General features: G+C 70.5%; 61 protein-coding genes and 1 pseudogene (1 of these 62 cut by a window edge). 32 read left to right on the top strand and 30 right to left on the bottom strand.

All coding sequences use genetic code 11. The annotated features are described in order from the left end of the window. On the top strand, nt 1–692 hold the end of the coding sequence (locus tag ACIOKD_RS40000) for an ABC transporter permease (protein ID WP_402093271.1). Its footprint begins 934 nt before the window's first position; only the last 692 of its 1,626 coding nucleotides appear in the window; its start codon lies off the left edge, out of view; the stop codon is at nt 690–692. Nucleotides 693–907: 215 nt separating this feature from the next. Here ACIOKD_RS40000 and ACIOKD_RS39995 read toward each other — a convergent pair whose 3' ends face one another. From ACIOKD_RS39995 to ACIOKD_RS39980, 4 genes are all read right to left on the bottom strand, one after another. Then, nucleotides 908–2,128 (bottom strand): cytochrome P450, encoded by a 1,221-nt coding sequence (locus ACIOKD_RS39995; RefSeq protein ID WP_402093270.1) that lies wholly within the window; start codon nt 2,126–2,128, stop codon nt 908–910. Between the two features lie 193 nt (nt 2,129–2,321). Beyond that, complete coding sequence (locus ACIOKD_RS39990; RefSeq protein ID WP_402093269.1) at nt 2,322–2,987, bottom strand: response regulator; 666 nt, start codon at nt 2,985–2,987, stop codon at nt 2,322–2,324. Further along, nucleotides 2,984–4,345: a sensor histidine kinase gene (locus ACIOKD_RS39985; RefSeq protein ID WP_402093268.1), complete on the bottom strand. Its 1,362-nt coding sequence runs from the start codon at nt 4,343–4,345 to the stop codon at nt 2,984–2,986. The genes ACIOKD_RS39990 and ACIOKD_RS39985 overlap by 4 nt, the downstream gene beginning before the upstream one ends. A 326-nt stretch (nt 4,346–4,671) precedes the next feature. Beyond that, nucleotides 4,672–5,538 carry an alpha/beta hydrolase gene (locus ACIOKD_RS39980; RefSeq protein WP_402093267.1) on the bottom strand — a complete coding sequence of 289 codons (867 nt, stop codon included), beginning with the start codon at nt 5,536–5,538 and terminating at the stop codon, nt 4,672–4,674. Between the two features lie 446 nt (nt 5,539–5,984). Here ACIOKD_RS39980 and ACIOKD_RS39975 point away from each other — a divergent pair, with 446 nt between their 5' ends. Continuing rightward, a complete protein-coding gene (locus ACIOKD_RS39975; protein WP_402093295.1) occupies nt 5,985–6,584 on the top strand; it encodes a TetR/AcrR family transcriptional regulator in 600 nt (199 codons plus the stop codon). A gap of 305 nt (nt 6,585–6,889) precedes the next feature. On the opposite strand, the gene kynU is transcribed toward ACIOKD_RS39975, so the two are convergent. The 11 genes from kynU to ACIOKD_RS39920 all read right to left on the bottom strand — a co-directional run bounded on the left by kynU (nt 6,890) and on the right by ACIOKD_RS39920 (nt 18,404). Next, entirely contained in the window at nt 6,890–8,149 is a 1,260-nt protein-coding gene (kynU, locus tag ACIOKD_RS39970; RefSeq protein WP_402093265.1) for a kynureninase, read from the bottom strand. Then, complete coding sequence (locus tag ACIOKD_RS39965) at nt 8,142–9,017, bottom strand: tryptophan 2,3-dioxygenase family protein (RefSeq protein ID WP_402093263.1); 876 nt, start codon at nt 9,015–9,017, stop codon at nt 8,142–8,144. Before ACIOKD_RS39965 ends, kynU begins: the two co-directional genes overlap by 8 nt. A 177-nt stretch (nt 9,018–9,194) precedes the next feature. Further along, nucleotides 9,195–9,608 carry a DUF3151 domain-containing protein gene (locus ACIOKD_RS39960; protein WP_402093262.1) on the bottom strand — a complete coding sequence of 138 codons (414 nt, stop codon included), beginning with the start codon at nt 9,606–9,608 and terminating at the stop codon, nt 9,195–9,197. 65 nt (nt 9,609–9,673) lie between these two features. Beyond that, nucleotides 9,674–11,131: an MFS transporter gene (locus ACIOKD_RS39955; protein WP_402093294.1), complete on the bottom strand. Its 1,458-nt coding sequence runs from the start codon at nt 11,129–11,131 to the stop codon at nt 9,674–9,676. A 237-nt stretch (nt 11,132–11,368) separates the two neighbouring features. Further along, nucleotides 11,369–12,391 (bottom strand): class II fructose-bisphosphate aldolase, encoded by a 1,023-nt coding sequence (gene fbaA, locus ACIOKD_RS39950; protein ID WP_402093260.1) that lies wholly within the window; start codon nt 12,389–12,391, stop codon nt 11,369–11,371. Nucleotides 12,392–12,612: 221 nt separating this feature from the next. Beyond that, on the bottom strand, nt 12,613–13,164 hold the full coding sequence (gene pyrE / locus ACIOKD_RS39945) for an orotate phosphoribosyltransferase (protein ID WP_402093258.1): 552 nt from the start codon (nt 13,162–13,164) through the stop codon (nt 12,613–12,615). Nucleotides 13,165–13,174: 10 nt separating this feature from the next. Next, nucleotides 13,175–13,972: an aldose 1-epimerase gene (locus tag ACIOKD_RS39940; protein ID WP_402093257.1), complete on the bottom strand. Its 798-nt coding sequence runs from the start codon at nt 13,970–13,972 to the stop codon at nt 13,175–13,177. Nucleotides 13,973–14,410: 438 nt separating this feature from the next. Continuing rightward, complete coding sequence (locus ACIOKD_RS39935; protein ID WP_402093255.1) at nt 14,411–15,187, bottom strand: SRPBCC family protein; 777 nt, start codon at nt 15,185–15,187, stop codon at nt 14,411–14,413. A 150-nt stretch (nt 15,188–15,337) separates the two neighbouring features. Next, on the bottom strand, nt 15,338–16,975 hold the full coding sequence (locus tag ACIOKD_RS39930) for a polyamine aminopropyltransferase (protein ID WP_402093254.1): 1,638 nt from the start codon (nt 16,973–16,975) through the stop codon (nt 15,338–15,340). Between the two features lie 214 nt (nt 16,976–17,189). Further along, nucleotides 17,190–17,708 (bottom strand): DUF2617 family protein, encoded by a 519-nt coding sequence (locus ACIOKD_RS39925; RefSeq protein ID WP_402093253.1) that lies wholly within the window; start codon nt 17,706–17,708, stop codon nt 17,190–17,192. 432 nt (nt 17,709–18,140) lie between these two features. Continuing rightward, nucleotides 18,141–18,404, bottom strand: a complete 264-nt coding sequence (locus ACIOKD_RS39920) for a hypothetical protein (RefSeq protein WP_402093252.1) — start codon at nt 18,402–18,404, stop codon at nt 18,141–18,143. A 243-nt stretch (nt 18,405–18,647) separates the two neighbouring features. Between ACIOKD_RS39920 and ACIOKD_RS39915 the strand changes: the two genes are divergently transcribed. The 4 genes from ACIOKD_RS39915 to ACIOKD_RS39900 all read left to right on the top strand — a co-directional run bounded on the left by ACIOKD_RS39915 (nt 18,648) and on the right by ACIOKD_RS39900 (nt 21,823). Next, nucleotides 18,648–19,871: a pyridoxal phosphate-dependent aminotransferase gene (locus tag ACIOKD_RS39915; protein WP_402093251.1), complete on the top strand. Its 1,224-nt coding sequence runs from the start codon at nt 18,648–18,650 to the stop codon at nt 19,869–19,871. 97 nt (nt 19,872–19,968) lie between these two features. Beyond that, the gene (locus ACIOKD_RS39910) at nt 19,969–20,226 is read left to right on the top strand and encodes a type II toxin-antitoxin system Phd/YefM family antitoxin (RefSeq protein ID WP_037676836.1); all 258 of its coding nucleotides are present in this window, start codon (nt 19,969–19,971) and stop codon (nt 20,224–20,226) included. Between the two features lie 9 nt (nt 20,227–20,235). Beyond that, nucleotides 20,236–20,496 (top strand): Txe/YoeB family addiction module toxin, encoded by a 261-nt coding sequence (locus ACIOKD_RS39905; protein WP_402093249.1) that lies wholly within the window; start codon nt 20,236–20,238, stop codon nt 20,494–20,496. A gap of 130 nt (nt 20,497–20,626) precedes the next feature. Beyond that, entirely contained in the window at nt 20,627–21,823 is a 1,197-nt protein-coding gene (locus ACIOKD_RS39900) for a hypothetical protein (RefSeq protein ID WP_402093247.1), read from the top strand. A gap of 53 nt (nt 21,824–21,876) precedes the next feature. Here the strand turns inward: ACIOKD_RS39900 and ACIOKD_RS39895 are convergent, their stop codons facing one another. Both ACIOKD_RS39895 and clpB read right to left on the bottom strand, forming a co-directional pair. Then, entirely contained in the window at nt 21,877–22,404 is a 528-nt protein-coding gene (locus tag ACIOKD_RS39895; RefSeq protein WP_267028386.1) for a YbjN domain-containing protein, read from the bottom strand. Between the two features lie 246 nt (nt 22,405–22,650). Next, a pseudogene (gene clpB / locus ACIOKD_RS39890) lies at nt 22,651–25,236 on the bottom strand (ATP-dependent chaperone ClpB); the annotation flags it as partial. A gap of 149 nt (nt 25,237–25,385) precedes the next feature. On the opposite strand from clpB, the gene ACIOKD_RS39885 reads away from it, so the two are divergent. Next, nucleotides 25,386–25,799 carry a pyridoxamine 5'-phosphate oxidase family protein gene (locus ACIOKD_RS39885; protein ID WP_402093245.1) on the top strand — a complete coding sequence of 138 codons (414 nt, stop codon included), beginning with the start codon at nt 25,386–25,388 and terminating at the stop codon, nt 25,797–25,799. Nucleotides 25,800–26,016: 217 nt separating this feature from the next. On the opposite strand, the gene ACIOKD_RS39880 is transcribed toward ACIOKD_RS39885, so the two are convergent. After that, nucleotides 26,017–26,352 (bottom strand): hypothetical protein, encoded by a 336-nt coding sequence (locus tag ACIOKD_RS39880; protein WP_189773067.1) that lies wholly within the window; start codon nt 26,350–26,352, stop codon nt 26,017–26,019. Nucleotides 26,353–26,704: 352 nt separating this feature from the next. Between ACIOKD_RS39880 and ACIOKD_RS39875 the strand changes: the two genes are divergently transcribed. Further along, a complete protein-coding gene (locus tag ACIOKD_RS39875) occupies nt 26,705–27,691 on the top strand; it encodes a helix-turn-helix transcriptional regulator (protein ID WP_402093243.1) in 987 nt (328 codons plus the stop codon). Next, complete coding sequence (locus tag ACIOKD_RS39870) at nt 27,688–28,671, top strand: LuxR C-terminal-related transcriptional regulator (protein ID WP_402093241.1); 984 nt, start codon at nt 27,688–27,690, stop codon at nt 28,669–28,671. Before ACIOKD_RS39875 ends, ACIOKD_RS39870 begins: the two co-directional genes overlap by 4 nt. On the opposite strand, the gene ACIOKD_RS39865 is transcribed toward ACIOKD_RS39870, so the two are convergent. Continuing rightward, nucleotides 28,631–29,668, bottom strand: a complete 1,038-nt coding sequence (locus ACIOKD_RS39865; protein ID WP_402093240.1) for a LuxR C-terminal-related transcriptional regulator — start codon at nt 29,666–29,668, stop codon at nt 28,631–28,633. The genes ACIOKD_RS39870 and ACIOKD_RS39865 overlap by 41 nt on opposite strands. Nucleotides 29,669–30,132: 464 nt before the next feature. After that, the gene (locus ACIOKD_RS39860; RefSeq protein ID WP_402093293.1) at nt 30,133–31,188 is read right to left on the bottom strand and encodes a substrate-binding domain-containing protein; all 1,056 of its coding nucleotides are present in this window, start codon (nt 31,186–31,188) and stop codon (nt 30,133–30,135) included. Nucleotides 31,189–31,605: 417 nt separating this feature from the next. On the opposite strand from ACIOKD_RS39860, the gene ACIOKD_RS39855 reads away from it, so the two are divergent. After that, complete coding sequence (locus tag ACIOKD_RS39855; protein WP_402093239.1) at nt 31,606–32,064, top strand: hypothetical protein; 459 nt, start codon at nt 31,606–31,608, stop codon at nt 32,062–32,064. A 138-nt stretch (nt 32,065–32,202) separates the two neighbouring features. Here ACIOKD_RS39855 and ACIOKD_RS39850 read toward each other — a convergent pair whose 3' ends face one another. Next, complete coding sequence (locus tag ACIOKD_RS39850; RefSeq protein ID WP_402093238.1) at nt 32,203–32,508, bottom strand: hypothetical protein; 306 nt, start codon at nt 32,506–32,508, stop codon at nt 32,203–32,205. Between the two features lie 23 nt (nt 32,509–32,531). Next, nucleotides 32,532–32,981 (bottom strand): helix-turn-helix domain-containing protein, encoded by a 450-nt coding sequence (locus tag ACIOKD_RS39845; RefSeq protein WP_402093237.1) that lies wholly within the window; start codon nt 32,979–32,981, stop codon nt 32,532–32,534. Nucleotides 32,982–33,232: 251 nt separating this feature from the next. On the opposite strand from ACIOKD_RS39845, the gene ACIOKD_RS39840 reads away from it, so the two are divergent. The 7 genes from ACIOKD_RS39840 to ACIOKD_RS39810 all read left to right on the top strand — a co-directional run bounded on the left by ACIOKD_RS39840 (nt 33,233) and on the right by ACIOKD_RS39810 (nt 36,434). Then, nucleotides 33,233–33,487 (top strand): WhiB family transcriptional regulator, encoded by a 255-nt coding sequence (locus ACIOKD_RS39840; protein ID WP_402093235.1) that lies wholly within the window; start codon nt 33,233–33,235, stop codon nt 33,485–33,487. Next, nucleotides 33,484–33,996: a hypothetical protein gene (locus ACIOKD_RS39835; protein ID WP_402093233.1), complete on the top strand. Its 513-nt coding sequence runs from the start codon at nt 33,484–33,486 to the stop codon at nt 33,994–33,996. The genes ACIOKD_RS39840 and ACIOKD_RS39835 overlap by 4 nt, the downstream gene beginning before the upstream one ends. Beyond that, a complete protein-coding gene (locus ACIOKD_RS39830; protein ID WP_402093232.1) occupies nt 33,993–34,190 on the top strand; it encodes a helix-turn-helix domain-containing protein in 198 nt (65 codons plus the stop codon). The genes ACIOKD_RS39835 and ACIOKD_RS39830 overlap by 4 nt, the downstream gene beginning before the upstream one ends. Nucleotides 34,191–34,483: 293 nt before the next feature. Continuing rightward, complete coding sequence (locus ACIOKD_RS39825) at nt 34,484–34,885, top strand: hypothetical protein (RefSeq protein WP_402093230.1); 402 nt, start codon at nt 34,484–34,486, stop codon at nt 34,883–34,885. 39 nt (nt 34,886–34,924) lie between these two features. Continuing rightward, a complete protein-coding gene (locus ACIOKD_RS39820) occupies nt 34,925–35,521 on the top strand; it encodes a phage tail protein (protein ID WP_402093228.1) in 597 nt (198 codons plus the stop codon). Nucleotides 35,522–35,742: 221 nt separating this feature from the next. Then, nucleotides 35,743–36,033, top strand: coding sequence for a hypothetical protein (locus ACIOKD_RS39815; protein WP_402093226.1), 291 nt, complete (start codon nt 35,743–35,745; stop codon nt 36,031–36,033). Between the two features lie 65 nt (nt 36,034–36,098). Next, nucleotides 36,099–36,434: a hypothetical protein gene (locus ACIOKD_RS39810; RefSeq protein ID WP_402093292.1), complete on the top strand. Its 336-nt coding sequence runs from the start codon at nt 36,099–36,101 to the stop codon at nt 36,432–36,434. A gap of 37 nt (nt 36,435–36,471) precedes the next feature. Here ACIOKD_RS39810 and ACIOKD_RS39805 read toward each other — a convergent pair whose 3' ends face one another. Further along, entirely contained in the window at nt 36,472–36,699 is a 228-nt protein-coding gene (locus ACIOKD_RS39805) for a hypothetical protein (RefSeq protein ID WP_402093225.1), read from the bottom strand. Between the two features lie 636 nt (nt 36,700–37,335). Between ACIOKD_RS39805 and ACIOKD_RS39800 the strand changes: the two genes are divergently transcribed. From ACIOKD_RS39800 to ACIOKD_RS39760, 9 genes are all read left to right on the top strand, one after another. After that, entirely contained in the window at nt 37,336–37,668 is a 333-nt protein-coding gene (locus ACIOKD_RS39800) for a hypothetical protein (protein ID WP_402093224.1), read from the top strand. 107 nt (nt 37,669–37,775) lie between these two features. Next, nucleotides 37,776–38,282, top strand: a complete 507-nt coding sequence (locus ACIOKD_RS39795) for a hypothetical protein (RefSeq protein ID WP_402093222.1) — start codon at nt 37,776–37,778, stop codon at nt 38,280–38,282. Between the two features lie 15 nt (nt 38,283–38,297). Next, the gene (locus ACIOKD_RS39790; RefSeq protein WP_402093221.1) at nt 38,298–39,356 is read left to right on the top strand and encodes a hypothetical protein; all 1,059 of its coding nucleotides are present in this window, start codon (nt 38,298–38,300) and stop codon (nt 39,354–39,356) included. 9 nt (nt 39,357–39,365) lie between these two features. Beyond that, nucleotides 39,366–40,196 (top strand): hypothetical protein, encoded by an 831-nt coding sequence (locus tag ACIOKD_RS39785; RefSeq protein WP_402093220.1) that lies wholly within the window; start codon nt 39,366–39,368, stop codon nt 40,194–40,196. A 3-nt stretch (nt 40,197–40,199) separates the two neighbouring features. Further along, nucleotides 40,200–42,578, top strand: a complete 2,379-nt coding sequence (locus tag ACIOKD_RS39780) for a hypothetical protein (RefSeq protein ID WP_402093218.1) — start codon at nt 40,200–40,202, stop codon at nt 42,576–42,578. Beyond that, entirely contained in the window at nt 42,575–42,775 is a 201-nt protein-coding gene (locus ACIOKD_RS39775) for a hypothetical protein (RefSeq protein ID WP_402093216.1), read from the top strand. Before ACIOKD_RS39780 ends, ACIOKD_RS39775 begins: the two co-directional genes overlap by 4 nt. A gap of 50 nt (nt 42,776–42,825) precedes the next feature. Beyond that, nucleotides 42,826–43,470, top strand: a complete 645-nt coding sequence (locus tag ACIOKD_RS39770) for a hypothetical protein (protein WP_402093215.1) — start codon at nt 42,826–42,828, stop codon at nt 43,468–43,470. Between the two features lie 71 nt (nt 43,471–43,541). Continuing rightward, nucleotides 43,542–43,811 carry a hypothetical protein gene (locus ACIOKD_RS39765; protein WP_402093213.1) on the top strand — a complete coding sequence of 90 codons (270 nt, stop codon included), beginning with the start codon at nt 43,542–43,544 and terminating at the stop codon, nt 43,809–43,811. 26 nt (nt 43,812–43,837) lie between these two features. Then, on the top strand, nt 43,838–44,092 hold the full coding sequence (locus ACIOKD_RS39760; protein ID WP_402093212.1) for a hypothetical protein: 255 nt from the start codon (nt 43,838–43,840) through the stop codon (nt 44,090–44,092). Between the two features lie 80 nt (nt 44,093–44,172). On the opposite strand, the gene ACIOKD_RS39755 is transcribed toward ACIOKD_RS39760, so the two are convergent. Then, a complete protein-coding gene (locus ACIOKD_RS39755) occupies nt 44,173–44,388 on the bottom strand; it encodes a DUF6243 family protein (RefSeq protein WP_402093211.1) in 216 nt (71 codons plus the stop codon). A gap of 239 nt (nt 44,389–44,627) precedes the next feature. Further along, nucleotides 44,628–45,059, bottom strand: coding sequence for an ATP-binding protein (locus ACIOKD_RS39750; protein ID WP_402093210.1), 432 nt, complete (start codon nt 45,057–45,059; stop codon nt 44,628–44,630). A 237-nt stretch (nt 45,060–45,296) separates the two neighbouring features. Between ACIOKD_RS39750 and ACIOKD_RS39745 the strand changes: the two genes are divergently transcribed. From ACIOKD_RS39745 to ACIOKD_RS39725, 5 genes are read left to right on the top strand one after another with little or no spacing between them, the layout of a single operon-like run. Further along, entirely contained in the window at nt 45,297–46,178 is an 882-nt protein-coding gene (locus tag ACIOKD_RS39745; protein ID WP_402093209.1) for a helix-turn-helix domain-containing protein, read from the top strand. A gap of 10 nt (nt 46,179–46,188) precedes the next feature. After that, the gene (locus ACIOKD_RS39740; RefSeq protein ID WP_402093208.1) at nt 46,189–46,383 is read left to right on the top strand and encodes a DUF397 domain-containing protein; all 195 of its coding nucleotides are present in this window, start codon (nt 46,189–46,191) and stop codon (nt 46,381–46,383) included. Further along, nucleotides 46,376–46,615 carry a DUF397 domain-containing protein gene (locus ACIOKD_RS39735; RefSeq protein ID WP_402093206.1) on the top strand — a complete coding sequence of 80 codons (240 nt, stop codon included), beginning with the start codon at nt 46,376–46,378 and terminating at the stop codon, nt 46,613–46,615. The genes ACIOKD_RS39740 and ACIOKD_RS39735 overlap by 8 nt, the downstream gene beginning before the upstream one ends. 20 nt (nt 46,616–46,635) lie before the next feature. Next, on the top strand, nt 46,636–46,836 hold the full coding sequence (locus ACIOKD_RS39730) for a DUF397 domain-containing protein (protein ID WP_402093205.1): 201 nt from the start codon (nt 46,636–46,638) through the stop codon (nt 46,834–46,836). After that, entirely contained in the window at nt 46,829–47,569 is a 741-nt protein-coding gene (locus ACIOKD_RS39725; protein WP_402093203.1) for a class I SAM-dependent methyltransferase, read from the top strand. Before ACIOKD_RS39730 ends, ACIOKD_RS39725 begins: the two co-directional genes overlap by 8 nt. Before the next feature lie 192 nt (nt 47,570–47,761). On the opposite strand, the gene ACIOKD_RS39720 is transcribed toward ACIOKD_RS39725, so the two are convergent. Then, nucleotides 47,762–49,006, bottom strand: a complete 1,245-nt coding sequence (locus tag ACIOKD_RS39720; protein WP_402093202.1) for an amidohydrolase family protein — start codon at nt 49,004–49,006, stop codon at nt 47,762–47,764. A 190-nt stretch (nt 49,007–49,196) separates the two neighbouring features. Between ACIOKD_RS39720 and ACIOKD_RS39715 the strand changes: the two genes are divergently transcribed. Next, nucleotides 49,197–49,709 (top strand): MarR family winged helix-turn-helix transcriptional regulator, encoded by a 513-nt coding sequence (locus ACIOKD_RS39715; RefSeq protein WP_402093201.1) that lies wholly within the window; start codon nt 49,197–49,199, stop codon nt 49,707–49,709. Between the two features lie 106 nt (nt 49,710–49,815). Here ACIOKD_RS39715 and ACIOKD_RS39710 read toward each other — a convergent pair whose 3' ends face one another. From ACIOKD_RS39710 to dnaK, 4 genes are all read right to left on the bottom strand, one after another. Next, nucleotides 49,816–50,289, bottom strand: coding sequence for a heat shock protein transcriptional repressor HspR (locus tag ACIOKD_RS39710; RefSeq protein ID WP_402093200.1), 474 nt, complete (start codon nt 50,287–50,289; stop codon nt 49,816–49,818). 7 nt (nt 50,290–50,296) lie between these two features. Beyond that, nucleotides 50,297–51,499, bottom strand: coding sequence for a molecular chaperone DnaJ (gene dnaJ / locus ACIOKD_RS39705; RefSeq protein ID WP_402093199.1), 1,203 nt, complete (start codon nt 51,497–51,499; stop codon nt 50,297–50,299). A gap of 87 nt (nt 51,500–51,586) precedes the next feature. Further along, nucleotides 51,587–52,270 (bottom strand): nucleotide exchange factor GrpE, encoded by a 684-nt coding sequence (gene grpE / locus ACIOKD_RS39700; protein WP_402093198.1) that lies wholly within the window; start codon nt 52,268–52,270, stop codon nt 51,587–51,589. Further along, nucleotides 52,267–54,132, bottom strand: coding sequence for a molecular chaperone DnaK (gene dnaK, locus ACIOKD_RS39695; RefSeq protein WP_402093196.1), 1,866 nt, complete (start codon nt 54,130–54,132; stop codon nt 52,267–52,269). The genes grpE and dnaK overlap by 4 nt, the downstream gene beginning before the upstream one ends. Between the last annotated feature and the right edge of the window lie 376 nt (nt 54,133–54,508).

The raw sequence follows: 54,508 nt of genomic DNA, 5'->3' as shown, positions 1-54,508 counted from the left end.
TCGGCTGGAGTCTCGGCTTCCTCGCCGCCGGGGCAGCCTTCGGCGGGGTGACGAAGGGGGCGACGGATCTGGTCGGCGACAACGAACGGACCCGCGAGATCATCGAGCGCATGGGCGGACAGTCCGGCATCACCGACGCGTTCCTCGCCACGATGGTCGGCATGCTCGGCATGGTCGCCGCGCTGTACGTCGTCCAGTCCGTGCTGCGACTGCACGGCGAGGAGACCTCCCAGCGCGCGGAACCGGTCCTCGCGGGCGCGGTGGGCCGTCTGCGCTGGGCCGGCGGCCACCTGCTGATCGCCTTCGGCGGCGCGGTGCTCATCATGCTCCTGGGCGGCCTCGGCCTGACGGCCGGCTACGGGCGGTCGCCGGGCGCCGTCCTGGGCGCTTGCCTGGTCCAACTCCCCGCGATCTGGACCATCGGCGCCCTGACGGTCCTCCTGTACGGGGTGTCTCCACAGGTGGCTCCGGCCGCGTGGGCGGTGGCCGGCACCGCACTGCTCCTGGGCTGGATCGGCCCGGCCCTTGACCTCCCCGCCTCGGCGCTGGACCTCTCGCCCTTCGGCCACCTGCCGAAACTCCCCGGCGGCGAGATGACCTGGACACCGGTACTGGTCCTCACGGCGATCGCGACGGCCCTGGTCGCGGCGGGCCTGGCAGCCTTCAGGCGCCGCGACCTGACGACGGGGTGAGGCCGCGGTGAGGCCGGGCAACCCGTGGGGGGTGCCGTGGGGGTGCCCCGCAGGGGCCCTTCAGGGGCGCGGAAGGCGCGGGGTACGGAGGGTGCGGAGGGCGCGGGGAACTGCGCGACCAGCCACGGTCGACCCACACGTCACAGCCGGACCGCCACAGCCGGTCCGCCACAGCCGGTCCGCCACGACCAGTTCGTCGGACCAGGACCAGTCCGTCACACCTCGACCAGCAACTCCTCCAACCCCCGGATCACGAAGTTCGGCTTCCGCCGAGGCTCGGCCGTGAGCCGAAGCGAAGGAGCCCGCTCCAACAACGCCCTCATGGACGCCGCAAGTTCGATCCGGGCGAGTGGCGCCCCGATGCAGTAGTGGATACCCGCGCTGAAGGAGATGTGCGGATTCTCCACCCGGGACAGATCGAGCGCCTCAGGCTCGGCGAACACCGCCGGGTCGTGATTGGCCGCCCCGAAGAGCAACGCCACCTCGCTCCCCCGCGGGATCACCGTCCCGTCGACCTCGATCTCGTCCAGCACCCACCGCTCGAACAACTGCAGCGGGGTGTCGTACCGCATCAGCTCCTCCACCGCCGTACCCACCAGCCCCCGGTCCGCGCGCAGCGCCGCCAGTTGCTCCGGGTGCCGGAACATAGCCCACCAGCCGTTCACCGTGGCGTTCACCGTCGCCTCGTGGCCCGCGTTCAGCAGGAGGACGCACGTCGAGATCATCTCCTGCTCACTGAGCCGGTCCCCCTCGTCGTACGCCGCGATCAGTCCCGAGACCAGGTCGTCCCCGGGCTCCTTGCGCCGTACGGCGATCAGCTCCCGCAGGAACTCGGTGAACTCGACCGACGCCCGCACCGCGTTCTCCGCCGTCTCCTCGGACGGGCTCAGCTCGTACATCCCGCAGATGTCCGCCGACCAGGGTCGCAGCTGCGCCCGCTCGGACTCCGGGATGCCCAGCATCTCCGCGATCACCGCCACCGGGAGGGGCTCGGCGACGACCTTCAGCAGGTCTCCGCCGCCCGCCGCGACCAGCTCGCCCACCAGGTCGGACGCCAACCGGTCCACGTACGGCCGCAGCCGCTCGACCGTGCGCGGGGTGAACGCCTTCGACACCAGCCGCCTGATCCGTGTGTGGTCCGGCGGTTCCAGGTCGAGCATGCCGTGGTCGTTCAGCACGTGGAACGGCTCGTGCTCGGGCGGGGGCGGCGTCCGTCCGAAGTCCTCGTGCGTGAAGCGGTGCTGGTAGGTACGGCCCAGCCTGCGGTCCCTCAGCAGCGTCGACACGTCCGCATGGTGGGACACCAGCCACTGGTCGGTCGGCTCGTAGTAGTGGATCCTGCCGTGGGTGCGGAGGTCCGCGTAGGCGGGGTACGGGTCGGCCAGGAAGGTCTTGTCCCAGGGGTCGAAGGACTTCGGGGGGTTGATGGCTGCCATGAGCGGACGCTAGCCGGTGGTGTCCCTGTCTGGACAGGGGCTGCCCTCTTGAACTGGGGCTTCGCTCCGCAGGGGTCGGTTTCGTCTGCGGGTCCGTGGGGGCTGGTCGCGCCGTTCCCCGCGCCCCTGAAAGCCAAAGACAAAAGACTGCGCCGTTCCCCGCGCCCCTACGGGGCTTCGCCCCCAAAGGGTTTCAGCCTGGGGTTACCAGGCGGGCCTCGTAGGCGAAGACCGCTGCTTGGGTGCGGTCTCTCAGGCCCAGTTTCACCAGGATGCGGCTCACGTGGGTCTTGATGGTGGACTCGGCCACGACCAGGCGGGTGGCTATCTCCGCGTTGGACAGGCCCTGAGCGATGAGGACCAGCACCTCGGTCTCCCGGTCGGTCAGATCGCCGTACGCCGCGTGCGTGGCGGCCGAGTAGCGGGGCTCCTCGGACAGCTTCGAGAACTCGGTGATCAGCCGCTTCGTCACCGAGGGCGCCAGCAGTGCCTCACCGGCCGCCACCACCCGTACCCCGTCCGCGAGCTGCCGGGCCGAGGCGTCCTTCAGGAGGAAGCCCGACGCCCCGGCACGCAGCGCCTGGTACACGTACTCATCGAGGTCGAACGTGGTCAGCACGAGCACCTTCGCCGCGCCGTCCGCCGCGACGATCTCGCGCGTCGCCTCGATGCCGTTCATCTCGGGCATCCGGATGTCCATCAGGACGACGTCCGGCGTGAGCTCCCTGACCCGGTCGACCGCCTCCCGGCCGTTGACCGCCTCGCCCACGACCTCGATGTCCGGCATCGCGCCGAGCAGCACCGAGAACCCTTCGCGGACCATCATCTGGTCGTCGGCGATCAGTACCCGAATGGTCATGCCGTGTCCTCCGTCGACGCCGCCGACGAGACCGGCAGGAAGACCGCGACCTCGTAGCCCCCGTCGTCCGTCGCCTCCGCCGTCATCTCCCCGTCCAGCATCGACACCCTCTCCCGCATACCGGTGATGCCGTGCCCGGCGCCCGGTGACGGCTTGACCAGCCCGGTCGCCGGACCGTTCACCATCCGCAGCCCGAGCCCGCCGAGCACATAGCTGACCTCCACCTTGGCCGACGCGCCCGGCGCGTGCCGCAGGCTGTTGCTCAGCGCCTCCTGGACTATTCGGTAGGCGGACAGCTCGACGCCCTGGGGAAGCTCCCGCACCGCTCCCGTGACCGTACTGTCCACCCGGAGGCCGGTGTCGCGCACGTTCTCCAGGAGGCGGTTCAGGTCCGCGAGTCTGGGCTGCGGGGCGTCCGGGGCCTCGTAGTCCTCGGCCCGTACGACACCCAGGACCCGGCGCAACTCGGAGAGCGCTATGACCGCGTTCTCCCGGATCACCTTGAAGGCGTACTCCAGCTCCGGCGGGGGGTTCTCCACGCGGTAGGGCGCTGCCTCCGCCTGAATGGCGACCACCGACATGTGGTGGGCGACCACGTCGTGCAGCTCACGGGCGATCGTCGTGCGCTCTTCGAGAAGAGTGCGCTTGGAACGCTCGTGCGCGGTCACCGTCTGCTGGGCGGTCACCTTGTGCGCGGCCTCGCGGCGCACGTGCCACACCGTGACCACCAGCAGGGCCAGTGCGCTCACGAACAGGAAGGGCATCGTGTTCGTGTAGTCGTGGCCGCCCGGGAAGAAGCCCTCCGAGACAAGGCCGTAGGCCGCGGTCAGCGCCCACATCCAGGCCGCAGTGCGAGGCCTTGTCCGCATCGCCACGACCGTGAGAACGACCAGCTGGGTCGCGAAGGCGCCGGGCGCCCAGGGCCAGTCGCTGGCCCACCAGTGCCCGAACTGGGCCGTCACCAGTGCCACCACCAGAGAGGCCCAGAAGGCGACGACCGGCCTGAGCAGGGTCAGCAGGATCGCGCCCAGCCCCATGAGGCCGGTCAGGAACTGCGCCAGATCGCCGCCGCCGTTGCCCGCGAGGGAGATGAGCAGCGTGATCAGGCCGGCCAGCACCACCAGGGTGTGCGGGAGCAGGGTGGCCCGCTCTCTCAAACGTGGCGGCAGGCTCTTGATGACGGGGCCGTCCGTCCGCATCCTCGGAAGCGGGCGGAGGGCGAAGGCGTCGTGGAACAGGTCCTGCCGCAGCCCCCGCGACACGTCCATCGCGAGCTGGAACTCGGGACTGCGCGGCCGGCCGCCGCCTGGCTGTGTCATCTGCGTCTGTGTCGCCTGCGTCTGGGTCGTCTCGGTCATGTACAAAACGTAGGCCGAGGCGGGTGCGGTGGTCGTCACCAGTAAGACGGGTTCTGCAACCTCCCTCTCAGGTACTACGGGTATCACCGGGGCCGATCGCGGCGAGCCGCACCCCACCGACGAGACAGAGTGTCGCGGGCACTTCTGCGGCCGTGTTCGGACCGGGCGCGCAGTTCCCCGCGCCCCTTCGAGCCCGCCGGACGCACCCCACAACTCACGGGCGAGCCACACCACACCGGCGGGGTGGAGTGGCCTGGGCTCGTCTGCGGCCGTGTGGGGGCCGGGTGCGCGGTTCCCCGCGCCCATGCGCCCCTGAGGGGCCTGCCCTACCAGGCCAGTTGGGTGATTTCCTCCGCCACCACCGCGCACGCGTCCGCCGCCGGGTCGATCAGGGGGAAGTGGCCGACGTCCTCCAGGAGCGTCAGGCCCACCACCTCGCCGGCCTTCGCCGCGGCGTCCGCGTATGCCTCGGCGACCGCCTGCGGCACGACGGTGTCCGTTCGGCCCTGTACCAACGTCGTGGCTATCCCCGTCGGGAGGAGCAGGGCCGGGTCGGTGTACGGCTGTCGTTCCTCGAACCTGGTTTCACCGCCGAGGAGTTGGAGTGTGGCTCCGGAGCAGACGCCCAGCTTCTCCGCGACCGTGAAGTCGGCGATCGGGGCCAGCGCGACGACGCCGCGCAGCGGGGCCGGCCTCTCCAGGTACCAGGGCGCGTCGGTCGGCAGCAGGTGGCGGGCGGCTGCCCAGAGCGCCAGCTGACCGCCGGCCGAGTGGCCGGTGACCACCGTGCGGCGGACGTCGGCTCCCGGCAGGGCGTTCCGTACGAGAGCCGGCATCGCGTCCAGCGCCGCCGCGACGTCGTCGAAGGTGTCGGGCCAGCGCCCCGCCACCGGCCCCGTGCCACCCTGCGCCGGGATGGTGCCGCCGCGCCGGTACTCGACGTTGGCCACGGCGAAGCCCCGCCGGGCCAGGAAGTCCGCGAACGGGGTGATGTGCCGCCGGTCGTACGGAGCCCGCCAGGCGCCGCCGTGCAGGACGACGACGAGCGGGGCCGACTCCTCACCGCCGCGCGGTGCGTAGAAGTCGACAACCTGGTCTGGGTGGTCGCCGTACGCGGCGGTGGCGTCGGGGTCGACGGGCGGATGGGAGAAGGCCGACTCCTCCTCCGCGGCGTCGCGGGCGTCGTCCGGCATGCTCCAAGCCTCTCAGCGGTGCGGTGTTCGTTCCCCGGCCCGTGAGCGCTCAAGGTTTGTGGTCAACGTGCTCCGGGGCGCGGGTCGTTGGCGGGACGGTATCAGGCCGGTGACGTGCGCCTACACACCGCCGTAACGCTCGGCGAGGGGTAAACGGTGCTGGTGTTTCGTTACGCTGGTGGAGTGTCGCCCAGCGATCGCCCCGCTTCGCCCCGCGTCGCCCCGTCACCCCTCACCACGCCCGACCGCGAAGGAGCCCCCTCATGACCGCCGAGCCAGATCCCGAGCCCAAGCCCGAGCCCAAGCCCGAGCCCAAGCCCGAGCCCGAGCTGGATCCCGAGCCAGAGCTGGATCCCGAGCCAGATCCCAGTACTGGCTCAGATCAAGGGACCGTGCCAGATCACGGGACCGTACCCGCACCCGGGACCGCACCCGAGCCCGGGACCGTGCCCGAACCTGGGACCGTCCGTCCCGGAGGGCGTACCGCTCGGGTCCGTACGGCCGTGTTGCGCGTCGCCGGGGACGTGCTGGCCGAGCAGGGGTTCGCCCATCTCGATCTGGCGGACGTGGCCCGGCGCGCGGGGGTGGGGAAGACGACCGTGTACCGGCGCTGGGGCTCGGTCACCGGACTCGTCGCCGATCTGCTCGGTGACATGGCCGAGCAGTCGCTCCCCCGTACCGAGACGGGCTCCGTGCTCGGGGATCTGCGGGCCAATGCCGCGCTGGTGTGCCGCACGCTCGCCGATCCCCGGCAGGGGGCGTTGTTCCGGGCGGTGATCGCCGCCGCGGCGTGCGACGCGCGTACGGCGGAGGCGTTGCGGCGCTTCTACGAGGTGCGGGTCGCCGAGTGGGCGCCCTGTGTCGAGCAGGGGGTCGCGCGGGGGGAGTTGCCTGCGGGGACTGATGCGGGGGAGGTCGTGCGGGCTGTATCGGCGCCGTTGTACTACGCGTTGCTCACGTCAGGGATGGCGCCTGGGGCCGACGCGGCTGAGCGGGCCGCGATGGCGGCGGTTGTCGCTGCGCGGAGTGGGGTGTTCGTGAAGTGAGGGGTGAGGGTGAGGGGTGACGGGCGAGGCGTGAGGCGTGAGGCGTGACGGGCGAGGCGTGACGGGCGAGGGGGGAGGAGTGAGGGGTGAGACGTGACGGGCGAGGGGAGACGGGTGACGCTGTGGGGTTCTTCGCCCCCGCCGCCCCTACCCTTCCCGTCCGCGCATGGGGACTGCGTCCCCTCGCCCCCTCGTCGCGCTGACGCGCTCGTCCTCAGACGCCGGACGGGCTATCCAGACAGCCCCTCCGGCGTTTGGGAAGCGGGGGTTCGGGGGCGCGCCCCCAAGGCAGTGACAGGGCCGGGTCAGAACATCCGACCCAGTACCCCCGCCGCCCTCTCCACATCCCCGAAGCCCACATACAGCGGGGTGAAACCGAAGCGCAGGATGTCCGGTTCCCGGAAGTCGCCGATCACGCCCTGTTCGATCAGGCGGCGCATCACCCCACCCGCGTCCGCGCATCGCAACGCGACCTGGCTGCCCCGTTCCCCGTAGCCGGCCGGAGTCACCGACTCCACCGCACCCGCAGGCACGTACGCCGCCACGCACTCCAGGAAGAAGTCCGTCAGGGCGAGGGACTTGGCGCGGACCGCCTCGATCGAGACGCCGTCCCAGACCTCCAGGGCCGCCTCCAGGGCGAGCATGGAGAGGATGTCCGGGGTGCCGACACGGCCGCGCAGGGCGCCGTCGGCCGGGATGTGGTCCGCGGTCATGCCGAACGGGTCGGCGTGGGAGTTCCAGCCCGGCAGCGGGGAGTCGAAGCGGGGCTGGTGGTCCCGGCGGACGTAGAGGTACGCCGGTGAACCCGGGCCGCCGTTCAGGTACTTGTAGGTGCAGCCGACCGCCAGGTCCACGCCGTGTTCGTCCAGGCCCACCGGCAGAGCGCCCGCGCTGTGGCAGAGGTCCCATATCGAGACGGCGCCCGCCTCGTGGATCGCGGCCGTCAGCGTCGGCAGATCGTGCAGGCGGCCCGTGCGGTAGTCGACGTGGTTCAGGAGCACCGCGGCCGTACGTCCGCTCAGGGCGTCCTGGACCTCTTCGGGCGCCACCGGGCGCAGCGTGCAGCCCGTGAGCCGCGCCGCCGACGCGGCGATGTAGCCGTCCGTGGGGAACGTCGTCGCGTCGACGAGGATCTCGTCCCGGACGCCCGCCCCCTCGCGACCGTCCGCGTCCCCGCCGGCCAGGCGCACCGCGCCCACGACCGCCTTGAACACGTTCACGCTCGTCGAGTCGCCCACGACGATCTGGCCCGGCGCCGCGCCCACCAGCGGAGCGATCCGGTCACCGATCCGCTCCGGCGCCGTCCACCAGCCGCTCTCGTCCCAGGACCGGATCCGCAGCGAACCCCACTGTCTGCGCACGACGTCCTCGACCCGGCCGGGCACCGAGCGCGGCAGCGCGCCGAGCGAGTTCCCGTCCAGGTACACCGTGTCGTCCAGGACGAACCGCGCGCGCACCTCGGCCAGTTCGTCGGCGGCGTCCAGCGCCGCCGCCCGGCCCGCATACGATTCCCCGCCGGAGTCCGCGTACGACTCCCCGCCGGAGTCCGCGTACGGCTCAGACATGCGACCGTGCCGTCCACAGCTCGGGGAACACGTTCTTGCGGGCCCGCTTCTCCAGCCAGGCCACGCCCGCCGAGCCGCCGGTGCCCGTCTTGGAGCCCATCGCCCGCCGGGTGGCGACCAGGTGGTCGTTGCGCCAGCGCCAGACCAGTTCGGCGACGTCGGTCAACGCCTCGCCGAGCCGGGCGAGTTCGGAGCTCTCGTCGCCCGCGTAGAGGTCGGTCCAGACGGCCTCGACCTCGGGAGAGGGCTCGTAGCGGCCGGAGACGTCCCGCTGGACGACCGAGGACGGAACGGCGTGACCGCGCCGCGCGAGCAGCCGCAGCACCTCGTCGTACAGGCTCGGCTCGTGCAGCGCCTTCTCCAGCTCGGCGTGCACCCGGGGCGCGCCCCGGTGCGGTACGAGCATGGACGCCGACTTGTCGCCGAGCAGGAACTCCATCCGCCGGTACATCGCCGACTGGAATCCGGAGCCCTCGCCGAGGGCGCTGCGGTACGAGTTGAACTGGGCCGGAGTGAGCTGGCCGAGGGGCTTCCAGGAGGCGTTCAGCGCCTCCAGCTCCCGTACCGAACGCTTCAGGGCGGCCACCGCGACCGGCACGCGGTCCTCGCGCAGCGCCTTCGCCGCGGTCTCCCACTCGTGCACGATGACGGTGAACCACAGCTCCATGACCTGGGTCGTCACCAGGAAGACCATCTCTCCGGGGTCGTCGGAGAGGGTGTGCTGGAGGTGGGTGAGAACGTCCGCCTGTACGTAGTCCTCGTACGGGGTCGTTCCCATGAAGTCGAGATGCGGGGTCTCGGGCTCCGAAGCCGTCTCGTGCGCCTTGTGCGCCGCTTGCGCCTCGTGGGGCTGAGCCTGTTGGGACATCGCTGTCTCCTGCTGTACTCCGGGTAGCGGTCCGCCCCTGCCGAATTCCGACACGGGGGCCCCGGTCCCCAAACGGCATCCTCCACAATCGTGCCCCGAAACCGCAAGGTCCGCCTGGTCACACCAGGCGGACCTGCATGTACGTCGTCCCGGGGGCCGTCGACCAGCCCCTCGGGCCTAGCCCAGGGTCTGGGCCGCCGCCGGGGAGGAGTCCTTCAGGAACTGCGCGCAGCGCTCGTACTCCGCCTGCTCGCCGATCGCCTGGGCGGCGCGGGCGAGGCCGTGCAGGGCGCGCAGGAACCCGCGGTTCGGCTCGTGCTCCCACGGCACCGGGCCGTGGCCCTTCCAGCCGCCGCGGCGCAGGGAGTCGAGGCCCCGGTGGTAGCCGGTACGGGCGTACGCGTACGACTCGACGACACTGCCGCGCTCGTACGCCTCGTCGGCCAGCTGTGCCCAGGCGAGTGAGGAGGTCGGGTACTTCGCGGCGACATCGGCGGGCGCCGTGCCGTTCGCGAGGAGCTCGCGCGGCTCCGGGTCGTCGGGCAGGTGGGTCGGGGGCGGTCCCCCGAGGAGATCCTTGTGAATGGCCATGGGTTCCAGTTTGCGCTATCCGTGGCCGCCCCGGGCTCCATGGGTGGAGCTGTCTTGTCTGAAAACTATTCCAGCCGCCCCCGCGACCGGTCCGGCTCCAGCGGCGGAGCCGTCACGCCGCCGTGTGTGAGGCATTCCGGGCGCGGGCAGCCCGGCGCGGGCTTGCGCACGGTCGCGAAGGCGATCACCGCGCCCACCACCAGGATGCCCGCGCACAGGGGCATGGCCCGCCGGAACGCGTCGTCGAAGGCGTCCGCCGACCGGTACGCGTCCTCGCCCATCCCGGCCAGCAGCGGCAGCGCGGCCACCGCGACCAGGCCCGCGGCGCGGGCCGCCGCGTTGTTGACGCCGCTGGCGAGGCCCGCCCGGCCGGTGTCCACGGAGGCCAGCACGGTCGCGGTGAGGGGCGCGACGAGCGTCACCATGCCGGTGCCGAGCACCAGGACGGCGGGCAGCACGTCGGCCGCGTACGAGGCGTCCTCGCCCACTCTCAGCATCAGCAGCATCCCGGTCGCGCACAGCAGCGGGCCGACGGTGAGCGGGACGCGCGGGCCGACACGCTGGGCCAGCTCACCCGAGCGGGCCGACAGCAGCAGCATCAGGGCCGTGGTCGGCAGCAGCGCCGTACCGGCGCCGAGAGCCGAGTAACCGGCCACCACCTGGAGCTGGACCGCGGAGAGGAAGAAGAAACCGCCGAAGGCCGCGTACACGCACAGGGTGACGAGGTTGACCGCCGTGAACTGACGGGACGCGAAGATGTCGAGCGGCATCATCGGGTCGGGCCGCCGCTTCTCCACGGCCACGAAGGCGACCCCCGCCGCGACACCGGCCGCCGCCGTCACCGCCACGACGGGCACCGAGCCGCCGGGCGCCTCGATGAGCGCGTACGTCACCAGGGCCAGCGCCAGTGCGCCGAGGGCGGCGCCGAGCACGTCGAAGCCGCGTCCGTGGACCCGGTCGTCCTTCGACTCCGGTACGTGTCTCAGGGCGATCGGGGCGCACAGCAGGGCGAGCGGGACGTTCAGCAGGAACACCCAGCGCCAGCCGGGGCCGTCCACCAGCCAGCCGCCCAGGAAGGGGCCGACCGCCGCGCCTATACCGCCGAAACCGGACCACAGACCGACGGCCCGCGCCCGGTCCTGCGGGTGGAACGACGCCTGGATGAGGGCCAGCGAACCGGGGGTGAGCAGCGCGCCGCCGACACCCTGGAGCGCGCGGGCGGCGACGAGCACGCCCGCGTTCGGTGCGAGTCCGCACAGCAGTGAGGCCGCCGCGAACCACACCACACCGACGACGAACACCTTCCGCCGTCCGAAGCGGTCGCCCAGGGCGCCGCCCAGGAGGATGAGTCCCGCGAGGGTCAGCATGTAGGCGTTGACGGTCCACTGGAGGCCGGCCAGGTCGGCGTCGAGGTCGCGGCCGATCGTCGGCAGCGCGACGTTCACCACGGTCGAGTCCAGCATCGCCATGCCCGAACCGAGGACCGTCGTCAGCAGGATCCACTTCCCCGCGGGGGAGGACATCCGGACGCCCGGGGACGCCGCCGGGGAGGAGGCCGGAGACTCCTTCGGCGGGACCGGCGGGACGGGCCGGACCGGCGGGACGGGCGGGACGGGCCGGACCGGCGGGACGGGCGGGACGGGCGGGTCCGGGGGGTCCGTCGGGGGCGTCGGGGCAGCCATGTTCCGGATCATACGGACATACGGCGGGGCCCGGTTCTCCCTGTGGACAACCGGGCCCCGCGTACGAGAAACGGGCGCTTACTTGATCTTCGTACCCGTGGAACGCAGGTGGCCGCAGGCCTGGGTGACGCGCGCGGCCATCGAGCCCTCGGCGAGCTTGCCCCAGGTGCGGGGGTCGTACGTCTTCTTGTTGCCGACCTCGCCGTCGACCTTCAGGACGCCGTCGTAGTTGCGGAACATGTGGTCCGCGACCGGACGCGTGAACGCGTACTGGGTGTCCGTGTCGATGTTCATCTTCACGACGCCGTTCTCCAGGGCCGTGCGGATCTCCTCCTCGGAGGAGCCGGAGCCGCCGTGGAAGACGAAGTCGAACGGGGACGGCTTGCTGTACTTCGCCGCCACGCCCTCGTTCAGCTCCTTGAGGAGCTCGGGGCGCAGGACGACGTTGCCCGGCTTGTAGACGCCGTGCACGTTGCCGAAGGACGCGGCCAGCAGGTAGCGGCCCTTCTCGCCGAGGCCCAGGGCCTCGACCGTACGGATCGCGTCGTCGACCGTGGTGTAGAGGTTGTCGTTGATCTCGTGCGTGACACCGTCCTCCTCACCACCGGTCGGAGTGATCTCCACCTCAAGGATGATCTTCGCGGCGGCGGCGCGGGCCAGCAGTTCCTGGGCGATGGCCAGGTTGTCGGCGAGGGTCTCCGCGGAGCCGTCCCACATGTGGGACTGGAACAGCGGGTTCCGGCCGGCCTTGACGCGCTCCTCGGAGACCGCGATCAGCGGACGCACGTACCCGTCGAGCTTGTCCTTCGGGCAGTGGTCCGTGTGCAGCGCCACGGTGACGTCGTACTTCTCGGCGACGATGTGCGCGAACTCGGCCAGTGCCACGGCACCGATGACCATGTCCTTCTTGTGCTGGCCGCCCAGGAACTCCGCACCGCCGGTGGAGATCTGGATGATGCCGTCGCTCTCGGCCTCCGCGAAGCCGCGGAGCGCAGCGTGCAGGGTCTGCGTCGAGGTCACATTGATGGCCGGGTAGGCGAACTTGCCTGCCTTCGCCCGGTCGAGCATCTCGTTGTAGACCTCGGGGGTTGCGATGGGCATCTGTCCGCTCCTTGTATGTGCGGGTGGCGTTCTGCTGAGAACCCTGACCTAGGGGGCGACGTCATCGTCGGCCCCATCCTTCCAGACATGACCGGATGCTCCGGCCTCGCTGTTCGCCCCTGTGGACAACCGATCACCCGGGACCGGAGCCGGGGCCAGGGAAGGGGCCAGGGAAGGGGCCGGGGAAGGGGCCGGCTCCGGCCCCGGTCCTGCGGAAGGGCTCAGGCGAGACCCAGTTCGTCCTTGGAGTACGCGAAGAGGTACGGGACCCCGGTGGCTTCGTGGATCTTCTCCGCGGCGCCGGTGGCGCGGTCGACGATGGTCGCCACGCCGACGACCTCCGCGCCGGCCTCACGCACGGCCTCGACGGCGGCGAGCGGGGAGCCGCCGGTCGTCGAGGTGTCCTCGACGACGAGCACGCGGCGGCCCGCGATCTCCGGACCCTCGACCCTGCGCTGCAGACCGTGCGCCTTCGCCTCCTTGCGGACGACGAAGGCGTCCAGGCGCCGGCCGCGCGCGTGGGCGGCGTGCAGCAGGGCCGCGGCCACCGGGTCGGCGCCCATCGTGAGGCCGCCGACCGCGTCGAAGTCCAGGTCCGCCGTCAGGTCGAGCAGCACCTCGCCGACCAGCGGGGCGGCCTCGCCGTCCAGGGTGATCCGCCGCAGGTCTACGTAGTAGTCGGCCTCGATGCCGGAGGAGAGGGTCACCTTGCCGTGCACCACGGCCTTGTCCTTGATCTGCTGCAGCAGCTCGCCGCGCACGTCGTCGCTCATGGGGGTCAGCTTAGAGGCGGCGCCAGGTCCAGGTGGTGACGGCTTCCAGGGGGTCGATGGGGGTGACCAGGCGGGGCAGGGTGTTCAGGCCGTTGGGCGGCCCGGTCTGCGGCTCCACGCACACCGCGGCCTCCTGCTCGTCGTACACGACGACCCACTGCTCGCGACCGGCCACGTTCAGCGCGAGCTGCCCCGGCCAGGTGAGGGTGACGTCGACGCCGTCGGGCATTCCGAAGCAGTCGTCCCAGGGGCTCGGCTGCGGATCGATACGACGGCCCGTCGGCAGGTGGTCGTCGCCGCGCTCCTCCTGCCAGGCGGCGGTGAAGTCGACCCGGACGTCCTGCGCGCCCTCGCCGCCGAGGTTGCGGTTGAACCAGGGGTGCCAGCCGATCTGCGCCGGGAACGAATCGCCGTACGTCTCCACCGACATGGTCAGTGTGAGGGAGTCCTCGGTCAGCCCGACGACCTGGGTGACGCGGCCGGCGTACGGCCAGGGGTCGGCGAGGTCGTACGTGATGACGGTTTCGTCGGCGCTCTTGCGGGCGGTGCGCCAGGCGGCGTCGCGGGCGGTGCCGTGGATGGCGTGGGGTGGGGAGTTGAGGGGGAGTTGGTGGGGGGTGGCGCCGTTGCGGAAGCGGCCGTCCCTGGTGCGGCCGCACCACGGGACCATGGGGAAGCAGCCGAACTTGTCGCCTTGGCGCAGCAGTTCGACGCCGCCGATCTTCAGCCCGCCGATCCGTCCACCGTTGCCCGGCTGCACGGTCGCTTGCGCGTCGCCGGCGGTCAGCGTGATGTCTTCGTTACTCACGCGGGAGACCCTACGGGGTGGGGCGCGGTATGTGGCCCGCAGGGCCCGATCCCGGCACTCCCGGCCCGGCACACCCCCGCCTGCGGGCCGTCTGTGGGCCAATCGCGCAGTTCCCCGCGCCCCTTGGGGACATCTGCCCTTCTGCCGACCGCAGGCCGCCCGTGGCCGGCCGCGCTATTCCTCGCGCCCCTACAGGGCACGCACCGCGCCCGGCACGCCGACTACAGGCCGCCCGTGGCTGGCCGCGCAGTTCCCCGCGCCCCCGTCGGGGCACTCCCTGCCCGTCTGCCGCTTGCGGCCCGGCCGCGGCCGGCCCTTTGAGGGGCGCGGGGAACTGCGCGGGCAACCCCCACCGCGCCCGATACGCCGACCGCAGGCCGCCCGTGGCCGGCCGCGCAGTTCCCCGCGCCCCTTTGGGGCGCCCGCCCGCGCCTGCGGTCAGTGGCGTTTGCGGAGGGCTCGGCCCACCACGATCGCCGAGGCCAGTGCGAGCGCCGCCGCGGGCGCGGCCCAGCGAAGGACCGCGCTGCCGCCCACGGAATCGGGCGCCGGCACGGGCGCGTACCGGCCCCGCGGCGGCGCATGGTCGACCTCCTCCGCGCTGCGGCCGATCATCGTGCGCCGCGCGTGCGCCGCCTCGGCCGGTGCCCCCGGCGGCGAAGTCCCGTCGTCCTCGAAGCCACCCGCGAAGTCGCCCTCCGCGAACGGCACGTGCGAGGAGGGGGGATCCTCCACCGGATCGGGCGCAGCGACAGGCGCCTCTTCCGGTGACGGTGACGGCTCCGGCCCCGGCCCCGGCTCCGCCGCCAGGTGTTCCGCGAACCGGTTCAGCAGGCGGGTCGTCGCCGACGCCACCTCGTCCGCCGGCAGGTCGGCGATACGGCCGTCGGCCGAGGCCGTACCGGTGAACGTGAGCGTCACGCCCCCCTCGGCCGGACGGACGGCCAGCGTGAGCGCGAGCTTCACCGAGCCCGTGCCCCGGGCCTCCGTGGCGTCGGCCTCGACGGAGTACGAGCCGTCGTCCCGCTCGGAGACGCCGAGCGTCCCCCGGTACGTGATGGAGTGCCCGCCGACCCGTACCTTCAGGCGGCCGGAGACGGGCGCCGTCCCCGCGTCCTGCTGGAGACCGGGCAGCGCCCGCGCCACTCGCGCGGGATCGGCGAGAGCCTCGCGCAGACGCTCGACGGGAACCGGAACGAACACCTCATGCTCCATGTCGGCCGAGCCTACCCAGCACCACCCGTACCGCACCCGTACATGCGGGGATTCCCCCGGATCCGCCGCAGATGGACGCGCGGACCGACACGCGCACGCGCAGCCGCACGCGCACCCGCACCCGCACCCGCACCCGCACGCGGCCTGGCTTCAGTCCGCGTATCTCGGGTGCACCAGCGTCGAGGGCGGCAGTCCCTCCAGCCTGGTGCGCTCCGCCGCGCGGACGCCCGCCTGCAGGGACGGGACGCGCGGCGCCCTCTCCGCCATGGCCCCGTCCGCCGCCGCCCCGTCCCCGAGGTCCGGCCGCGTACGCGAGGCGAGCACGTACCCCCAGTCGTGCGGGACCCGCGACCCGTCCGTCACCTCGGAGTCACGGCCGCCGACCGAGTAGGGCACCGTCCGCAGCCCGGCCGCCCGTACCGTCGCGTCGACCGTCCAGAAGGCGCGCGGCCGGGCCGCCACGGGCCCGGCGTGCACGACGAGCCGCCCGCCGTCGCTGAGCACCTCGCGGGCCAGCCCGTAGAACTCCTGCGAGTACAGCTTCGTACTGGACGTGTTCTGAGGGTCGGGCAGATCGGAGACCACCACGTCGTACGCGTCCCGCGGGGCCCGCCGCAGCCAGCCGAACGCGTCCGCGGCGACGACCCGCACCCGCGGATCCCCGTACGCGTGGCCGTTCAGCGCGGACAGTGCCGGGTCGGTGCGCGCCAATTCGACGAACGCGGCGTCGAGTTCGACGACGTCGACCCGTCGTACGCCCCGGTGCCGCAGTACCTCGCGCACCGCGAGCCCGTCGCCGCCGCCGAGGACGAGCACGCGCGCGTGCCGGCCGTTCATCGCGGGGTGGACGAGGGCCTCGTGGTAGCGGCGCTCGTCGCTGCCGCTGACCCGCAGCCGGCCGTCGAGGTAGAGGCCGAGCCGGCTGCCGTCGGTACCGCCGGTGAGGACGACGTCCTGGACGTCGGTGTGCATCGCCACCCGGACGTCCCGGCCGTACATCGCGTGCCGCGCGGACCGTTCGAAGTCGTCGACGAGGACGGCGGCCGAGGCGAGCAGCACGAGCACGAGGAGGTTGGCGACGACCAGCAGCCAGCGACCGCGCCGGGTCAGGTCCTGCCGGAACAGACCCAGGACGAGCGCGGCGCCGGCGATCGCGTTGACCGTGCCGGTGATCAGCGTCGCGGTCAACTGGCCGAGCAGCGGCAGCAGGAGGAACGGGAACGCCAGTCCGCCGGCCAGCGCGCCCACGTAGTCCGCGGCGAACAGGTCGGCGACGGCGCCGCCCGCGTCCTGTCTGCGCACACGCTGGATCAGCTCCATCAGCAGGGGCACCTCGGCGCCGATGAGCAGGCCGATGGCCAGGGAGAAGCCGACGAGGAGGTAGCTGGAGCCGTTCGCCCAGGCGCCGCCCCAGTCGCCGGTCCAGGCGAAGACGGCGTACAGGGCCATCGCGCTGCAGCCGCCGACCAGGGCGAGCAGGGCCTCCACGGCGCCGAAACCGGCCGCGGCGCGACAGCGCAGCCGCTTGGCGAGGAGCGAGCCGATGCCCATCGCGAAGACCATCACGGACAGGACGACGGAGGCCTGGGTGATGGAGTCGCCGATCAAGTACGAGGCGAGGGCGACCAGTTCCAGTTCGTACACCAGTCCGCAGGCAGCGCAGATGAACACGCCGGTGAGGACGAGGAACCGGCCGGTGGCGGGCCTGACCGGCAGACGCGCCTGGCCCGCGCCGCTGCGGGGCGGCGGGGCCGTACCGGGTGGGGCGGGCGCGTGCGGCTCGATCACCCAGGGAACGCTACGTCACCGGTTCACCGCACCCTGTCACCCACACGTGTGTAAATGCCGTCGCCCGCGCATACTTCGGCCGTTTCGGGGCCCCCTCCCGCACCTCTCCCGCCGAACGGCTGCCGGATGCGTGACGCCGGGCCCAGGACCTACCTCGAAACCTGCCTCAAAACCTGCCTCAGGACCTGCCTCAGGAGCTGCCCCGAAACCTGTCCTAGAGCGGCGCGGGTACCCGTACGCCCACCTTCGTGCGGGTGGCGACCAGTTGGCCCTCCTGGGGGTAGGCGTGCCAGGTGCGCCAGTGCACCTGGCCCTCGTGGTGCTGCGCCAGCATCGCGGTGAAGGCGTGGGGGCTGCCGGGGAAGACCCCCGCCAGTCCGTTCGGGTGGTCGGCGACGAGGGCGAGCAACTCCTGGGCCCGGCCGGCGAAGGACCCTCGCGACAGCGTCTCCACACGCGCGGCAAACTCGTACTCCCAGTCGTCCACCCGCTTGGCGACGCCGAGTGGCAGTGGTGAGCTGCTGCCCGCGATGCAGGCGACGGTCTCCGAACAAGTGCCCCGCTCCTCCTCAAGGAGCACCTGGTGGGACGCGCCCAGCAGTCGCAACTGCAACCTGGTGTCGGCGAGTTCGAGGTCGAGGGTGGCGAGCGCGGGCAGCGGTTCGCATCCGAGGGCCCAGGCGAGGTCGGCCGCGCGCGTGTCGGTGTAGGCGGTGTTGAGGGTCGTGAGCATGGGTCGGCTCCGCTGCACGCAAGGGTGGGGTCGGTCCGTCGCACCCCGGTCGGCGCCGGGCGGTGATCCGGGCCCGGTCGGCCAGGTCAGAAGGTTGTTGCGGGGGCTGCGTCGGCGATACGAGGGAATCATGAACGGCGCGTCCGCCACAGCGTTTTTACCCAACTTCGTAGGGTTTCCATCCCCCCGAGGGCTCCACAGCTCAACTGTTCAACCAGAAAGCGCGCCCCTGGGGGGCTCGCCTCCGGTTTCACGCCCCCTCAACGGCGAGGCGCCCGTCGGGAGATACCCCCCGACGGGCGCCCGTCCGACCGGACGGTCGAGACGGTCCGGACGGTCGAGACGGCCGAGACGGTCCGGACGCGGTTCCCTGCCCGGACGCGGTTGCCCCGCCCGGAACCCGGCTGCCGCCCGGAGCTCAGCTGCCCCGTGTCAGCTGCCTCCGCCGCATCCGCCTCCGCCCCCGCAGGACGAACCGCCGCCGCACGAGGAGCTGTGACCCGACGAACCCGACGAGCAGGAGGAGGAGCCGCTGTCGCCTCCGCCCACCGCTCCGCCGCCTGCCCACCAGCTGTCACTGTTGCGGCGCGAACGTCCCCTGCCCCGACCGCGCCCCCGGTCGGCGGATGCGATCCGCGCGACCACGACGACCACGAACCCCACGACGAACAACGTCAGGATGATGCCGATGATCATGGCGTCACCCTCCTTCCGTTCCCCCGAAGCGGCCCCCCGTGGGCTCTGCTTCTCGTCTGCTTGCTGCCTGATTCCTGCCGCGATCCTTGCTGCGACTGTCGCCGCGACTGCTGCTGTGACTACTGCTGTGACTCTGCTGTGATTCCTGCCGCACACCCAGGTGTGCTCCTTGCGTGGGAGGGGGATGCCCTCTCGTCTCACGGACCAAAGCAGAGTTGAGCAACTCCAGAGGTTGAGCGCAGGATGGCCGTCATGACCTCCAGCGCACGCCGCCCCCTCCTCAACCGCCGTCTCGCCGAGTTCGGTACGACGATCTTCGCCGAGATGTCGGCTCTCGCCCTGAGTACCGGCTCCATCAACCTCGGCCAGGGCTTCCCCGACACGGACGGCCCCGAGGAGATCCGGGAGGCGGCCGTGCGGGCGCTGCGCGACGGGCGCGGCAACCAGTACCCGCCGGGCCCGGGCGTCCCCGAGCTGCGTACGGCCGTCGCCGCGCACCAGGAGCGCCGGTACGGCCTGACGTACGACCCCGGGACCGAGGTACTGGTCACGGCGGGCGCCACGGAGGCCATCGCGGCCACCCTGCTCGCCCTGGTGGAGCCCGGCGACGAGGTGATCGCCCTGGAGCCTTACTACGACTCGTACGCGGCCTGCATCGCGATGGCCGGCGGTACGCGCGTGCCGGTCACCCTGCGGCCGCACGAGGAGAGCGGCGACGACGGGGTCGTGCGGCGGCGGTTCCGGCTGGACCTGGACGAGCTGCGCGACGCGGTCACGGACAACACCCGGCTGCTGCTGATCAACACCCCGCACAACCCGACCGGCACGGTCCTCACCCGCGAGGAGCTCACCGCGATCGCCGAGCTGGCCGTCGAGCGGGATCTGCTGGTGGTCACCGACGAGGTGTACGAGCACCTGGTCTTCGACGGGTCCGAGCACATCCCGCTCGCCACCCTGCCCGGAATGCGCGGGCGCACGGTCACCATCGGGAGCGCCGGCAAGACCTTCTCGTTCACCGGCTGGAAGGTCGGCTGGATCACCGGCGCCCCCGATCTGGTCACGGCGGTGCGCTCGGCGAAGCAGTACCTCACGTACGTGGCCTCGGGGCCCTTCCAGTACGCGGTCGCCGAGGCGCTGGCGCTGCCCGACACGTACTTCGACGCCTTCCGCGCGGACATGCTGGCCAAGCGGGACCTGCTGAGCACGGGGCTCGCGGAGGCGGGCTTCGCGGTGTTCCGGCCGGCCGGGACGTACTTCGTCACCACGGACATCCGGCCGCTGGGCGAGAGCGACGGCTTCGCGTTCTGCCGGGCGCTGCCCGAGCGCGCCGGGGTCGTCGCGATCCCGAACGCGGTCTTCTACGACCACCGGGACGCCGGGGCGCCCTTCGTCCGATTCGCGTTCTGCAAGCGGACCGAGGTGCTGGCGGACGCTGCGGGACGGCTCCGCAAGGCATTCACGCACTGACCGTCGTCCTGCGGGGCCGGTCGAGGCCACCGTTCCGGCGCTTGCCCGTACCGCAGATACCGACGTACAATTTCCTGTACGTGAAAGAGGGGTGTTCGTGAAGACCATGACGTATTCCGAGTCGCGCGCACGGTACGCCGAGGTGCTCAACTCAGTCACCGACGACCGCGAAGAGGTCGTCATCACCCGGGCCGGGCATGAACCTGTCGTCATCGTCTCCCTTGAGGACTACGAGTCCCTGAAGGAGACGGCGTACCTGCTGCGCAGCCCTGCGAACGCCCGGCGCCTGCTCGCGTCCATCGACGAGTTGGAAAACGGCGGCGGCACCGTACGCGAGCTGGCGACTGACGAGTAAAGGCCGCGAATGAAGATCACTTTTTCCTCCCGCGCCTGGGAGGACTACCTGTGGTGGCAGCTTCAGGACCGGAAGATCCTGAAGCGCGTCAACACACTCATCGCGGACATCGCCCGGAACGGCAACGAGGGGATCGGCAAACCGGAACCGCTCAAGCACGGATTCCAGGGTTACTGGTCACGCCGCATCAACGACGAGCACCGACTGATCTACAAGGCCACCGAGGAGGGCGTCCTGATCGCACAGTGCCGCTACCACTACGAAAACTGACAGGACTCAAGGATCGTCGTGCGACCCGCTGTCACGGCGGCGCGCCGTGGTGGTGGAATATCGGGGTGAACCGGACCCGGTCGGCCGCGCGTTGCTCGCAAAAGGCGCGAAGTGCGATCAATCTGCGAATGTGACCCTCGTACGTACCCTCGCGCCCTCCCCCGTCACGCCTCCCGCCGGGACCGAGCGTCCGCCGCGGCGCCGCCCGGTCCCGGCCGCCACGATGGGCACGGCCCTCGGACTGTTCATGGCGGCCCGGCTGCTGGGGGCCGCGGCCGTGGCGCTGACCGCCTGGGCGGTCGGCGAACATCCCGTGCTGCTGCTCGGTCGGTCCTGGGACTCCATCTGGTATCTGCGGATCGCCGGGCACGGCTACGGCCGCAGCCTGCGTTTCCAACCCGACGTCGTCCACAGCGACCTGGCGTTCTTCCCGCTCTATCCGGGGCTGCTGCGGGCCGTCACCGAACTGACCCCGCTCAGCGGGCCCGGCGCGGGCCTGCTGGTCTCGTGGACGGCCGCCGGGGTCGCCGCCTGCGGGATCTACGCGATCGGGGTCCGGCTGCACGACCGGGCCGTCGCCACCGCCCTCGTCCTCCTGTGGGCCCTGCTGCCGCACTCCGTCGTGCTGTCGATGGCGTACACGGAGCCGGTCCTGACCGCCTTCGCGGCCTGGTCGCTGTACGCCGTCCTCACCGGCCGGTGGGTGTGGGCGGGCGCCCTCGCCATGGGTGCGGGGCTGGCCCGGCCGAACGGGTTCGCGGTGGCCTCGGCGGTCCTCGCGGCGGCGGCGTACGAGTTCTTCAGGCGGCGCGGGAAAGTTACCCACAGGCTGTGGACGGGCGCGGTGCTCGCCCCGCTCGGCTGGGTGGCGTACGTGCTGTGGGTGGGGCGGCGGCAGGGCGATCCGCTCGGCGGGTACTTCGAGGTGCAGCGGCTGTGGGGTTCGCGCTTCGACTTCGGCCTGGACGCGCTGCGTTTCGTACGGCGTCTGCTGCTGGAGGGCGGCCTGCTCGTCTTCCCGATGTCGATGGTGATCGTCGCGGCGGCACTGCTGCTGTACGGGCTGCTGCTCGCGGACCGCGCGCCCGTGCCGCTGCTGGTCTACGCGGGCGTGCTGCTGGTCGTGGCGGCCGGCGGCGCCGGGTTCTTCGAGTGCAAGCCGCGGTTCCTGCTGCCGGCGTTCCCGCTGCTGCTGCCGCTGGCGTGCGCGCTGGTGCGGACGGCGAGAGCCCGGCCGTGGCACGCGACCCTGGTGGTCGGCGCGCTGGCCGGGCTCTCCTTCGCGTACGGGGCGTATCTGGTCGTACTCGCCCACAAGCCGCTGTGAAGTCTCGCCCACAAGCCGCAGCCGCTGCGAAGTGAGGACAGCCGCTGTGCGGACTACTCGTCCTCTTGGGGCTTCTCGGCCTCGTCGATCTCCTGCTCCAGGCCGAGCTGCTCGACGAGCCACTTGTCGAACTCGATGGCGGCCCGCACCCAGCTGACCGTCGACGACACGAAGTGCTCCAGGCTGACGCCCGTGCCGATCAGCATCTGCGCCTCGCCGATGAGGCGGACGGTGCCGTCGTCGTGCGTGTGGCTGTAGACCTTGGGCCACAGCGTGCGCCGGTTCCAGTCGTCGATCGATTCGAGCAGCTGCTGCTTCTCGTCGATCTGGTGCGGCCGGTCGTAGAACGTCCGGACCGAGAAGACCTGCTGGTCGTCCTCACCACGGAACATGAAGTACGTACGGAACTGCTCCCACGGCGCCGCGAGGTCTCCCTCGTCGTCGACGACGTACTTCAGCTCCATCTGGTCCAGGAGCTGCTTCACAAGGTCCTGATCCGGGACGACGGGGCCCGCCGGTCCGCCGGGGTTCGGCTCTGGCTGGCCCCCGAAGTTCGGAATCGAGGACGGGTCGATGCTCACCGTGATTTTCCCTTCGTACGGATTCCGCCATCCTCCCCCATGCGGGGCGGGGGCCCGCAACCCCCGCCCCCGCCGGTGACGGAATTCCGCTCAGAGCGTTTTGCCCGAAGCCGGGTCGCTTGTCGGGCCGCTTGTCGGGCCGCTTGTCGGGCCGCTTGTCGGGTCACTGGCCGGGTCACTGGCCGGGTCACTGGCCGGGCCGGCTGCCGGACCGCTCGCCGGGCCCTCCGCGGCGACCGTCACGGGTCCCGTCGCCGGCCCCACGATCAGGCCGTCTCCGAAGGCGTCCACGCGGACCGTGTCGCCGTCCTTGACCTCGCCGGAGAGGATCTCCTTGGCGAGCCGGTCACCGATGGCGGTCTGGACGAGACGGCGCAGGGGACGGGCCCCGTACGCCGGGTCGTTGCCCTCGTCCGCGAGCCAGGCCAGCGCCTCGTCCGTGATCTCCAGGGTGAGCCGGCGCTCGGCGAGCCGCTTCGCGAGACGGCCGACCTGGAGGCGCGCGATGCGTTCCAGTTCCGTCTTGTTCAGCGCCGAGAAGACCACCAGGTCGTCGAGCCGGTTGAGGAATTCCGGCTTGAACGAGGCCCTCACCACCTCCATGACCTGTTCCTTCTTCTGCTCCTCGCTCGTGAGGGGGTCGACCAGGTACTGGCTGCCCAGGTTCGAGGTGAGGACCAGGATGGTGTTGCGGAAGTCGACCGTCCGGCCCTGCCCGTCGGTGAGCCGCCCGTCGTCCAGGACCTGGAGCAGGATGTCGAAGACCTCCGGGTGCGCCTTCTCCACCTCGTCCAGGAGCACGACGCTGTACGGGCGCCTGCGGACCGCCTCGGTGAGCTGGCCGCCCTCCTCGTAGCCGATGTAGCCGGGAGGCGCGCCCACCAGCCGGGCCACGCTGTGCTTCTCGCCGTACTCCGACATGTCGATGCGGATCATGGCCCGCTCGTCGTCGAAGAGGAAGTCCGCGAGGGCCTTGGCCAGCTCGGTCTTGCCGACACCGGTGGGGCCGAGGAAGAGGAACGAGCCGGTGGGGCGGTCCGGGTCGGCGATGCCGGCGCGGGTCCGGCGGACGGCGTCGGAGACAGCCTGTACGGCCTCGCTCTGACCGATCAGCCGGCGGCCCAGCTCCTCCTCCATGCGCAGCAGTTTCTGCGTCTCGCCCTCCAGGAGGCGGCCGGCGGGGATGCCGGTCCAGGCACCGACCACGTCGGCGATGTCGTCCGGGCCGACCTCCTCCTTGACCATCGTGTCCTTGGAGACCGCTTCCTCGGCCTCGGAGGCTTCCTCCAGGTCCCTCTCCAGGGTGGGGATCTCGCCGTAGAGGAGCTTGGAGGCGGTGTCGAAGTCGCCGTCGCGCTGGGCCCGCTCGGCCTGGCCGCGCAGCTCGTCGAGCCGCTCCTTCAGCTCACCGACGCGGTTGAGGGACTGCTTCTCCTTCTCCCAGCGGGCGGTGAGACCGCGCAGCTCCTCCTCCTTGTCGGCGAGGTCGCGGCGCAGCTTCTCCAGACGCTGCTTGGAGGCCGCGTCGGTCTCCTTGTCGAGCGCCAGCTCCTCCATGCGCAGCCGGTCGACGACCCGCTGGAGCTCGTCGATCTCGACGGGCGACGAGTCGATCTCCATCCGCAGCCGCGACGCGGACTCGTCGACGAGGTCGATGGCCTTGTCGGGCAGGAAGCGGGAGGTGATGTACCGGTCGGAGAGGGTCGCGGCGGCGACGAGCGCGCTGTCCGCGATGACCACCTTGTGGTGGGCCTCGTACCGGCCCTTGAGTCCGCGCAGGATGGCGATGGTGTCCTCGACGCTCGGCTCGGCCACCAGCACCTGCTGGAAGCGCCGCTCCAGCGCCGGGTCCTTCTCGATCCGCTCGCGGTACTCGTCCAGGGTGGTGGCGCCGACCATGCGCAGCTCGCCGCGGGCGAGCATGGGCTTCAGCATGTTTCCGGCGTCCATGGCCGAATCACCGCCCGCGCCCGCGCCGACGACGGTGTGCAGCTCGTCGATGAAGGTGATGATCTGCCCGTCGGAGCCCTTGATCTCCGCGAGCACGGTCTTGAGCCGCTCCTCGAACTCGCCGCGGTACTTGGCGCCCGCGACCATCGCGCCCAGGTCGAGCGAGACCAGCCGCTTGTTCTTGAGGGACTCGGGCACATCGCCCTTGACGATCCGCTGGGCGAGGCCCTCCACCACGGCGGTCTTGCCGACGCCCGGCTCGCCGATGAGGACGGGGTTGTTCTTGGTGCGCCGCGACAGGACCTGTACGACGCGGCGGATCTCCTGGTCGCGGCCGATGACCGGGTCGAGCTTGCCCTCCCGGGCCGCGGCGGTGAAGTCGGTACCGAACTTTTCGAGTGCCTTGTACTGGCCCTCGGGATCCGGGGTGGTCACCCGGCGCCCTCCCCTGCTCTTCTCGAACGCTTCCAGCAGCTTCTTGGCGCTGGCCCCTTGCTGGGAGAGTACGTCGCCGATCTGGCCGCCCTTGGCGGCGATCGCGATCAGCATGTGCTCGGTGGAGAGGTACTCGTCCCCGAGCTCCTTGGCCCGCTCGCTCGCGTCGGCGATGACCGCGAGCAGCTCACGGTTGGGCTGCGGCGGGGCGACGGTGGAGCCGGTCACGCTGGGCAGCGCGGCGAGGACGCGCTCGGCGCCGGCCCGCACGGCGGCCTGGTCGGCCTCGACCGCGGCCAGCAGGTCGGTGATGTTCTCGTTGTCCTCCCCGGCCAGCAGCGCGAGCAGCAGGTGCGCGGGGGTGAGGTCGGGGTGACCTTCGGACACGGCCCTGCTGCTGGCCGCGTTGATGGCGTCCCGGCTCCTGTTGGTCAGCTCGGCGTCCACGTTCGCGTTCTCCTCCTCGTGCTCGTGCTCGTGCTCGTGCTCGTGCTCGTGCTCACGCTCGTACCCGTGCGGTGTTGGCTGACCCAACCAAAGTACACAAAGGTGAGTCTATTCCACTCAAGAGGGCTCAACGGGTTAGGTTCCGGTTCATGGCCTCGTACCCCGTGAACCCACGCGATCCCGGCGACTCCTATCTCGGCTTCTGGCGGGAACGCCACGTGTGCACCTTGAGCACCTTCCGTCCCGACGGCACCCCTCATGTGGTACCCGTCGGTGTTACATACGATCCCGAGGCCGGTCTGGCTCGGGTCATCTCCTCCAAGTCCAGCAGGAAAGTGCGCAACGTGCTGGCCGCCGGGCCCGACGGGATGCCGGTCGCCGTCTGCCAGCTGGAGGGGCGGCGGTGGGCGACGCTGGAGGGGCGCGCGACGGTGTCCGGGGACCCGGAGCGGGTCGCGGAGGCGGTGCGCCGCTACGCCGAGCGCTACAGCAGGACGCCGTCGCCCAATCCGGCCCGGGTGGTCATCGAGATCGCCCTGACGTCGGGCATGGGCAACTGCTGACACCGCGGGGAGCACACACGGGGCCCTCGGAGGGGCGACCGCGGCGCGAGGCCGGTTTTCACCCTTGTGCAGCCCTGGGGAGGCATGAAGCATTCCTGCTGAAACCTGTCCGGGCGGAACGTGCCGGAAAACTGCAGCGGCGTCACCGTGTTCAGGTCACGGTGACGCCGCTGCGGGGGGAAGCGCCTGAGCGATTTACAACGACGGGGGAATCGCGTCAGGCACTGCGGGGGGTGGCTGCGATGGTTCGTACGTCCGGGGCCTCCGGCTCGTCCAGCCGATGGTCGCGCTGATCGAGGTTCACAAAGATCATTCCGTACCGAATGGCGCACCGTACCGGCTGTGGCGCCCCCCGAGGCCGCCGCAGACACCGGTACGCCCGTACGTCGTCCTCGTCGTCCCGCGTCACCACGACCGGCTCTCCGAAGACGGTCACCATCAACGAGTCACCGCTGTGGGGGATGGCGGTGGCCAGGTCGATGAAGTGCCAGCCGGAGCGGTAGGCGGTGGCCATTTCTCTGCGGAAGGACCGGTCGTCGGGAGGAGTGCTCATGTCAGCCTCCGACACTGCCGTCTATCGGGGCGCCGTCTATCGGGGCGACCGGCCAGCTGGTGTCAGGGGGGACAGCAGTCTCGCCGTTCTGGCCGGCCGACGGCCAGCTGGTGTCCGCTCGAACGTCACCCTTCGCGTCGGAGAGGCCATCCAGCGCTCCGAAGGCCACAACGGCGGAGAAGACGGCGACAAGCACCGAGCGAAGCATTTTCTTACCCATAGTCGGCTTCGTCCTCACTTGAAGGTCCCTCTCCCCCGTCGGATACGACGATGGCTCATTCGGGCACATCATGGCCACATAATCGATGCATCATGTTCCTGCACGTTCAGGACCCTGGGGGGTGGAGATTTGATGGCGAAGAGACATAAACCGACACATCCTCATGCGGTGACCGAGCTGTGCGAGGAAGGCAGCCGCCTTTATGCGACCGCGCTCCGCACGGGACGTATCGCCCGCGAGGAGGTCGAGTCCGCTCCCTGCTTGATGGAGTTCGCCCTTCTTCACCCTGATCCGGACGACGCGAGCTGGTTGCGCCCGGTGCCCCCGACGGTCGCCCTGGCCCAGCGACTCAACCCCATAGAGCGCGAAATCACGGCGCACCGGCGGTTGTCGATCGAACTGACCGATGCTTTCGAGCCGTTCATGACACTCAGCGCCCAGGCGACGGCCCCCACCCACTCCATCACGGTGCTGGAGGGCAGCGACCGGATCAACTCGGCGCTCAACCTGGCCACGGCCCAGTGCCAGACCGAGGTCCTCACCATCCAGCCGAGCAACCGCATCTCCGAGCGCAACCTGATGCACGGGCTGGAACGCGACAGGCCGCTGACCGAACGCGGTGTGCGGATCAGGACCCTCTACCAGCACACGGCCCGCTACAGCCAGGAGAAGCTGGCCTACGTGGACCAGCTCTCCAACGGCAAGGTGGAGTACCGCACCATCGACGAGCTGGTGGAACGTCTCATCATCTGCGACGAGACGGTCGCGTTCATCCCCACGCGCGACGACCAGCAGGTCGCCCTGGAGCTTCGTCATCCGGGTCTCGTCCGCTACCTGATCAAGGTCTTCGAGTTCGTCTGGGGCCGAGCCGTCCCGCTGAGCGCCGGCGCCCCGTACGAAACCGCCCCCGACGGCATCACCAACATCCAGCACTCGATCGCCAAACTCCTCGTGGAGGGCCATGTCGACGAGGCGATAGCGCGGCGCCTCGGCATGAACGTACGAACATGTCGCGCGCACATAGCGAAGCTGGCCACAGCCCTGGGCAGCGGCAGCCGGGCACAGCTCGGCTACCGCATCGCGGAATCGGGGATCCTGAAGCAGGACGCCGCGGAGTGACGGTTCCGCACTCCGCACACAGTGTGGAAGAGCTGTGCGAGGCGGGCTCGGAGTTGTACGAACGGGCCCTGCGCGAGGGGCGCGTGAGCGGTGCGGATGCCGAAGGGGCGCCCTGCCTCGTCGACTTCGGGCTGCTGCGGCCGGCTGCCGAGGATCTGAGTCGTCTGGAACCCGTCGCGCCGCTCGTCGCCCTCCATCGGTTGCTGCGGAGATCCGGCGAGCGCATAGCCGACGAGCGGCGGCGCGAGGTCCGGCTGGCCGCGGTGTTCGAGCCGCTGATGCGGGTCGACGAGCGTCGGACGACAGCGGACACACCGGTGATCAGCGTCCTCAGCGGTTCGGAGCAGATCAACCAGGCCATCACCGAGGCCATGGCCCACATGTCCCGTGAACTCCTCACCATCCAGCCCGCCACCCACACCGGTGAGCGCCGCTACACGGCCGAGGCCATCTCCCTGGCCCGTGACCAGGCCCTGCTGGACCGTGGTGGCCGTATCCGCACCCTCTACCAGCACACAGTGCGCCACTCGCCCACCGTCCTCGCCCGCCATGAACTGCTGAGGGGCGACGTCGAGGCCCGCTCCCTCGACGAACTCACGGACCGGCTCATCGTCACCGACCGTGCCGTCGCCTTCATCCCTGTCGACAAGGACGGCAGCATCGCCCTGGAAGTCCGCCATCCGGCCCTCGTCGGCTACTTCGCGACCACCTTCGACCGCTTCTGGCGACTGGCCACGCCCATGCACCCCGAAGCCGTCCGACAGCCCTCGCTCAGAGGCGTCACCCCGCGCCAGCAGGCCATCGCGGGCCTCCTCGTCGAGGGCCACACCGACGCCGTCATCGCGGAACGCCTCGGCCTGAACGTGCGCACCGCCCGCGTCCACATCGCCAAACTCGCCGCGACCCTCGGCAGCGAGAGCCGGGCCCAGCTCGGCTACCTCATCGGCCGCTCGGGGATCCTGGACGGTTCGGAACGGTGACGGGCTGGAGTTCCGCGGCGCGCGGCGGCCCGTCCAGGCCCGCCTGGGCGATCCGCACCCCCAACTGCGTACGGCTGGCGGCCCCCAGCGTCTCCGACAGCCGGGCGATGTGCGCCCGGCACGTACGGACGCTGATGCCGAGGCGCTCCGCGACCACCGCGTCCTGGTGGCCTTCCGCCAGCAGCGCCGCGATGGAGCGTTCGCGGTGGGTGATGCCCTCGATGCCCGTGTCCGGCAGGGGCGCGGTGAGCGGGATCGCGAGGCGCCAGAGCCGTTCGAAGACGGTGACCAGATAGCCCACCAGCGCCGGGTGGCGCAGCTCCAGGGCCATGGTGCGGTCGGGGCTCGCGGGGATGAACGCGACGGTGCGGTCGAAGACGATGAGCCGCTCGGTGACCTCGTCGAGGGTACGGGCCTCCGCCGCCTCCTCCATCAGCTCCATGTAGTTCAGCAGGCCCTGGCCGTGCCGGGCCACGTGCGTGTACAGGTCGCGCATGCGCACCCCGCGGCGGCGCAGCGCGAGAGCCCGGTGCAGGCCCTCGGAGAGTTCGTCCTCGCGGCGGATGCCGCCCGGCTGGACGGCCAGCACCTCGGAGGTGCACGCCTCGGTCGCCTCGTCCATCGCGGCGCGGATCCGGGGCAGCCCGTCGAGCACCCGGATCGCCACTCCCTCGGAGGGTGAGTGGGCGTCGCCGCCGAGGGCCGCGTACCACTCGAAGGCGGACACCGCCTCGCCCATGCGTGACTGTGTGGCGACGACGTGCTCGTGCATCTCGCGCAGCAGGCGCGTCATGACTTCCTGCGGTGAGGTCGGCACCAGCCAGCCCATGTCGTCGGGGTCGGGGTGCAGAAGCGCCAGTTCGACCAGGCAGGGCACCGATTCGGCGTCCTCGCGGGACACCCGGCCGCGCCGCACCGCCCGGGAGTACACCCTGTCTCCGGCATCGCACAGGCGGTCAGCACCGTGCGGATGCGCTTCCGTCCTGTGCCCGGCCATCTCCCCAACCCCCGGTTCCAGCCTCTTCCGCAGCGCAACTATGCGCGGCGTCCCCCGGCTCCGCAACACGGCTTCCCCGCTTCCATGCCCCCCATCGCACCACTTGATCCGCGTTTGCGCACACGTCCGTGTGACTCGTTGCAACAAGCTGAAGGGGGCGGCGGCGCGCGCCTCCCGCACGGGGGCCGTTGCCCGCGTGAGCTGCCGGAAACCGTGGGGCGCCCGCCGGGTCGCGGGCAGCGTCCGACGTCAGGGCGCGCGTCGGGACGCGGGAAACCGGTGTGGCGCGTACGCGTCGTCCGGTGCGTGGAGTGTGCTGCCGGAGCCGCCCGGTGGGGCAGGGGCTGCCCATGGGCAGGCGTCCGCCGCACCGCAACCGACGGAACCGGCCGAACTTCGGCCGGGACTCGCTGTGTGGGCCGTCGGTCCGCGAGGTGGGGTCCGCCGGGAGCGGGCGGCGCGGGCTACTTGATGCCGAGTTCCTCGCACGCCGCCCGGTACTTGGCGGTGCAGATCTCCTCCGCCGAGTAGATGCCGTCATCGACGACCGTCGACTCGATGGTGTTGCGGGTCAGGGAGGTGACCTGGACGAGACTGGCGGGAATGCTCTTGTCGGTGGGGCTGGAGACCCTGTCGGGGGTGAGCGAGTCGAACTCGATCCCGTAGCCGCGGACGCGGGCCACGGCTATCTCGGCGGCGGTCTCCGCCTCCTCGGGGTACGGCTTGTAGACGCTCATGAACTGGTCCCCGGCGAGGACGCGCTGCACCGCGTCCAGTTCGGCGTCCTGGCCGGTGATCGGCGGCAGTTTGGTGGCGCCCGCGGCCTTGAGCGCGGAGATGATGCCGCCCGCCATGCCGTCGTTGGCCGAGTACACCCCGGCGATGTTGTCGACGCCGATGGAGGAGATGGCCGCCATCATGTTGGCCCGGGCGTTCGACGGCTTCCAGTCCTTGGTGTCGTACGACTTGGCGACGGTGACCTTGTTCTTCAGCTCGGTGAGGGCGGCCGCCTTGAACTGGGCGGCGTTCGGGTCCGTCACCGCGCCGTTCATCATGACGATCTTCTGGGACTTGTCGCCGTCGAGCCGGTCGGCGAGGGCCCGGCCCTGCACCTGTCCGACCTCCTCGTTGTCGAACGAGATGTACGCGTCGATCGGGCCCTCGGCCAGCCGGTCGTACGCGATGACGGGAATTCCGGCTTTCTTGGCCTTCTTCACACCGGCGGCGATGGCACGGGAGTCCACGGCGTCCACCATCAGCACGTCGACCTTGTCGTCCACCATCTTCTGCAGCTGCCCGCTCTGCACGTCGGCGTCCTGCTCGGCATTCGCGTAGACGACCTTCCCCTTGCCGTCCGTGAGCGTGCCGACCTTCTTCTTGATGATGGGGTAGTCGAACTTCTCGTAGCGGGAGTTCGCCTTTTCCGGCAGCAGCAGGCCCACCGTGATGTCGTCACCCTTGGTGGGGCTCGCGTCGGCGCCGTCGTCACCGCTCCCGCACGCGGCGAGGGCGAGGGTCATGGAGGAGACGGCTACGGCCAGGGCGGTACGACGTGTGGCGCGGTTCACTTCAGGTGCCTTCCGTACGAGGGCGACAGTGCGGGCCCAGGTGACAAAAAGCCAACGCGGGGGTTCTCGGGGCGTCAAGGAGTAACTGCTAACGACCTCGCAACAGAAGTCTGTGAAGAGACGGCGGCGAAGTCGGGCGGATGCGCGGAGTGAGAATCCACACCGCCCTCGCACTCTTCACACGACAGAAACGGGTGAGTCGGTACGCATCCTGACGGGTCGGCATGATCGGTGTGAAAGGCGGCGGAATCCCACGTCCGGGTCAGTGTGAGCACCTGATCGGCGGCGCACGGATTGCGGCGGGGCGGCTGCCGGAACTTGCTGGGACCAGACCGTTTTGACCGTGTCCTCCTTCACCACGGAGTTCCCATGCGCATTTTCTCCCGATGCCTCATAACTGCGCTGGCCGCGGGCTGCCTCGCTCTGACCGCAGGCACGTCCGCGGCGGCCGTCACCCGGTCCGCGGCACCCGCGCCCGATCCGGTCCCCGGCGCCTGTGACGTCGACTGGACCGGCGCGGCCGGAATCGCGGGAACCGGCACCCTGCACGAGGCGATCGCCGCCTGCGTCGAGGCCTACACGAAGCGCGACCTCGACAGCCGGCTCCAGACCCCGCCGGAACTGCCCGACGAGCAGCAGGAACAGCCCGCGGAGCAGCCGGGGAAACAGCAGGACCAGCAGGAACAGCAGAAGGAACAAGGGGAACAGGAGGAACAGGAGGAACAGCAGGACTGGACGGGAGCCGATGCCGGGGACTGGGCGACCGACCTGTCCTGCGCCCTGGCCGAGCTCTTCAAGGAGCCCACGGCCTGCCGCCGGACTCCGTGACCCGGCGGTAGAACCTTCTCGCAGGTGACAGAACCGACCGGGAGGTGAGCACTCGCGGATGAATGCGCATCCGCGACTGCTCACCCTCCGGCGGCCATGTGCCGGCTCGCGGCCCTGAAGCCCGGCTCGCCGCCGCCATCAGCCGCCGTCGTCCGAGGGGTGTTCGTGGCCCCGCGGGCGTTCGGGGAAGGGCAGGAGGCGGGCCGGTGGCCGGTCCGGGCCCACCAGGTGCTCCTGTCCGGACGCCCTGGCGTGTTCCTCCCAGCCCGCGCGGAACCAGCTCAGCTGATGCCGCTGCAACTCCTCCTCGGTGAGTACGCGAACACCGTCCGGGCCCGCGACCCGCACCTTTTCGGCCAGTACGCCGAGGAGTTCGCCCACGGCTTCCACGGCGTCGGCGACGCTCTCGGCCCCGGCCCCACGACCGCCTCCCGGTTCACCCATGCCGTGCTCCGTCCTCTCCGCCGTCAAGCACCCTCCGGCAGGAACTGCCGTGCCACCCTGGCGAACAGCTCCCGCAGCTCGGGCGGGACACCCATCCGGCAGGCGGCCTCCTCGGGGCTGAGCCACGGGTGCTCCTCCCCGTCCGCGGGACGGCCCGTGCCGGTGAGCGGCAGGTCCTCCTCGGTCAGCCGGCCCGAGCGGATGAGCATCTCCCGCAGGGGCACGCCGAGTACGGCCGCGATGCGCCGCATCGTCTCCAGGTCGGGCATGGACTGCCGCTGGAGCAGCCTGCTCACGGCGGCCCGGTGCACCCCGGCGTCGTCGGCCAGTTTCGAACGGCCGCCGCCGCGCGGGCTGTCGATGTCGTAGCCCCGGGCGCGCAGCAGTTCCTCGATCCAGCCGGCGAACTCCCGCAGTCCCGCCGCCCGGTACGTCTGATCCGTACGGGCCCCGGCCCGTGCGCTCGAAGCCATGTGTCCGCTCTCCCCTCGTCGCCGGGGCAGCGTACCGATCGCACACGCGCGAATTTGTGTGCGCGCTCGCACGTAACTGTGGAGATTCGGCAACTTCGGTAACTCTGCGCAGCAAAAACGGGATTGACAGGCCGTCACCGCACCACCCTTCACGGAGCGTAATCACTTGCGTACGCGCTCGCAACATGCGACTCTGACCGCTCGCCCGCAACTATCGAACACATGTTCCCATACATGAGGAGGGGTTGCACGTGCACGATCAACTGTCCGAGGCCGCTGTCACCACACCCGGACCGCTGGACTGGCGCAGAGAGGCCGCCTGCGCCCACCTGTCCGAACACTCGGTGTTCACCCGGATCCCGGCCGAGGCCGAGCCCGTCTTACGCGCCTGCGGCCGGTGCCCGATCCGCAAGCGGTGCGAGGCCGTGGTCGACCCCTCGCACACCTGGTTCGACGGGGTCAGCGGTGGCCGCCTGTGGCGCAACGGACGCGAGGTCACCCGATGAGCGAGAGACAGGGCGGAGCCGTGTGGATCGCCTCCCTCGTCCGCCGGTGGCCGGACCTCGTCGACGAGTTGTCCCCCGCGGGCCGCGGCGCACTGCGGGAACGGCGTGGCGGCGGACCCGTCGGCGGGACGGCCGCCCCGGTCCGCCTCTACGTCTCCGACGCCGTACGGGACATCACCGACGGGGTCGTCGAACTGGAGGAGGCCGTACGTGAACGGCTCGGGCTGCGGCCGGTGCCCCCCGCCCCCGTACCGGTACGACTGCGCCGGATCGCCGGGCTGCTGGACCGCATCGCCGCCGACCCGCTGCTCGCTCCGCACGTCGAGGACGAGACCCGGCGGATGGCCGCACGCTGCGCCCGCGCGCTCGGCGACCCGGAACAGCTCGTCCGGCTGCCCGGCCGCTGCCCCGCGTGCGACTGCGTGTCCCTGCGGGCGCTCCCGGAACGGGCCGAGATCAGATGCGTCAACCCCGCGTGCCGACGGGTGTTGAAGGCCGAGCCCTCGTGACCGACGCTCCACCTCTGATCACCACCGAGCTGGCCGCCGACGAGGCGGGTGTCACGACCGCGACCATCCGCAAGTGGGTGCAGCGCGGCCATCTGCGGTCCGCGGGCAGTCAGGGCCGACGGCGCCTCTTCCGCCTGGAGGACGTCTTCGCGGCCGAGCGGACGACGTACCGCACCCGGCGCCACGACCACTGAACCGCGATCCGCGATCCGCGATCCGCGATCCGCGATCAGTACGACCACCGACCCCGCCGTACGCGGGAGGGGCCCCACCGCAGCACGCGGCGGGGCCCCTCCCGCGTCCACCCGCGCACCCGAGCGCCCGAATAGCCCCCCGGCATAAGCCGGTTGCACGTTCGGGCGAGCGGTGTCACATTGGATGCAGCGGCAGAGCTGCGCCCGGCGGACGGGCGGCGGACCTGCCGCTTTGTGTTGCCCGGAAACTCAGGGCACCCCGGGAAACCTCATCTCCCGAAGGGAGCGTCCATGTGGCCATCCTGACCTTCCCCGACGCCGAGCAGCTGGTCGTCGACTTCCTCAAGAGCCGGGCCGAGCTGACCGGCGTCACCGTCGACAGCCGCCCGCCGGCCGGGTTCGACGGCACCCAGAAGGTCGTCCTCGTCTCCCACATGGGCGGCGCCTGGGTCGACGACCAGCATCTCGACCAGCCGCTGCTCGACCTGGAGGCGTACGGCCCGGACAAGCCCACGGCGCACACCGTGGCGCTGTCCGCCCGTGCCTGTGTCCTGGAGCTGGCCGACACGGTGTACGGCTCCGCGGCCGTAGTCGACGTCACCGAGGCCGACGGACCGCGCTGGCTGCCCGACTACACGCGCTCGGCGGCGAACCGCTACCGCTCCACGATCCGGCTGCTGCTGCGGCTCGGCTGAGCCCCAAGTCCCGTACCTGTATGTGAGAGAGGCGTTCGCATGGCAACGAACAACGGCAAGGAAATCCGTGTCGCCGGTACCGGCCGGGTCCTGGTGGCCCCCGCCGGTACCACCGCGCCGGTCAAGTCCGACGATGTCTGGCCGACCGGCTGGGTGGAGCTGGGCTACACCTCCGCCGACGGCATCAAGCTCAACAAGAAGGACAAGATCGACCCGGTCGACACCTGGCAGTCGGCGTCCCCGGGCCGCTTCATCTACTCCGACCGCGATCTGACCGTGAAGTTCCAGCTGCTCCAGATGAACAAGAGCACGCTCTCCTTCTTCATGGGCATCCCGGCCACCGGCATCACGCAGACCTCGGTGGGCGGAACCGCGGTGGCGGACACCTACGAGCTGCTTATCCCGAGCACGCCGGCCAAGGACGAGCGCGCCCTCGGGATCGAGTTCACGGACGGCACGGACGCCGTGTACCGCTTCATCCTGCCGCGTGGGCAGGTCACCGACAGCGAGGAGCTGGGCTTCACACGGACCGGTTCCGTGAAGCTCGGGGTCACCTTCACCGCGCTGGAGGCGGAGAGCACCAACCGCGAACTGGCCAAGTGGATCATGAAGGACAAGGCGTACGCCGCGCTCTGATCCGCCTTCCTTGACAGCCCGGCTCATTCACCGGCCCGCGGTCGCATGTCGGCTGCGGGCCGGTGGGGGTCGGCCGCGCAGTTCCCCGCGCCCCTTCGGTGCAGAAGCAGGGGCGCAGCCCCGCCCTTCAGGGGCGCGGGGAACTGCGCGGCCGGCCACAACGCACCCGCACCAGACACACCACGGCACCCGTATCCCCCTCCCCACAAAGGAGTTCACAGATGGCCGGATTCGACGTCAACGCGGCCCGCGCGCAGCGCCTGGAAGCGCTCGGGCAGGCCTGGACCTTCGAGCTCGACGACGACAGCTTCGAGCTGCCGACCGAACTGACCCGCACCACCGCCCGCACGCTCCGCGACCTCGACGACAACGACGTGGACGGGCTGCTGCGACTCCTGCTGGGAGACGAGCAGTTCACCCGGTTCGAGCGGCATGACGTCACCATGCAGGACATCGCCGCGATCCTTGAGGCCTACGGCAAGGAGACGGGGCTGGGCCTGGGGGAAGACTGAGCCTCGGCGAGCTCGTGGAAGAGCACGCCGAGGCCCTGGAGGTGGACCTGCTCCGCCACTACGGGATCGACCTGCTGGACTGGCACCGGGGGCAGCTGTCGTCGCGGCGGCTCTCGGTGCTGGTCCAGCACCTCCCGAGGGACAGCGCGACGGCCCGTGAACTGCACGGCGAGGCGGCGGACTGGTCGGTCACCGACTACCTGCTCGCCTCCGTCGTCGACCAACTCGCGGAGGCGAACTGGATGTTCGCGACGGTCAACCGGGACGAGGACAGCGAGCCGCTGAAGTTCCCGGCAGCCGTACCCCGGCCGGGCGGCGAGTCGAACGCCGAGCCGGCGGGTCGGACGGGAGCACAGGCGGGAGCTCCGACGGCGGAGGAACTCACTCGCTTCTTCCTCTGATCTTCCTCTGATCTCCCCCCGAGATCTCTTCGCGTTTTCAGGCGCCGGAGAACAGCACGAGCAGCCAGAAGGCGAGCAGCAGACCGGAAACGACGGCCACCGGCAGGGACACCCTTCCGGTCATCATGTTGCTGGGAATCTCGACATTGGACAGGTCCTTCGGGTCATAGACCACATCGATGATGCCGCCCACCAGTGCGGGCGGATTCCTGAAGGGCCCCACCCTCGCCTGCAGCGCCCTGCCGTCTTCTGCCGTGAACCGCATGACAAGGAAGCTGATTCCTTTCGAATCCCTCTCCCTGTGCACACATTTCGCGGCGGTGCGGACGCCGCGCTTCCGTAATGATCTGCCCCGTCGAAAAGCTGTGACAGAGAACCAGAAAACGATACCCGTCAACACGAGGATCGGTATCGCAGGTCCGTACACGTGCACCCCCAGCTGAATGAGAACCACCCGCCGGGCAGACCACCCGGACCGTCGTCGCCGCTGCTCACCACGGACCCCTCAGCCCCCTCCGGAGGACGGCGGATCGCCGGACCGTCCCCGGACCGGTCCGTCGGAAATGATGGGGCTCTTCTCCTGACGTACGGGTGTCAGTTCGTGTGAGCATGACTCCATGTATCACACGAGACGTGCGAATGGGGAGGGTCAGTGGGCGATATGACCGCCGGCAGTACGTGGTCCGGCTGGCGGGACCGGATCATCGAGATACCTGGTGCGGGCAGCGGGGCACCGGTGCTGCTGGAGTTCCGCGGGGGGCTCACTTCCAATTTCGACCTGACCGCCGTCCACAAGGGCTCGCACCATCGACGGGCCCGGTCATGGCTCACGACCGTTCATCAACGCGGCCCCGCGCGATTGGCCCTGCCCGCGAACTGTGACGCTCTCTCTGTCCGACGCATGCGATACCGCGAGAACGCGGGCGGTTTCAGTGGCTGGAAACTGCGTGTCATCGAACCGGACGTCCTTCCGGAAATATCCAAGAAGGATTCCGAAGGAAAAGGGGTCGAGACGTTCGGCTACTTCGAACCGAAGCCGTACCACGAATATATTCGAACCCTGTACTACGACTTCACCGACGACCCGGGAACCTTGATCTACAACCCCGCGAACGGTGCCGAACACGTCATCCACGGCACCTCGTCCGCCGATCAGAAGGGCTCGCTGCGCCTTCCGCACCACGGCTATGTCACCGTGGCCGCGAACGGACGGTGGCGGGTCTCCGTACGCTGACGTCTTCCACTGAACCACTCCACGAACAGAGGGCGCACTCGCACAGCGAGTGCGCCCTCCGCTTTTCCCCCATCACACTCCAACGCACCGGACAGGCGGTGAATCACATGGCCACTGACACGTCGGGCGACGAGGCATGGGTCGTCGGAATCATCAAGCGTGAATGGACAGGTCTGCGAGGCAACTGGAAGGCCTGGACCACGGACGCCATCCGCAGGGAGTACCTCCGGCAGATCGAATTGAACGGGGCGAAGGCCGAGGCCAACGGTGCCGCCCTCGCCGCGCACGGTCTGAACGCGGAAGTGACCGGAATCAAGCTGGAGCACACCTTCTTCGACCCGATCGCCGCCCTGGAGAAGAAGAAACTCGCCATGGACGAACAGCTCCCGGAACAGCTGAGCAGACGCATCACGTCCGCGGTCACCCGGACCGACCGCGGCATAAGCGACGTCCGCAACCAGGCCGGACGAGCCATGGACAAGGCCCGCGAGGCGGAGACCGAGGTGCACCGCCTGCGCACCGACCAGCAGGGCGACCTGGAGGAGATTGGTGCCGAGTTCGGAGTCATCGGACGCCGGGTCGACAACCTCATCAACAGTCTGGGCGGGCTCTGACCGAGGAGGAACCCCATGAGTTTGAAACGAGCGATTCAGCAGGTCAACTCCGGTCTCGGCGGGCTGAGGCGGTCATTGACCCAGTCGGCGTCGAGCATGGCCGGCCTGCAGCGTGGAGCCACCGGCGCGACAGCGCCCCTGACACGGCTCAGGGTCGGCGCGGGGCAGACCGCCACGGCCGTCGGAAGGCTGCGTACATCGGCCCGCGGGAGCGACAGCGCGGTACGCCAACTCCAGGCGGGTGTACGCGGAGCCGACAGCACCCTCGCCAAGTCCCGTGCCAGCACCGACAAGTTCAAAACCTCCCTCGACAAGCTCAAGTCCTCTGCCGACAAGGCCAAGAACTCCCTCAAGGACGTCAAGCAGCAGTCCGACGCCGTGGAGAAGTCCGTGGGGAAGGCCGGTAAGAACGCCGACAAGGGCGGGAAGTCCATGGGGAGCCTCGGGAAAGGGCTCAAGGGGGCGAGTCTCGCGCAGAAGGGGCTCAATCTCGCGATGGCGGCCAGCCCGTTCGGGCTGATCATGACCCTGGTCGCCCCGCTCATCGCCCAGTTCGTCAACATGGACAAGGTCGCCGCCCTGGTCCGCAAGGGACTCACCGCCGCCTGGACGCACATCAAGAGTGCCTCGCAGTCGGCGGCCAAGATGCTCGGGCCGCTCTTCAAGGGCGTCGTGAACGGGTTCCTGACGCCCAGCCGGATGCTCATCCGCGGGCTCAACGTCCTGATCGGCGCCCTCAACCGCGTCAAGTTCAAGGTCCCGGACTGGGTGCCCGGCATCGGCGGCCGGGGCTTCGCCTTCAACCTGCCGCCCATCCCGGTGCCGCAGCTCGCGAAGGGCGGTGTCGTGCGGGCCCGTACCGGCGGCACGCTCGCCCTCGTCGGTGAGGGCGGTGAGCACGAGGCCGTCATCCCGCTCTCCAAGCTGGAGCGGATGCTCGGCTCGGGCGGCGGCATGCGCCGGCTCGCGGCGGCCATGGAGGCGCTCGCCGACCGGCCCGTCCAGATCGACGTGGACTCCCAGACCATCGCGCGCGCCGTCCAGCTCGGACAGCGCAAGCTCGCCCGGAGGTGAGGCAAGGACATGGCCAGGAACCTGTGGATCGGCAAACCCGGTCTGTTGCGGGAGATCGACCAGGCCGCCAAGAGCTGGGACCGCACCGCCGAGTTGAACGTCACCGAGTTCAAGTCACTGGAAGGACGCGTCACCACCGTCGCCCCGCCGCGTACGGTCCGCCGGCTCAAGTTCTCCTGGGACTGGCTCGAACCGGGTGACGCCCAGCACCTCACCCGGCTGGCCCGTCGGGTCGAAGGGCCCGGTCTGCTCGGCAGCCCGAAGCCGTCGTACGGACCGCTCGCCGTCGTCGACCCGGCCTCCGTCAATCTGCTCGGGCCGTACCAGGCCGCCGCCCAGAGCCTCGAACCCGGTGGCACCGACCACTGGTTCACCGTGACCGGCTCGCTCGGCGTGCTCCCGTACACCGGTGACACCGTCATCGGGGACTTCGGGGAGACCACCCGGATCGGCTGGAAGCACGGCACGTGGACCGGCTGGCCGGTGGCCCCCGGGATGCGGGTGTCCTGGCGGGTGCCGCCCGACTGGAATCCGGCGCTCGCGACGGCTCAGCTGGACTGGAAGCGCGCCGACGAGAGCTATCTCGCCACCACGGCCGTGACCGGTGCGAACGTCGTCACCGGCACCGCTCCGGCAGAGGCCGCGTTCGTCACGCCGGTCGGCGGCCCCGGTGAGGCAGTGCTCGCCGGACTGGCGGGCGCCTGCCTGACCATCGACGCGGACCCCGTCGCGTACGCGCTCGGCGACGGCTGCCCGGCGATGACCGTGACCGCGTACACGGACGTCCCGGCGACCCGGCTGCCGTACCGGAACATCAGCATCGACCTGGTGGAGGTGTAGAAGGTGCAGAACTCCGACGACCTGCTCGGCGCCGCTCTCGCCGCCCCGGCCCGCTCCCCGGCCCACGCCACCCGGCTCGGCGGCCGTGAGCTGGGCGCCCAGATCCAGTCCTGGAAGGTGGAGCGGGCCTACAGCACCGATCTGCCCGAGGCCCTGCGCGCCTTCTCCGGAAGCGCGTCGGCCCAGCTGGAACTGCTCCTCGGCGGCGCCGGCGCGCCCGCGCCCCTGCTGTACTCGGCCTGGGCGGGCCGCGGCACCGGCGACGTCGTACGCCCCGGCCAGTCCGTCGTCCACAGGGCGGGCGCAGGCGGCCGTACGGTGCCCGCCTTCCGGGGCACGGTACGGTCCCGGACGGCCGCGTCCGGCAGCGACACCGTCACCGTGCAGGCGCTGGACGGTGCGGAACGGCTGCGCGGACCCGCGCAGTTGCCGCGCCCGTACCACGGTCTGCGGTACGGGCGGCCGGTGGCGACCGCGACCTGGTGCGTGGACGAACTCCTGCGCCAGGGCGGCATCCACAGCTGCCCGCCGCCCCGGGCGGCGGCCGTGGCGGACGACCCCGCCAAGCCGTTCACCGTGCTCTACGCCTCACTGCACGGCGGCTTCAACGCCTCCTACGGACAGCCCGAGACGCTGCCGGCACCGGCGGCATACTCCTGGATCCGGGACGGGGCCCCGTTCGAGACGGCGCTGATGCCGAAGGCTGCCGGGCTTGAGGTGTCCTGGATGCCGCGGTCCCGTTTCGTCGTGGCCGGGAAGGTGTTCCAGGCGGAGCTGCACGTCAACACCGCGCTTTCGGTGGGCAGCGAGCTGGAGCTCAAGCTGATCCTCGACCGCAGCGCGGGAGCCTTCGGGAACTACGCGATGAACGTCTACTTCGCGACCGGCGTCGTGAAGATCACCTCGGGTACGGTCGGCGGTGGCGGCACGGTCGCGAGCTGGACGTTCCCCAAACTCGCCTCCCTCAAGGGCGTGTGGCACCTCGGCTTCACGGTGGACACCCGGGCGGGAGCCGTCGGCGGGAGCACCCCGGCGGCCGTGTACCCGCGGCTCACCGCACCCGACGGGGCGTACCTGCCGACCGCGCCCTTCACCTTCACGCAGGCGGCGGCACTCCAGCCGCCCTCCGAGCTGTCCCAGGTCAACCTCAAGACGGACGTGGCCGTCGAATGCCTCCAGGTCACCGACCGTTCCTGGCCGGACGGCGACTCGTACACCGCCGACGAGTGGGAGCAGAAGGGCCGTTGGGCGAAGGGCGCGGTGCTCGACGACGCGACCGTGCCGCTGTTCGACCTGCCCGAGGTCGCCGGCTCCCAGTGGGACGCCATCACCGAGATCGCCCGCGCCACCCTGTCGACCGCCGAGTTCGACGAGCAGGGCGTCTTCCGCTGGCGCGGACCGGCCCGGTTCCAGTCGGTGCCGGAGCGGCCCGACCTCACGGTGACGACCCGCCGTGACATCGCCGCACTCACCGTCTCCGAGGAGATCGACGCCTGCCGCAACTACTGCGAGCAGGCCTACCAGGACTGGACGGGCGTCAGCCACACCTTCAGCGACACGGTCACCGACACCGTCGTACGGGAGATCCAGCCGGGCGCCTCGGTCGAGGTCGCCTACGCCATCGCGGAGGACGAACTCGACATCGGACCGCCCCAGATCGAGGACGACATCGCGCCCATGACGGGGCACCGGGTGCGCTTCGGCAGCGCGGTGACCGGCGGCACCTCGGTCAAGGGCGGTGTGACGGTCGGCTCCCGGCGCGACGGGCCCAACTACATCGTCCGCTTCACCAACCACGGGACGGCGAGCGTCTGGACGGTCACCAAGGACGGCAAGCCGTCCGTGACGATCGTGCCGCAGAAGCGGACGGGCGACCCGCGCCGGCGCACCTACGCCTGGTACAACACCACGAGCCAGGCGCACTACGGCAAGCAGGTCTACCAGGCGCCCGCCACCGACTGGGTGCAGCAGCGGCAGGTCGCCTCCGACCTGTCGTACGCCATGCTCAACGCCGGCCGCTATCCGGTGCCGGTGCTCGGGGACGTGGAGGTGCTCCACGATCCCCGTATCCAACTCGGCGATGTCGTACGGGTGGTGGACACCAGCGGCGCCGCGCTCGACACGCTCGCCTGGGTCGTCGGCATCCGCACGACCTGCGCGTCCGGCGCGGCCCCGCAGCAGACCCTCACCCTGCGCGGCACCTCCTACAACGGCGTGCCGTCCGACACCGGGCTCGCCCCTGACCCGCCGGTCGATCCGGAGTACGGCACGACCCGTACGTACTCCCTGATCGAGGCGCAGAACGCGACGCTGGCTGTCCTGACCGACAGCGGGGTCACCTATCGGGAGCTGCTCAGGGGAACGGGGAGTGTGGCGGCATGACTGAATCTCCCCTCGAAACAGTGCTGTCGCAGCCGGAGTTGGAGCCGGAGCCGGAGCCGGAGCCCGAGCCCGAGCCCGAGCCCGAGCCCGAGCCCGACGGCAGCGTGGCGCATCCCGTGCCGATCGACAGCCCGACGACACGCGACGGCGACGGCGGCACGCCCGCCGACACGCTCCCGCCGCCCCTCGGCGCCTGACCGCGCAGCCGATCCCCTTCGTTCAGGACCAGTCACAGGAGGAGGCCGTCATGGCCCTGCTCACTCCGCTCGGCAGTCTCCCGTACCCGCAGCCGGCCGACGCGGCGAACATTCCCGTACACATCCAGTCGCTCGCCGACGCCGTGGACGGCCGCACGGTGCTGCGGTTCGCCGACAGCGCCGCCCGGGACACCAAGGTCACCGCCCCCGTGGCGGGCATGCTCTGCTGGCTCGGCACACCGAAGCAGTACTGGTACTACACCGGCAGCGTCTGGGCCCAGCTCGCCCCGTCGCCGGTGCACAAGGCGAACGCTACGGCCGGTACGACCGCCTCGACCGCGTTCGTGGAGACGCTCACCGGTTCCACCGGCGATCCGACGGTCGCGACCTTCACGGCGCCGGCGGCCGGTTCCGTGCTCGTGTCGCTTGGCTCGCGCATCAGCAACAGCGCCGCGGCCGGCACCTGCCTCATGTCGGCGAACGTCCGCGCCAGTTCGGGCTCGACGGTCGTGCTGGCCGCCGCCGACAGCCGCTCGGCGATCTCCACCGGCACCGGTCAGATCTCGGGGAGCACCCAGTACCTCGTCACCGGGCTGACCCCGAACAGCGCGTACACGGCGACCGCCGCCTACCGCTGCACCGCCGGAACGGCCACGTTCATGTACCGCTACATCACCGTCACCCCCGTCAGCTGACGACCGACAACTGAGGACAGTCACGGCCGCACCCCTCACCGCCGAGGTGCGGTGCATGGTGCAGGTGCGCGATGCACGATGCACGATGCACGATGCACGGGGTGATGGTGCACCGCACCGTGGTCGGCAGGCGGCTCGTGGCAGAGGGGTACGGACGGTACGCGTCCGGCCCCGGTCCCGTCTGGACACCGGCTGGCGTCCTCTCGTACGCGGCCCGGCAGCGCGGCCTCGGTCACGGGCGCATGGCGGCGGACGGCATCCCGGGGCCGCGCGAGCTGGGACGGACCGCGCGTGCCGAGCACCTGGCACCTGACACCTGGCATCCGGCACCTGACGCCTGACGGACTACGAACACGGGAGGTACCCGATGACGACGACCGAGACCGAGGAGGTCGTCCTGGAACTGGAGCGCCTGCGTCGTTCGGTCGACGTCGGCTTCGCCACCACCCGGGGCGACCTCGCGCTCGTACTCCAGCGCGTCGACCAGACCGACAAGGCCCTCGACGAGCACGAGGCCCGTATCGAGGCGCTGGAACGCGCACGCTGGCCGCTGCCGTCACTGGCAGCGGCCACGTCATGCCTGGCGCTGGCGCTCACGGTGTGGCAGACGCTGGGGCGGTAGGCCTGCTTTGCATCGGTACGCACGGGTTCCGCTGCGATCCGCCGCTCACCGGTTGACCGGCGGATCGCAGCGGCGGTGCGTCAGCTCTGTGCGCTGTCGCCGTCCGCCTGCCGGGCGGCCTCGGCCTCGGCTGCCTTCTCGCGCATCTTGCGCACCAGCTCCGCCTTCTGGTCGGCCGCGCCCTGGCGGTCGGCGTTGCGGTACGGGCCGTTGTTCTGCCGTTCGGCGCGGGACTGCTTCTTGCGCTGGCCGCCGCCCTGGCCCACGGGGTTGTTGATGTTCTTGCTCACGGTCACGGGTTCTCCCGGTGCTGATGTGAAGTGATCTACGGAATTCGTCGGTGAGGGACGGGCGGCGACATCGAGGGACGTCAGCCGGGGGCCCGTCGCGCTCTCACTCGTAAATCGGCGTCTGGAAGAACATGCCAAAGACGTTACCCGGTTCCGTCGGCCCCGCACACCAAGATTTTCGCCGCCCCGGCGCCGACCGGGCCTTGGGCGAGGGTCTGGGGCCGGCCGTTCTGGGCGGGAACGGCTCACACCGTCGGCCGCAGCTCGAACCACACCCCCTTCGCGTACCGCCCGGTCCTCGCGTCGGCGACGCCCCACCTGTCCGCCACCTCCTCGACCAGGGCAAGCCCTCTCCCCCAGCAGGCGACGGCCCCCGCGGCGGGGCGCGCCACGACAGGTGGGTCGGGGCTCTCGTCGAAGACGCTCACGTGGAGGCGCGTCGAGTTCAGGCGGACTCTGAGTATGGCGGCGCCCTTGGTGTGCAGGTGGACGTTGGTGACCAGCTCCGAGGTGCACAGCGCGGCGGGCATGACGAGAGTTTCCCGCCCGTGCGTGAACAGTACGGCCCGCACGAAGTCCCGGCAGACGCGGGGCGCGGTGGCGTCGCCGGGCACGAACAGGCTGTACGCGTGCTCCAGCTGAACCAGTCGGTGGGGAGCGGTTCGGGCGGGTTGCATTGACGTGGGCTCCAGTCGTGGTTCGGGCCCGGCGATGGCGATGCCCGCGCGCTCCTGGATGGAGGGGCGGGTGCTCTGTCGGCTTGTGGGCGGGGCAGGGATGCGCGACTTCAGTGGGTTACGGATTCGACACACACAGTAAGACCAAGAGGATGTAAATCTCAACCTATTCGCCGATTCGATGGACTGACCTCTTCGCGCGGTGCAGACTTGGGCGAGCCATCAGAGGAGTGTCCCGTGGGACTGCGCACCACCATCAGCGAACGTCAGCGACGACTTGGCTCAGAACTCAAACACCTGCGCGAACTAGCGGGGTTGAGTGCTGGTGAGGGCGCCGAACGCATCGGTATGAGCCGAGCCCAGCTGAGCCACATCGAGCTTGGCCGCACAACCATTCTGACGGAGCGACTACTGAATCTGTGCCATGTTTATGGTTGCACAGACAAGCCCTACATTGACGAACTGGTGTCCATGTCTGAGGCGAGCGGCAAAGGATGGTGGACCGCGCACAAGAAGCGTCGAGGTCTGGATGCGCTCAACACGGCGGAGTTGGAGTCGGATTGCACTGCCCTGCGGATGCATCAGTCGCTGTTCATTCCAGGGCTGCTCCAGACGACCGAGTACACCCGGGCCATTTTCTCCAGCCCTGGACTCGGTTTCGAACGCAAGGAAGGTGCCGTGGAGTTCCGTATGCAACGACAGCAGGTACTCACCCGCCAAGCTCCTCCCGCGGTGCACGCAGTGATCCACGAGTCAGCGCTGCACATGCAGTTCGGCGGAACAAAGGTGGCCCGCGAGCAACTACTGCACCTCGTCGAACTCGCGCGCCTTCCGCACGTCACCATCCAGGTCTATCCGTTCAGCGCCCCGGCGTACGCGGCTCTCAGCGGAAACTTTGTCCACGTCATCCCAAGGCTCCCGGAACTGGGCACCGTCGTCCTCGAAAAACCCGTCGGACTCCAGTACTTGGGCGACAGGGCAAGTCTGGAGCGGTACGACAAGTTGTTCTGCCATCTCGCCGAGAACGCCCTGCCCCCTATCGACGTATCGTTGGCCCCTGATGCACACTCCGTGAAGGATTCGCTGGCCCTCATCCAGCACGTCCTCTACACCCTCTAGGGAGGCCTCGATGCCCGAGCTGAACTGGCAGAAGTCGACGTTCAGCGGCGGCCCAGAGGGCGAGTGTCTCTACATAGCCACCGCCCCCGACGGAACCCTCCACCTCCGCGAGAGCGACACCCCGGACGTCATCCTCGCCACCGCCCCGCAGGGCCTCGCAGCACTCCTGCAGCACGCCCGCACCACCAAGCGGGCCCATGACTGACAAGGCCGAACAGAATCCGAGTGCTGCACTGAACTGGCAGAAGTCCACGTTCAGCGGCGGCCCGCAGGGCAACTGCCTCCACATAGCCACCGCCCCCGACGGAACCCTCCGCCTCCGCGAGAGCGACACCCCGAACGTCATCCTCGCCACCACCCCGCAGGGCCTCGCAGGACTGCTGCACCACTCCCGCGCCACCTCAGCAGAGCTCCCTCTCACGCAGGCCCAAGCCTGACGAGGCCAAAGGAGGACGGCGTGCCCGAAATCACCTGGCAGAAGTCCACGTTCAGCGGCGGTCCGCAGGGCGAGTGTCTCTACATAGCCCCCGCCCCCGACGGAACCCTCCGCCTCCGCGAGAGCGACACCCCCGACACCATCCTCGCCACCACCCCGCAAGGCCTCGCAGGACTGCTGCACCACGCCCACGTCCGCGCCCGCGCGCAGGGCCATGGCTGACGAGAGCTTCACTCACCCCCGGCTCGCCGCGGTCTACGACCCTCTCGATCCCGATCGCCGCGACCTCGACGCGTACGTGCGTGTCGCGGAGGAGTTCGGGGTGCGGCGCGTGCTCGACATCGGCTGCGGGACCGGCGTGTTCGCGCTGCTGCTCGCCGGACGCGGGATCGAGGTCGTCGGGGTGGATCCGGCGCGGGCGTCCCTCGACGTGGCCCGCGCCAAACCCGGCAGCGAGCAGGTGCGCTGGATCCACGGTGACGCCACCACGCTCCCACCCCTGCGGGTCGACCTCGCGACCATGACGGCGAACGTGGCCCAGCAGATCGTCGATGCCCGGGCATGGCAGGCCACCCTGCGGGGTGCCTACGAAGCCCTGCGGCCCGGCGGGCATCTCGTCTTCGAGACCCGGGATCCGGCCCGGCGCGCCTGGGAGGAGTGGACCCGCGAGGCCTCGTACGGCGTGACGGAGATCCCGGGGGTCGGCGCGGTCGAGAGCTGGGTCCGGGTGACCGGGGTCGGCGGGCAGTTGGTGAGCTTCCGCCACACCTATGTGTTCGCCGCCGACGGCCAGGAGCTGACGTCGGATTCGACGCTGCGTTTCCGCGAGCGGCGGGAGATCGAGGCGGACCTGCGGGCCGAAGGGTATGTCGTCGAGGACGTCCGCGACGCACCCGACCGGCCGGGCCGCGAGTTCGTCTTCGTCGCGCGGCGGCCGAAGACCGAAAGGGTCTGAGGCCGTGCGAGGAGACCTACCCACCGCGCCCCCACGGGCGAAGCCCTGCCTGGCCGCACCGCGCCGGGTACCCGACATCGGGAACAGCCACGCCAGCGAGTACGCACCACCGGCGTCCACGCATCCGGCACCGTCGGCCGCGGCCGTCCCGGGCCGGCCTGCTGGAACCGGCTCGGTCGGCGGACACGCCCCCTATGCGGCCGAGAGCGTCGTGCGGGTGCCGCGGCGCCATACCTCGCGCAGGTTGAGGGTGTCGCCGATCGTGGTCGTGGGGTCGCCGTCCACGAGGAGCAGGTCGGCCCGCAGGCCCTCGGCGACGCGGCCACGGTCCTCAAGCCCGAAGCGGAGTGCCGGGGTGGCGGTCGCCGCGCGCAGGGCCTGGATCGGGGTGAGGCCGGCCCGGACGAGGTACTGGAGTTCCTGGTGGACGCTCGCGCCGTGGATCACGCCGCCCATGAACATCAGCGGCATGGGGGCCGCGTCGGTGCCCGCCAGGAGGTCGACGCCGGCGTCGTGCAGGGCCTTGACCGAGGCCAGTACGTCCTCCAGCCTGCCCTGCGGATAGCGGTCGTAGCTCGTGTTCAGGACGTTCGTCCACGCCTCGTTCAGGCGTGACCCGACGCGTGGGTCCTCGGCGAGGGACGATCCCGTGATGCCCATCATGGAGGCGTTCAGGACGACACAGGGGACGACGAACGCGCCGGAGGCGGCGATGAGGCCGATGATCTCGTCGGTGTGGGGCTGGTCCATGAACAGGTGGGCGAAACCGTCGATGCCGGCCTCGATCGCCATCCGTGTCGCGTCGACGGTCAGCGTGTGGGCGATGGTGAGCATCCCGTGCCGGTGGGCCTCCGCGACACCGGCGGTCAGGGTCGCCTGGTCGAGCATGGGCAGCCCTGGGTGGCCCTCGACGCTGCCGTCGTCGACCATGAACTTGATGTAGTCCGAGCCCGCCTCGACGAGCCGGGGGATGAAACCGACCGCCTCCTCGGGCGTGGTCGAGAACGGCATCAGGGGCATCTCGCGCGGCGCGGCCCCCTCGCCCGGCCCGCGGTGGCCTCCCGGCTTGAAGCCCTTCGGCATGAGTTCGCTGGGGTGGCCCCCGGGAGGGGTGATGCCGAAGCCCGCCGAGCGCACGTCGGCGAGGGAGTCGTTCTCCGAAATGTGCTTGCGGGTGGGCCCGGTGTTCATGCCCTGCATCTCCAGTTCGGTGGTGATCCCGAACCGCAGTGCCAGCGCGAGCGCCTCGTCGGAGGTGTGCACATGGGCGTCGAACAGACCGGGCAGCAGGGTGCCGCCCCTGGCGTCGACGGTCTCCGCCCCGGCGGGCGGTTCACCTCCGACCTGGACGATCCGCGCACCGTTCAGCACCACGGTGGTGTCCTCCCGCACGTGCTCACCGTCGAACACCCTGCCGTTGATGATGGCTGTGATCATGACTCTCTCCTCCGGGCAGGCCGATCGCTCCGCTGGTGCCGAGTGCTCCCCACCGCGAGAACCACATTAATGCAACTGGCAACTCCATGCACGTCTGCATGCATCTGTGACGTGCATGTATCTGTGACGTGCATGTATCTGTGACGTGCAGGTATGTGTGACGTGCAGGCACATGCGATAGGCTGCGCGGGTGACTGACACGGACGCCTCCATGCCGCAGGGCGAGGCCCTCCTGGATGCCGTCGGCGCGGCCTTCGCGCGGCTCAGGCGGCGCACCATGCAGGCGCCGGTCGACCCCCCGTCGGGCCCCAAGGACCTCAAGCGCAACCTGGTCCTCAACATCGTCGACGAGGCAGCCGAGGCGGACGCGGAGATGACGGTCGGCGGGCTCGCCGAGCACCTGCTGGTGGACCCTTCGGTGGCCAGCCGCATGGTGAGCGACTGCATCTCCCACGGCTACCTGGTCCGCGCGGCCTCGCAGCAGGACGGCCGCCGCACGGTGCTCCACCTCACCGAGGAAGGCACCGCCCTCCTCAACCGCTTCCGCCACCAGCAGCGGCAGGCGTTCGAATACATCACCCGCGACTGGCCCGAGGCCGAGCGGCTCGAATTCGCCCGCCTCCTCCTCAAGTACACGGACTCCACCGCCCGGTTGCCCGCGCCGGGCGCCGTCGGCGGGCCGCCGCTGCCGCCGGTCACGTAAGGGACGCGAAAGCCGAAGGGACGCGAAAGCGGAAGGGCCCGGAGGTTCGGGTGAACCTCCGGGCCCCTTCGCGAGGGCGAGTGCCGCCTGTGTCCTGACGCGCGCGTCAGTCCGTCGGGGGCCGCTTCGGGCGCCACACGACGAGCGCGCTCGTGTGCTGGACCTCCTGGTACGGAACCAGGTCGCGGCGGTACGAGGCGTGGACCGCGGCCTCGCGCTGCTGCATGGTCGCCGCCGCGCCCTCCAGGGCCGACGACAGTTCCGCGACCCGGGACTGCAGCGCGGCGACCTGGTTCTCCAGCTCGATGATGCGCTTGATGCCGGCGAGGTTGATGCCCTCGTCCTGCGACAACTGCTGGACGGTGCGCAGCAGTTCGATGTCGCGGGCCGAGTAGCGCCGGCCGCGCCCGGCCGTGCGGTCCGGGGAGACCAGGCCAAGGCGGTCGTACTGACGCAGCGTCTGCGGGTGCAGACCGGAGAGCTGGGCCGCCACCGAGATGACGTACACCGGTGTCTCTTCCGTCAGCTCGTAGGCTCTGCCGGTGAAGGAGTTCTGCCGACGGCGTCCGGGTGCGTCCATGGTGTCCTCATGCTCCCTTCGCGGCCTGGAACAGCTCAGCCCGCGGATCCTCCTCCGCGGTCGCCTCGCGATACGCCTCAAGCGCGTCACGAGCCTTCCCCGTCAGGTCCGCCGGGACACTCACCTCGACGGTGACCAAGAGGTCCCCGCGGGTGCCGTCCTTACGGAGCGCGCCCTTGCCGCGGGCCCGCATGGTGCGGCCGTTGGGCGTGCCCGGCGGCAGTTTCAGGGTGACCGGCGGCCCCCCGAGCGTGGGCACGCGGACCTCGCCGCCGAGCGCCACCTCCGTGAAGGTGACGGGCACGGTGACGGTGAGGTTGTCGCCCTTGCGGCCGAAGACCGGGTGCGTGTCCACGTGCACCGTGACGTACAGGTCGCCGGAGGGCCCGCCCCGTTCGCCCGGCGCGCCCTTGCCGCGCAGCCGGATGCGCTGGCTGTCCGACACCCCGGCGGGGATACGGACCTGCATGGTCCGGGACGACTTGGCGCGTCCCGAGCCGCTGCAGACCGCGCACGCGTGCTCCGCGATCAGGCCGCGGCCCTTGCAGTCGGGGCACGGGTCGGTCAGCGAGAACCCGCCGCCCGAGCCGCGCGCCACCTGGCCGGTGCCGACGCAGGTCGGGCACACGCGCGGTGTGCCGTTCTTGTCGCCGGTGCCCGAACAGGCCTTGCAGGGTGACTGCGAGGTCATCCGCAGCGGGACGGTCGCGCCGTCCACCGCCTCCGTGAAGCTGAGCGTGACCTCGGTGTCGATGTCCTGGCCGCGCCGCGGCTGCGTCCGGGCGCCCGGACCCGCGCCGCCGCGGTTGAAGAGTCCGCCGAAGACGTCGCCTATGCCGCCGCCGAAGCCACCGGCCCCGCCCTGCGGACCGCCACCGCCCGCTCCGCCCTGGGGGCCGCCTCCGAAGAGGTCCCCCAGGTCGAAGTTGAAGTTGCCGCCCGAACCCGCGGGACCGGGCCGGAAGCCGCCGTTGCCGAAGAGGGTGCGGGCCTCGTCGTACTCCTTGCGCTTCTTGGGGTCCCCGAGGATGTCGTTCGCCTCGGAGATCTCCTTGAAGCGCTCCTCGGCCCGCGCGTTCCCCTTGTTGGCGTCCGGGTGGAACTCACGGGCGAGCTTGCGGTACGCCTTCTTGATCTCGGCCTCGGTGGCGTCCTTGGGGACGCCGAGGACCTTGTAGTAGTCCTTCTCGATGAAGTCCTTGGTGCTCATCCTCGACGCCCCTCCTTCCGTACGCCACCGTCACGTACGCGCTCGACGTTCTCCTTGCAAAGGGGCGCGCGTACGCCCTGTTCCACGTCAGCCCTCGTCCGGGCCACCGCTCTCCTTGTCGTCGGCCGCCGCGGTCCCCGCATCCGTCTCGTCGCCCTTGACGGGCTGCGCGCCGGGCTGCGGCTCGGCGACCGCCACCCGCGCGGGGCGGATGGTGCGCTCGCCGAAGCGATACCCCGGCTGCAGAATCGCCACGCACGTCGTCTCCGTGACGTCCGGCGCGTACGAGTGCATCAGGGCCTCGTGGATCATCGGGTCGAAGGGCTCGCCCTCCTTGCCGAACTGCTGCAGGCCCATCTTCGCCGCGACGGTCTCCAGCGACTCGGCCACCGACTTGAAGCCGCCGAGCAGTTCGCCGTGTTCCCGCGCGCGGCCGATGTCGTCGAGCACGGGCAGGAGCTCGGTCAGGAGGCTCGCGATGGCGAGCTCCTTGACCGCGACCCGGTCGCGCTCGACCCGGCGACGGTAGTTCTGGTACTCGGCCTGGAGCCGCTGGACGTCCGCCGTGCGTTCGTTGAGCGCCGTACGGACCTGGTCCAGCTGGGCCGTCAGGCCTGCGATCTGGGCTGCTGACTGAGCTGCTGCCGTGTCCCCGGCCGGGGCCGCCCCGTCCTCCGCGGAGGAGGGGGCGGCCTTCGGCTCGGCGTCTTCAGGGGTGGCGCCGGAGGGGACGTCGGGCTGCTCGTCGAAGCCCGGGGTCTCCTCCGTCACGCGGCACCGTCCTTGCGGTCACGGTCCTCGTCGACGATCTCCGCGTCGACCACGTCGTCGTCGGCGGCCTTGGCACCGGCGTCCGGGCCGGCGCCCGGGGCCTCGGCGCCGGCGGCACCCTGGGAAGCCTGCGCGTCGGCGTACATCGCCTGGCCCAGCTTCTGGGAGACGGCGGCGACCTTCTCGGTGGCCGTACGGATCTCGGCGGTGTCCTCGCCCTTGAGCGCGGCCTTGAGCTCCTCGATGCTCGTCTCGACCTCGGTCTTGACGTCGCCCGGGACCTTCTCCTCGTTGTCCTTGAGGAACTTCTCCGTCTGGTAGACGAGCTGCTCGCCCTGGTTGCGGGCTTCGGCGGCCTCGCGGCGGCGGTGGTCCTCGTCCGCGTACTGCTCGGCCTCCTGGCGCATGCGGTCGACCTCGTCCTTCGGCAGCGAGGAGCCGCCGGTGACGGTCATCTTCTGCTCCTTGCCCGTGCCCAGATCCTTCGCGGTCACGTGCATGATGCCGTTGGCGTCGATGTCGAAGGCGACCTCGATCTGCGGGACCCCGCGCGGGGCCGGCGGCAGACCGGTCAGCTCGAACATCCCGAGCTTCTTGTTGTACGCCGCGATCTCGCGCTCGCCCTGGTAGACCTGGATCTGGACCGACGGCTGGTTGTCCTCGGCCGTCGTGAAGATCTCGGACCGCTTGGTCGGGATCGTGGTGTTGCGCTCGATGAGCTTGGTCATGATCCCTCCCTTGGTCTCGATACCGAGGGACAGCGGGGTCACGTCGAGGAGCAGGACGTCCTTGACCTCGCCCTTGAGGACACCGGCCTGCAGGGCGGCGCCGATGGCGACGACCTCGTCCGGGTTGACGCCCTTGTTGGCGTCCTGGCCGCCGGTCAGCTCCTTGACGAGCTCGGCCACGGCGGGCATACGGGTGGAGCCACCGACGAGAACGACATGGTCGATCTCGCTCAGCTGGATGCCGGCGTCCTTGATGACGTTGTGGAACGGCGTCTTGCAGCGCTCCAGAAGGTCGGCGGTGAGCTGCTGGAACTGGGCGCGCGTGAGCTTCTCGTCCAGGTGCAGCGGGCCCTCGGCGGACGCGGTGATGTACGGCAGGTTGATCGAGGTCTCGGTGGAGGAGGACAGCTCGATCTTGGCCTTCTCGGCGGCCTCGCGCAGGCGCTGGAGCGCCATCTTGTCCTTGCCGAGGTCCACGCCGTGGCCGCTGTTGAACTGCTTGACCAGGTAGTCCATGACGCGCTGGTCCCAGTCGTCACCACCGAGGTGGTTGTCGCCGTTCGTCGCCTTCACCTCGACGACTCCGTCGCCGATCTCCAGGAGGGACACGTCGAACGTGCCGCCACCGAGGTCGAAGACGAGGATCGTCTGGTCGTCCTTGTCGAGGCCGTACGCCAGGGCGGCGGCGGTCGGCTCGTTCACGATGCGCAGGACGTTCAGGCCCGCGATCTCGCCGGCCTCCTTCGTCGCCTGGCGCTCGGAGTCGTTGAAGTACGCCGGGACGGTGATGACCGCGTCGGCCACCTTCTCGCCCAGGTACGCCTCGGCGTCGCGCTTCAGCTTCTGCAGGATGAAGGCGCTCATCTGCTGCGGGTTGAAGTGCTTGCCGTCGAGCTCGATCTTCCAGTCCGTGCCCATGTGACGCTTCACGGACCTGATGGTCCGGTCCACGTTCGTGACCGCCTGGCGCTTCGCGACCTCGCCGACGAGCACCTCGCCGTTCTTGGCGAAGGCGACGACGGACGGCGTGGTCCTGGCGCCCTCGGCGTTGGTGATGACGGTGGGCTCACCGCCCTCCAGAACGCTGACGACGGAGTTAGTCGTGCCCAGGTCGATGCCGACCGCACGTGCCATTTCAATTCCTCCAGCAATGACTTGAGTGGAACGGACTCAAGTGTGCATGACGCTTGCCGCTCGGTCAACAGAGGTGAGTCGTGGGGGCTCAACTCTTATCTCTTGCTTACGCGCACTCTGCCCCCTGACCTGCGGGTCACTCACCTCCCGCAGGCCGGTGGGAGCCGTTCGCGCAGTTCCCCGCACCCCTGAAAACTGCGGCCCGCCGTAGTGAGGTGCGGGTCGGTGGGGGCTGGCCGCGCAGTTCCCCGCGCCCCTGAGAACTGCCGGTCGCTCCGCCCCCCCCCGTTATGTTTTCTGCGGTTCCGCAACGGGGCCGCTGGCCTCCGGGTCCGGCATGACTGTGTCCCCCTGTCGAAGGCATGACCTGGGGGGT

It is taken from the genome of Streptomyces sp. NPDC087844, assembly GCF_044742785.1.
In the GTDB taxonomy this organism is placed as follows: Bacteria; Actinomycetota; Actinomycetes; order Streptomycetales; family Streptomycetaceae; genus Streptomyces.
The sequence above is the reverse complement of the archived record's forward strand: the minus strand, read 5'-3'. Positions and strand labels throughout refer to the sequence as shown.

Bases quoted from the DNA above. Each gene is read 5' to 3' on its own strand.
- ACIOKD_RS39795 (WP_402093222.1), top strand. From the start codon at position 37,776: ATGGCCACTGACACGTCGGGCGACGAGGCATGGGTCGTCGGAATCATC.
- ACIOKD_RS39770 (WP_402093215.1), top strand. From the start codon at position 42,826: ATGGCCCTGCTCACTCCGCTCGGCAGTCTCCCGTACCCGCAGCCGGCC.
- ACIOKD_RS39985 (WP_402093268.1), bottom strand. From the start codon at position 4,345: ATGACCGAGACGACCCAGACGCAGGCGACACAGACGCAGATGACACAG.
- ACIOKD_RS39740 (WP_402093208.1), top strand. From the start codon at position 46,189: ATGCCCGAGCTGAACTGGCAGAAGTCGACGTTCAGCGGCGGCCCAGAG.
- ACIOKD_RS39710 (WP_402093200.1), bottom strand. From the start codon at position 50,289: ATGGACGCACCCGGACGCCGTCGGCAGAACTCCTTCACCGGCAGAGCC.
- dnaJ (WP_402093199.1), bottom strand. From the start codon at position 51,499: ATGAGCACCAAGGACTTCATCGAGAAGGACTACTACAAGGTCCTCGGC.
- ACIOKD_RS39735 (WP_402093206.1), top strand. From the start codon at position 46,376: ATGACTGACAAGGCCGAACAGAATCCGAGTGCTGCACTGAACTGGCAG.
- ACIOKD_RS39865 (WP_402093240.1), bottom strand. From the start codon at position 29,668: ATGGCCGGGCACAGGACGGAAGCGCATCCGCACGGTGCTGACCGCCTG.
- ACIOKD_RS39850 (WP_402093238.1), bottom strand. From the start codon at position 32,508: ATGGGTGAACCGGGAGGCGGTCGTGGGGCCGGGGCCGAGAGCGTCGCC.
- ACIOKD_RS39860 (WP_402093293.1), bottom strand. From the start codon at position 31,188: ATGACCCTCGCCCTCGCCGCGTGCGGGAGCGGTGACGACGGCGCCGAC.
- ACIOKD_RS39760 (WP_402093212.1), top strand. From the start codon at position 43,838: ATGACGACGACCGAGACCGAGGAGGTCGTCCTGGAACTGGAGCGCCTG.
- pyrE (WP_402093258.1), bottom strand. From the start codon at position 13,164: ATGAGCGACGACGTGCGCGGCGAGCTGCTGCAGCAGATCAAGGACAAG.
- ACIOKD_RS39725 (WP_402093203.1), top strand. From the start codon at position 46,829: ATGGCTGACGAGAGCTTCACTCACCCCCGGCTCGCCGCGGTCTACGAC.
- ACIOKD_RS39905 (WP_402093249.1), top strand. From the start codon at position 20,236: ATGAAGATCACTTTTTCCTCCCGCGCCTGGGAGGACTACCTGTGGTGG.
- ACIOKD_RS39960 (WP_402093262.1), bottom strand. From the start codon at position 9,608: ATGGCCATTCACAAGGATCTCCTCGGGGGACCGCCCCCGACCCACCTG.
- ACIOKD_RS39935 (WP_402093255.1), bottom strand. From the start codon at position 15,187: ATGGAGCATGAGGTGTTCGTTCCGGTTCCCGTCGAGCGTCTGCGCGAG.
- ACIOKD_RS39775 (WP_402093216.1), top strand. From the start codon at position 42,575: ATGACTGAATCTCCCCTCGAAACAGTGCTGTCGCAGCCGGAGTTGGAG.
- ACIOKD_RS39790 (WP_402093221.1), top strand. From the start codon at position 38,298: ATGAGTTTGAAACGAGCGATTCAGCAGGTCAACTCCGGTCTCGGCGGG.
- ACIOKD_RS39785 (WP_402093220.1), top strand. From the start codon at position 39,366: ATGGCCAGGAACCTGTGGATCGGCAAACCCGGTCTGTTGCGGGAGATC.
- ACIOKD_RS39980 (WP_402093267.1), bottom strand. From the start codon at position 5,538: ATGCCGGACGACGCCCGCGACGCCGCGGAGGAGGAGTCGGCCTTCTCC.
- ACIOKD_RS39925 (WP_402093253.1), bottom strand. From the start codon at position 17,708: ATGCTCACGACCCTCAACACCGCCTACACCGACACGCGCGCGGCCGAC.
- ACIOKD_RS39765 (WP_402093213.1), top strand. From the start codon at position 43,542: ATGCACGATGCACGATGCACGATGCACGGGGTGATGGTGCACCGCACC.
- ACIOKD_RS39880 (WP_189773067.1), bottom strand. From the start codon at position 26,352: ATGAGCACTCCTCCCGACGACCGGTCCTTCCGCAGAGAAATGGCCACC.
- ACIOKD_RS39955 (WP_402093294.1), bottom strand. From the start codon at position 11,131: ATGTCCTCCCCCGCGGGGAAGTGGATCCTGCTGACGACGGTCCTCGGT.
- ACIOKD_RS39915 (WP_402093251.1), top strand. From the start codon at position 18,648: ATGGCCGTCATGACCTCCAGCGCACGCCGCCCCCTCCTCAACCGCCGT.
- ACIOKD_RS39965 (WP_402093263.1), bottom strand. From the start codon at position 9,017: ATGTCCCAACAGGCTCAGCCCCACGAGGCGCAAGCGGCGCACAAGGCG.
- ACIOKD_RS39990 (WP_402093269.1), bottom strand. From the start codon at position 2,987: ATGACCATTCGGGTACTGATCGCCGACGACCAGATGATGGTCCGCGAA.
- ACIOKD_RS39805 (WP_402093225.1), bottom strand. From the start codon at position 36,699: ATGCGGTTCACGGCAGAAGACGGCAGGGCGCTGCAGGCGAGGGTGGGG.
- ACIOKD_RS39815 (WP_402093226.1), top strand. From the start codon at position 35,743: ATGGCCGGATTCGACGTCAACGCGGCCCGCGCGCAGCGCCTGGAAGCG.
- kynU (WP_402093265.1), bottom strand. From the start codon at position 8,149: ATGTCTGAGCCGTACGCGGACTCCGGCGGGGAGTCGTACGCGGACTCC.
- ACIOKD_RS39855 (WP_402093239.1), top strand. From the start codon at position 31,606: ATGCGCATTTTCTCCCGATGCCTCATAACTGCGCTGGCCGCGGGCTGC.
- ACIOKD_RS39835 (WP_402093233.1), top strand. From the start codon at position 33,484: ATGAGCGAGAGACAGGGCGGAGCCGTGTGGATCGCCTCCCTCGTCCGC.
- ACIOKD_RS39875 (WP_402093243.1), top strand. From the start codon at position 26,705: ATGGCGAAGAGACATAAACCGACACATCCTCATGCGGTGACCGAGCTG.
- ACIOKD_RS39750 (WP_402093210.1), bottom strand. From the start codon at position 45,059: ATGCAACCCGCCCGAACCGCTCCCCACCGACTGGTTCAGCTGGAGCAC.
- dnaK (WP_402093196.1), bottom strand. From the start codon at position 54,132: ATGGCACGTGCGGTCGGCATCGACCTGGGCACGACTAACTCCGTCGTC.
- fbaA (WP_402093260.1), bottom strand. From the start codon at position 12,391: ATGCCCATCGCAACCCCCGAGGTCTACAACGAGATGCTCGACCGGGCG.
- ACIOKD_RS39995 (WP_402093270.1), bottom strand. From the start codon at position 2,128: ATGGCAGCCATCAACCCCCCGAAGTCCTTCGACCCCTGGGACAAGACC.
- ACIOKD_RS39800 (WP_402093224.1), top strand. From the start codon at position 37,336: ATGCGATACCGCGAGAACGCGGGCGGTTTCAGTGGCTGGAAACTGCGT.
- ACIOKD_RS39885 (WP_402093245.1), top strand. From the start codon at position 25,386: ATGGCCTCGTACCCCGTGAACCCACGCGATCCCGGCGACTCCTATCTC.
- ACIOKD_RS39920 (WP_402093252.1), bottom strand. From the start codon at position 18,404: ATGATCATCGGCATCATCCTGACGTTGTTCGTCGTGGGGTTCGTGGTC.
- ACIOKD_RS39820 (WP_402093228.1), top strand. From the start codon at position 34,925: ATGGCAACGAACAACGGCAAGGAAATCCGTGTCGCCGGTACCGGCCGG.
- ACIOKD_RS39720 (WP_402093202.1), bottom strand. From the start codon at position 49,006: ATGATCACAGCCATCATCAACGGCAGGGTGTTCGACGGTGAGCACGTG.
- ACIOKD_RS39845 (WP_402093237.1), bottom strand. From the start codon at position 32,981: ATGGCTTCGAGCGCACGGGCCGGGGCCCGTACGGATCAGACGTACCGG.